Genomic DNA, 57,063 nt, shown 5'->3' on the forward strand with positions numbered 1-57,063 from the left:
ACCACGTCCGGTAATGACACGATTTCACGAGTCCATCCGTTGCTGCCGAGGCTTGCCGATACAGTCTGTCCGCGAGAGCCGCTCAAGCTAAAGGATTCCAGGTACTGCAGAATGTTCTGTGTGCGCATCAAAGCGGCTCGGTGGAAATCCGGCCGGTCCGGATTCTCGGTTACCACTACTATGCCCGCATCAGTCTCGAAATCGTCAAATGCTACCGCAATGCGACCCGCTTCGGCCCCGAGTATCATCAGGCCGAGCGATACACCTTGATTGTCCATGCTCGTGTCGTCGCCAAGGCCAAGAATCAACGTGTCTCGCCAGCCACCGGTGGAGCTTGAACTGGAGGTTGAACCATAGTTCACCGGGCTCGAATATGTGACTGCCCAGTCAGGAACGCCGACGGCCGCCAGGAACCGCGCTGCCGCGACAACATGAGGACGTGTCATGCAGGTGATGTCGACTGTAACCGTCCCGGCCCCGACGCAGAATTGAGTCAGTACATCAATCATATCGCGCATGGAGTGCGGGGTTACGTGAATTTTGCGTATCACGATGTCTCTGGAGGTATGCGCCAGGATCTCCTCTTCTACGACCCGGCGAAGCTCCTGAGCTTCTGCACCGGGTGTCGCCTCGCTCTCGTAGTCAATCAAGAGCAAAGTGCCTGAGGATCGACCATCCAGCCATTCCAGAGCTGAACCAATCGCTCGCACCTCGAAGCTGAGGGCTGAGATGTGGAGATCTGGAGCGATCACGAGAGGTCACCTCTTCCACGTGCGCGCCACTGCCGATGCTTCTTTAGAACTGGCAAGATTCGAGCGTCGATTGCACTCGGTTCCAACGACCGGAATATTACATCCTTGTCGATGCGCTTCAGAGCGTCCGCCGCAAAGGCTTCGAAGTCGTCCTGTGTCTGCGAAAGTACAACGCCTATACGTCGCAGTGTTTGCTGGCTCCCGCCAGGCGACTGGGACTTGAAAGACTTGAAACTAGGCCTTCCGGCGACAGCCCCGAGCGCAAAATGTGCCAGGTAGTCGGATCGACTCCCATCGATGCATGCGAAAATTAGCTGGCTGCTCGCGATCTGCGAAAGTGCGACACCGCTGGAAACCTCCTCGGGGTCGACGCGTTTCAGCGCTACACCAAACTCGCCCAGTCGAGCCTCTAGGAACTGAGCGGTATGCACGGCCCACTCGTGCCCCTCGCGCATTAGAAGAGTGGCGCTGCCAGGGCCAACCGACCGCCTGTGGAGAACTGGGAGGTTCTTGCTGCGAATAAAGCCGCCGATAGTTCGTGAGATCGAATCAGTTCCGTCATCGAGGTAGGCTGCCGATTGGCGGATGGTTAGCCATGGCGGCAGGGTCGCCCTGTCCGCATGCCGGGCGGTGACGTAAAGTGCCGGTTTGTTTCCCGCGAAGCCGATCTCAAACATGACTTCTCGACTCGTGTCTGTTACGTCGGCGACGACGAGTTTCGACTTCTTGATCTTCGTTCGGATGTCGTGGGCCCAGTCGAAGCCCAGGCTGATCTTTCCGCCGTGCAGTGTCTCAATTTCCCAGTCGATCAGGAGCAACCGTTCCAGGTCGTCCTTGAATTGAGAACTCTCAGGCACGAACCTGTGCGCCACGAAGACGCGGGGGGTCGCGGAGGCAGACCGTGGACCGCCCCCGAAAAGCTTTTTTGGGTCAAGGTGAACGGTTACTCGATCCATTTCTTGTTGCTCCCGTCCCACGCTAGGAGTGGACTGATCTCGACGCAGTTGGGAACTTCGTAAGGGTGCCAGGATGTTGCCGGAAGAATGTAGAACGCTTCGGCGCGCAACCCTGCCTGAATCATCCTCTCGTTGCGCGTACGACCGCCCATCAGTGAAAGTTGTTCGGGAAAATCGCCGAGTTGAATGTCAATGGCAATCTGAGGACCGTTGGTTGTCGCCGGCACCCGCTGTCTGACCTCGTGGACAATCCGCCTGATATCGACAAGATTGGTTAGAATTGTGCGCGCTCGGCTTTCGGCGGTGTCGCGCAGGATCTTCATGTGATCGCGTCGTCTTTCGATATCTCGACGCTCGGGAGTCTGGAGTGCGATGTGCGTGTAAGAGATCGCCCACTTTATCGAGTCGCGTGCCAGATTTCGGGTCCACGTGAGATCCGCCAGACCTGGAGCGTTGATGTCGTTGAGTTCGAAATAGTTTCGGGTTGCGTCCTGGACGAAGCTGCGCCATGTCTCGCCGTACGGATCAGTTCCGAGGTGGACGACGTCGTAGTGGTCGCCGGGCTGCATGGTCAGATTCGGCACGTCCGGCACGAGCTGTTGGATGGCTGGGCGTGCCGCGATCGCTGTGATGCCCGGAATCGATTGATCGAGAAGTTTCATCAGAACCTCGAGCGCCGGTGCCGAGATGTCTTCACCTCGATCAAGAAGAAAGATGGGTGGCGACCCGCTCAGGTCCCGCACTCCCTGCGCGAAATCCTGCATAAGATCAAGTTCGGGCGAATGCGTCCATTCTTCCAGAGGCATTCGATTCAGGTCACGCTTGATCTGGCCGGCGCGGCGGGCGTCGACCTTTCCGGAGATATCTGACGAGTGACCGGGTAGGAAGATGTTTACGATGTACGGGTCTACGGCATTATTGTTTCGTTCAGCCGCCTGTTTGAGAACAGTGGCTGCTAGCAGCGCAGCAGTCTTCCCGCGGATCGAGGTGGCGCGCGCCGGTGCTATTTGTTCCGATCGGCCACCGATCCCTAGGTCCCCGGCCACGGCGCTGAGGTCGGTCGGAAGCTTGAGCAGATGGGCGCTTGGGTGGTGGGCAAGTTGCTGATGCTTGAGGAAGAATGATTTCCCGGACCCTTTGGATCCAACCACGAGGCACTTTCGGCGAAGGACGTCTGGCGCGTCGGGGTGTCGGACGTAGGCCCTGATAACCGCCGGGTCGCTGTAATCGTCAGCGTCGGGTCCGATGGCCTCTGGCATCGTGAGTCCCCCTCCGGACACTGTCCTGCGGTCACGATAGCGGCTTTGGTGCGGTTTGCGGCAGTGTCACGGTCGACCAATGTGCCTCGAGTCGTGTTCGAGGTGCGCCTGCTCAGCTGCATCGATCGTTCGCTTGGTGCGTAGCTCGGCCTGAGCAGGGCCCCGGCAAAGTCATGCCTCTCGTCAGGCCCGATGGCGCCGGGGCCTACCGGAGCCCTGTCACGGTGACCCGGATCGACAGCAGCAGGTGCGTCGCCGTCACGAACAGCATGTTGCGCTTCGGTCCGCCGAAGGTCAGGTTCGAGCAGACCTCGGGCAGCAGCAGCTTGCCGAGCAGGGTGCCGTCCGGGTCGAAGCAGTGCAGGCCGTCGGCGGCCGCGCCCCAGAGGCGGCCGGCGTCGTCGACCCGCACGCCGTCGAAGCCACCGGCGTCGCAGACGGCGAACACGTCGCCGCCGGTCAGGGTGAGGTCCGGGCCGACGTCGAAGCGGCGCAGGTGCCTCCGCTCGGTGTCGGTGACATAGAGGCTCCGCTCGTCCGCGGAGAACGCCAGCCCGTTGGGGCGCGCGAAGTCGTCGGAGACCCGCGTGACCGAACCGTCCAGGTCGCGGCGGTAGACGTGACAGCCATCGATCTCCGGCGTGGCCCGATAGCCCTCGTAGTCGCTGTCGATGCCGTACGCCGGGTCGGTGAACCAGACGCTGCCGCCGCTGTGCTCGACCAGGTCGTTGGGGCTGTTGAACCGCTTGCCCTCCCAGCGGTCCGCGAGCACGGTCACGCTGCCGTCCGGCTCGGTGCGGGTCACCGAGCGGGAGCCGTGCTCGCACTGGAGCATCCGGCCCCCACGATCGATCGTGCGGCCGTTCGCGTACCCGCCCGGGCTGCGCCAGACGCCGACGGTGCCGGTCGCCTCGTCCCAGGACAGGACCTGGTCGTTCGGGATGTCGCTGAAGAGCACCGTGCGCCAGGCCGCCGAGTAGGCGGGACCTTCGAGCCAGCTCCCGCCGTCGTACAGCACCTCGGCGAACCGGTCCCCGCGGACGGGGGAGAACCGCTCGTCGTGGTGCTCCCACTGGGCACGGATCCTGGTCGCTGTCATGGGAACATCATCGCGCGTGAATCCGTGAACGGAGTGTGAGGGGTTCCACCTCCACACAACCTACGGTGGGTCGAGAAGCGTCAACATGACGTGAAGCAAAATGTCGGCACGGAAGCTGTGGCCGGGCATCCCCGGCTCGCTGGTATCGATGCCGCGCGCGGGCTCGCACTCGTCGGGATGATCGTCGTCAACGTCGGGCCGGTGGGCTCGCAGTCCCTGCTCCAGCGCCTCTACCTGCTGCCGTACGGGCGGGCCTCCGTGCTCTTCGTCGTCGTGGCCGGCATCGGCATGGGCTACCTGCTGAACCGGCGGCCGGAGCGGGAACGGTGGTCGACGGTCACCTGGCGTGCTGCGCTCCTCTTCGGGGGAGGGGTCGCGCTCCAGGAGCTGACGGACCAGGTCAACGTCATCCTCCCCACCTATGCGGTCCTCTTCCTGCTGGCGCCGCTGCTGTGGCGGCTGCCCACCCGCGCGCTGCTGGGCGTCGGCGTCGTGCTCGCGCTCGCCGGGCCTGCCGTCATCGTCGCGCACGAGACGATCTGGCCGAGCCTGCAGCCGGTCGACCCGGTCACCATCGGCACCCCGCCGTGGGAAGCGGCGTACTCGCTCCTGCTGACCGGCCGGTACCCGCTGCTGAGCTGGACGGTGCCGTTCGTCGCGGGTCTGTGCGTCGTGCGGCTCGACCTCACCGACACGACCGTGCTCCGACGGCTGGCCGCCGGTGGCGCCGCCGTCGCGGCGGTCGCGGTCGCGATCGCCCAGCTCGCGTACCTGCTCATCGGGCCGGACGCGGACCGTGGGCCCTGGCGCCTGCTGACCGGAGCGGCGCACGGCCAGATGCCGCTGTGGCTGGCCAGCAGCATCGGTGGAGCGGTAGCGGTCGTCGCGGCCTGCGTGCTGGCCCTGCGCCGGTTCGAGCGGTCCCGCGCGCTCGGCTGGCTCGTCGCGTGCGGCCGGCTCTCGCTGACCCTCTACGTCCTGCACTTCGTCGTGCTCGCGCTGATCAAGCCCCCACAGGGGTTCTCGCTCGGGCAGGGCGTCCTGATCAGCTCGGCGCTCGTCGTCACCGTGATCGTGGCGGCCGTCCTCTGGGCGCGCACGGGCCGACCTGCCCCGATCGAACAGCTCCTCCGGCGGTCGTGGCTCCTGCCGCCGGCGCCGCGGGTACACACCCCCAGGCATATCGCACCGACCCCGGAAAGGGCGAGACAACAGTGATCGACAACAAGAAGCGGCCGGGCATCGCGGCTGCGTTCGTGACAGCCGTGGTCATGGTGGGGCTCTGCGCCTGTACGACGGCGCCGTCCGCCCAGGAGGCCGACCGGTCCCCGACCGCGTCGGCCTCACCGTCACGACCCGCCCCGACGCCCACGCCTGCACCGGAGCCAGAGCTGGGCGCCCACGGCGTCAGCGCCGGACACCCGCTGGCCGCCGAGGCAGGCGCACGGATGCTCGAGCGGGGCGGCACCGCCGTGGACGCCGCGGTCGCCGCGGCCTTCGCGGACGCCGTCCTGCAGCCGGCCAGCTCGGGTATCGGGGGCGGAGGGGCCGCGATAGTCCTGGCCGACGGGGAGGCGGCGAACTACGAGTACCGCGAGGTGGTCAACCAGGCCGGCGAGATCCCGGCCAGCGGCGCGGGGATCCCCGGCTTCGTCGCGGGGATGGAGCGGCTGCACCGCGACCACGGGAGCCTGCCCTGGGCCGACCTGCTCGAACCCGCCATCGAGATAGCCCGGTCCGGTGAACCGGTCTCGCGGTACCTCGCGTCCCAGATCGCCGGCGCCCCGGGTCCGGAGGTCACCGCGTCGCTCCCGCACTTCCGGCGCGACGACGGTTCGCCCCTCCGGCAGGGCGACCTGCTGGTCCAGGAGGAGCTCGCCGGCACGATGCGCACCCTCGCCGAGGACGGTGCGGACTCCCTCTACACCGGCAGCCTCGCCCGGACGCTGGCCGAGACCCCCGGAATCGACAGGGGGTCCCTCACTGCCTACGAGGTCGACGTCTCCGAGCCCGCGGCCGGCCCGGTGGGCGAGTTCACGATGCTCTCCGGAGCGCCCGCGCTCCCCGGCGCCGCCATCATCCAGATGCTGCAGATCGCCCAGGCCGCGGGCATCGCCGACGTCGACCCCGACTCACCCGAGTACGTCGACATCCTGTCGCGTGCCTGGCAGATCGCCGACACGTCCGTGCAGGAGCATTTCGGGGACCCGCGCTTCGTGGACGTCCCCGTGGAACGGCTCACCGATCCCGAACGGAACGCCCAGCTCGCGGCGACCCTGCCGGACGCCGCAGAGACGAGCCTGAGCTCCGCCGCGCTCGCCGCCTACGAGGGCGCACCCAACACGACCCATATCTCAGTGGTCGACGCTGACGGCAGGGCGGTGTCGATGACCAACACCATCACCAACTACTGGGGCAGCGGGCAGTACGTCGCGGGGTTCTTCGTCAACAACCAGCTCGGGCGGTTCCGCGACGTCGGCGTCGACGGAGCGAACCGGCCGGAACCCGGGCGTCGCTCCGTGACCTGGAGCTCGCCGTCGATGCTGCTCGACGCGCGGCAACGGCCCGTGCTCGTGCTCGGGACACCCGGCGGCCAGCAGATACCCAGCACCATCGCCAACGTCGTCACCCGTTGGGCCCTGCACGGCCAGCCGCTGGAGACCGCCGTCCGTTCCGGCCGGTTCTACCTGACCGGTGGTGAGCTGCGCCTGGAGACCCCGCAGCTCGCCGACTCGATGCGGGGGATGGGCTACGACGTCGTCGTGACCGGCGAGGCGGCCCGGCCCAGCTACGGCTCGGTGCAGGCGCTCGTGGTCCGGTGGGGACAGGGCCGGGTGGGCGGTTTCGCCGACGAGCGCCGTTCGGCGGGCTATGTGGTGGGCCGGGGATAGGCCGGCTGGACCCCGGCCAGCACGGCCTGCGCCGTCGTGACCTCGATCAGCGGCGCGTAGAGCCGCATGACGTCCAGCGCGCGCTCGTGGTTCTCCGGCGTCGAGCCGGCGCAGGCATCGGCGACCACGAGCACGCGGCGGCCCGCGTCGGCGGCGGCGAGCGCCGTCGAGATCACGCAGCAGTCGGTCGCGACGCCGGTGAGCACGAGCGTGCCGGCGTCGTGCGTGGCGGCTGCCAGCTCCGGGCCCCACTTGCCGAACGTGGGGAGCGTGACGACGGGCGTCCCCCCGTTCACGACGTCGGCGAGGTCTGTGATCTCGTAGAGCGGGTCGTCCTCGGGCACGAGCGCGAACGGCCACTGCTCGAAGTAGGCGCGCCAGGCGCCGTCGGGCACCGTGGGGGCGATGTACCTGGTGAGGACCGTGCGACCCGCGAAGGTGGGGAGCAGACGGCGGGTGCCGGCGAGCGCGGTGGGGTAGTCGGGGGAGGCCCACGGGCTGGGCGGGCGGGCGAAGACGGCCTGCATGTCGATCACGACCAGTGCCGCGTCGGGCCCGGGTGGCGCGACGGCGGCCGCTCCGCCGTCGCTCACCGCGCCTCCTGGCGGTGGACGGTGCGCGCGGTGAGCAGGAGCGTGCCGAAGAAGCCCAGGGCCAGGGCGACGAGCACGCCCAGGTTGGCGAACGCCCAGGTGCCATCGATGCCGCCGAGCGGGCCGAGCAGGTAGCCCTGCCAGGCGAGCCACGGGGCGTAGGTGTTGGTCACGAGGCCCCAGCCGATGGCGGTGCCGCCCAGCACCAGCGCTACGGCGGACCAGTTCACGGACCCGTACCGGCCGGCGGCGTCGTACAAGTCGGCGTCGGTGTAGTCGCGGCGGCGCAGCAGGATGTCGGCGAGCAGCACACCGCACCACGCGGCGACGGGTACGCCCAGCGTGATGAGGAAGCCCTGGAAGGGGCCGATGAACGAGTCCGCGACGAACACGACGTAGATCGCGCCGATCACCATGAGCCCGCCGTCGATGGCGGCGGCGACCCAGCGCGGGGCGGGCAGGCCCAGGGAGAGCAGTGCGAGGCCTGAGGAGTAGATGTCGAGCGCCGCGCCGCCGATCAGCCCGGCCAGGGCGACCACGACGAACGGGATGAGGAACCACGTGGGCAGGAGCGTGGACAGGGCGCCGATCGGGTCGGCGCCGATCGCCTCGTTGAGAGCCGGATCGGAGCCCGCGAGCAGGAGGCCGAACACGAGCAGCACCACGGGGGCCAGCGAGGCGCCCAGCGTGGTCCAGCCGACGATCCGCGGGCCGGAGGCGGAGCGGGGCAGGTAGCGCGAGTAGTCGGCGGCCATGTTGACCCAGCCCAGGCCGAACCCGGTCATCATGAACACGAGACCGCCGATCACCTGCGGTGTGCCGCCGGCGGGGATCGCGGCGACGGTGGCCCAGTCGACGTGGTCGGCCACCAGGATGATGTAGACGACGGTGAGCACGGCGGTCAGCACGGTGATGATCACCTGCAGCCGCATCACGAGGTCGAACCCGAAGACGCCGGCGGCCACCACGATGCTCGCCACGACCACGAGGGCCACGATCTTGGTGACGGTTCCGCCGCCCCAGCCGAGCGCCCCGAGCACGGTCGAGGTCGCGAGCGTGGCCAGGGCCACGAGCACCGTCTCCCAGCCGACGGTGAGGATCCACGACAGCAGGGAGGGCAGCTTGTTGCCGCGCACCCCGAACGCCGCGCGGGACAGCACCATGGTGGGCGCGGAGCCGCGCTTGCCGGCCAGCGAGATGAACCCGCAGAAGAGGAACGACACCACGATGCCGATCGCGCCGATCACCGTCGCCTGCCAGAACGAGACACCGAAGCCGAGCAGGTAGGAGCCGTAACCGAGCCCGAGCACGGACACGTTGGCCCCGAACCAGGGCCAGAACAGGCTGCGGGGCGAGCCGCGCCGCTCGGACTCGTCGATGGTGTTTAGGGCGTTGGTCTCGACCGCCGTGGGGACGCTCATGGTGGTGATCCTGCCACTCGCCGGTGACACGCACGAGGGGCCCGCACCGATGTGGTGCGGGCCCCTCGGGTGGCTGGTCTCGGCCGCCGCGGACGTCAGCCGACGCGGATGAAGGTCGGGCTGTTCTGCCAGATCTCCGTGTAGCGCACGGTCTGGCCGGGCACCGGTGCCTCGACCTGCATGCCGTCGCCCGCGTAGATGGCGATGTGGCCGGGGCTCCAGATGAGGTCGCCCGGCTGGGCCTCGGCTGCCGAGACCTGGGTGCCGGCGTAGCGCTGCTCCGAGGAGGTGCGCGGCAGGTCGATGCCGATCTGCGCGAAGACGTACGACGTGAACCCGGAGCAGTCGAACCCGGCGGGCGTCGAGCCGGCCCAGACGTACGGCACACCGAGGTACTGCATGGCGATCGAGACGATCTGGGACCCTCCGGCGGAGGCCGGGACGGCCTTCGCGACGGGTGCGGCGGTCTCGACGACCTCCTGGACGACGGGCTCCGGCTCGGGCTCGGGCGCGGGGGTCACCTTGATGGTGCCCGTCTCCAGCGTGAACTTGCTGTCGGCCGCCACCTGCACGGCGGGTGCGGTGTTCACTGCCTCCACCACCGCTGCCCCGGCGACCGAGCCCTGCGACGTCTTGTTCAGGATGTCGAGCTCGGCGGTGGACGGGCTGTTGTCCGCCACCGGCGCGGCGTCCGCGGGAACGCTGAGCAGGGAGACTGCCAGGCCGGAGCCGGCGACGACGAGCGCGCCGCGGCGGGCGGCACCTGAGATGCCCCGCGCTGCGGCACGGGAGAGGGGAGTCAGCGGGGTGATCGGTCTGCGGGCAGCACGGTGGCGCCCAGGCGTGCGAGTAGTCAAGAGTTTCTCCTGACGCCTACGAGGTGAGCTGTCGGATTCGGATCGGAGAATGACCCGGCCGCGTACTACCTGTGCGGCTTCACCCCAAGGACACCGTCTCGGTGCCCGCTTACGTGGTTCCCCCGTCCCTGTCTTTGTTCTGTGCAGTCTCGGGGCGGTGACAGGGCTCGGCGCCCACCTCGAGTGCCCGCGGACTTCCCGCGAACCGGAGCGACGCTAACCCCGTTCCGCCGCGAAGTCACAATCGCATCACGGCTCACGGGGCAGTTCGTGTCCCACTTGACCCGAATTGTCCCTATGAGGTAGGTCACTCCACCGCGGGCGGAACGTTGTGATTCCGGGCGAACGGGCCGCTCGGGTCGGACCGCCCGCCTATCTGGTCGGATTGTCGCTTCGTCAGGCGGTCACAGCTCGCCCATGAGGTCGAAGTCGAACCCCTCGGCGCGCGCGAGGTAGAGGCGGTGCTGGGCGTGGTTGCCCTGGAACCGCATCGGGCCGCGCGGCCCCTCGTAGACCACGCCGTCGACCGAGCGGTCGGTAGCGGCGACCGCGGCACTGCCCGCGCGCTCGACGATGGTGCGCAGCGCGAAGATCCCCTCGTAGCAGGCCTCCGCCGCGGCGCCGACGGCGGGAGCGTGCACGCCGTGATGGGCGGTGTAGCGACCGATGAGATCGAGGGCCTCGCCCGTCGCCAGGCTGCGGAACCAGCCGCCCGTCGAGTACAGGTTGGCCGTGCCGCCCACGCCGCTGCCCATGAGCATGTTCTCCTCCATCAGCGTGCTGAGGCGGACGACTCGCTCGTGCAGGCCCTGCCGGGCGAACGCCCTGTTGAACCGGACGGCGTTCTGGCCGACCATCAGCATCAGCACGCCGTCGGCCCGCGAGGCCTCGATGTCGTTCACGACGCCGCCGAGCTCCGCGCGGCTCGCGCCCCGCTCGGCCAGGAACCGGGTGCCGGCGAACTCGACGCCGAGTGTCGTGACCTGCGTGGAGAGCACCTGGAACGTGCGCCTCGGCCAGGCGTAGTCGTCACCGACGACGTACCAGCTCCGGACGCCGAGCTCGGCCCGGAGCCGGGAGATCGCGGGGAAGAGCTGCGCCGACGGGACCTCGCCGGTGACGTACAGGCCCGGCCGGGTCTCGGCGCCCTCGTACGCGGCCGGGTAGACGTACGGCACACGGCGCTGCACCAGCGGCACGACGGCGTTCCGTACCGCCGAGGTGTGCCAGCCGGTGAGCGCGTGGATGCTGCCGACGGTCAGCACCCTGGCCACCTGACGCCGCAGGACCGGGAGCGGCTGACCCGCGTCGAGGAACTCGGCACGCACCGGGCGGCTCAGGATCCCGCCCGTCGCGTTCAGCTCTGCCACGGCCAGCTCCGTCACGGCCTGGCACGACGGGCCGTAGATCCCCCCGGGGCCCTGGAAATGCAGGAGCGCACCGATGACGAAGTCCGACATGACGCCCCGTCCCGGTGATGGGCCCTTTCTGGGCTCGGCCTGTGTTGGCGGGTAGTGTACGAGCACACAGGAAGGGCACGCGCTCATGCGGACTGCTGGTGAGACGGTCGAGACCACGTCCCACGCCGACGTGGCCGACGCGATGTCCGCGACCGTGCTGCGCGAGTCCGTGCTCGCCGCTCGCCGCGCCGCCCGGAACGCCGCCGAGGTGCTCGGCCCGGAGGGCTACACGCTCGACGAGTGGCTGGTGCTCGACGTCCTGGGGGCGGGCGACGGCCTGACGATGTCCCAGCTCCGCGAGGCGGTGCTCGCCGACAAGGCGACGCTCGGCCGCCGGGTCGACGACCTGCTGACCAAGGCCCTGGTCTACCGCGAGGTCGACGGGTTCGACCGCCGCGTGATCCGGGTCTACCTCTCGTCCCGCGGCCGGGACGTGCTGGCGCGCCTGACGGCGCGGCTCGCGCAGGGCTGAGGGCCCTCCGCCGGCACAGCTTGCCGGCTCGATGCGCCTACGCCGTCGGGCTGCCGTTCCGCCGCGGGGAGGTGAGGTAGGCACCCACGCCCCAGGCCACCAGCAGCACCACCGTGAGCACGACACCGTACGGCTCGAGGCTTACCGAGGCCCCCGGGATCCAGCCGAGCCACGGCGCGTGCTCGACGGCGACCTGGACGAGCGTCACGAGGCCGATCCCCAGCGCGGCCAGTGCGGAGACACCCGTGACGACGACGTCGTACCGCACCCGCGAACGCAAAGGGGTGCCGGTGCCCGCGTGGGTGTAGACGCGCCGGGCCACTGCGCCCTGGGCCGAGTCCAGCAGCGACATGCCCGCGGCGAACAGCACCGCGAGCGGCAGCGCCGAGTACCACGCGACCTGGCCCAGGGCCGCTGACGCCGTGATCGCCAGCAGGCCGATCTCGGTCGCCGTGTCGAAGCCGAGCCCGAACACCAGCCCGACGACGTACATCCGGGTCGGCTTGTCCGTCGACCACTCGAACCGGCGCAGCAGCCACGTGACCGGACCGCCGGCGTGGTGCGTGTGGCCTTCCGAGGCGTCGCTCCCCGGGGTGGCGCCGGCCCGTCCGCGCAGCGCGCGGCGCAGCATGGCGATGTTGACGGCGGCGATGGCCAGGAGGAACGTGCCCGAGACGAGCGGACCCCAGACGCCGGTGGCCCGGCGCAGCGGCGACGACTCGTCGCCGAGCATCGGCGCCAGGGCGTGCACGCCCACGGCCAGGAGGAGGGCGGCACCGAGGACCACCGTCGAGTGCCCCAGCGAGAACCAGAGCCCGACGCCGCGCGCGTCCCGGTCCGCGCGGACCAGCCTGCGGGTCGTGTTGTCGATGGTCGCGATGTGGTCGGCGTCGAACGCGTGGCGCAGCCCCAGCGCGTACGCCGCCAGCCCCATCGCCACGGTGATCGCTCCGGTGCCGCCGTCCGCGGCCAGAGTCGCGGCCAGGCCACCGATCCCGACCACGTGGAGCGCGACGATGACAGGGACCGTCACGCCGCGGCGTGTGCGGGATTCGGCGGGCGTGCTGGTGGTCATCTGTCCTCCGAGGGGTCAGGCTCCAGGGGGCTGAGGTGTGTGGCCGGGCCGAGCCAGCGAGTGAGGGTCCCGCCGCGCTCCAGGCGGAGCGTGACCGCGTCGCCGGGCGACTCCGGCCCGACATGACCATGCACTTGCTGCCAGGCGAACGCGTTTCCTGGCAGCAAGTGCATGGTCATTCCGGGCGATCCCGGGCCGGCGCCCCGGACGGCGGTCAGGGTGTCGATCACCAGGTGACCGCCCAGGACGCCAGGGACCGGGCGGTCCCCGGCCGCGGTCAGCTCCTCGACCAGGATCGGGCCGACGTCGTCGGCGATATCGGTGCGCAGCGTGATCCGGCCGCCGCGCTCGCCGGACCGCCCCAGCACCACGGTCTCCCGCAGGGTGAGGCGGGCGTCGGAGCCGAGCCGCGCCGTCGTGGTCCGGCGCACGTCCGCGCCGTCGGCCACGACGAACGGAAGCCCCGCCCAGGTCAGGCATGCCCCCTGCCCGAGGCGGACGTCCGCGTCCCAGCGGCACTCCCGGCCGTCGCAGTCGTACGCCACGGTCCCTCCGACGTCGGTCAGCGTGAGCGTGCACCCGGCGTCCACCCGGACGGCGATGACTACCGCGTCGCCGCCGAGCAGCATGGCGCCGCCCGCGACGAGCGCGACCTCCGCGCGCGTCCCGTCGCGGGAGACGATCCGGGCCGCCAACAGGCCGTCGGACGTGCGGACGCGTACGGGCGCGCCGAACCTCGACGGGCGCTCGACCGCGACCCGGGTCACCCGCGGGGCCGACGGCGCTCGCGGTACCGCAGCCGTCGACCCCCCGTCCGGCGTGCTCGACAAGGCGTCCGGCGCGTCCCGCAGCGCGTCCGGCAGGGACGGGTCTGTGCTCAGCATCGGCAGGTCAGTGCGTGTGGGCGTGGTCGTGCACCTGGTCCTCGTCGTCGTGGCTGTGCACGTAGCCGCCGTCCTCGTCGGCGTGGAAGTGCGGCGCCATGGGCCCGGGGTCCTGGGCGACGTGCGCACCCGCGCGGAAGCTGGCCAGCACGCCGAGCACCCAGGCGCGCAGCTCGGCGACCGAGGTCTCGTCGCTGCGGGAGAGCGCGACGACTGCGCGGTTCTCCCGTGCCGCCGACGCGTCCGCGACCATCTGCTCGACGTCCACGCCCACGTACGGGGCGAGGTCTGTCTTGTTGACGACGAGCAGGTCGGCCCGGCCGATCCCCGGGCCGCCCTTGCGGGCGACGTCGCCGCCGCCGGCGACGTCGAGCACGAAGATCTGGGCGTCGACGAGCGCGGGGGAGAAGGTGGCCGTGAGGTTGTCGCCGCCCGACTCGATGATCACGAGGTCCAGCGGGTCGAAGTCGCGCTCCAGGTCCTCGGTGGCCAGCAGGTTCGCGGTGACGTCGTCGCGGATCGCGGTGTGCGGGCAGGCGCCGGTCTCCACGGCGCGGATGCGTTCGGGCTCGAGCACGCCGGCGGAGCGCAGGAACCGGGCGTCCTCGTCGGTGTAGATGTCGTTGGTGATGACGCCGATGCGCAGCTCGGCGCCGAGCGCCCGGCACACGGTCGCGATCAACGACGACTTGCCGACGCCGACGGGCCCGGCGACCCCCAACCGGAGGGCGCGCTGAGCAGTGGAGGTGTCAGACGCGTGGGTCACCCGAGTGACCTGTGCGTCTGACACGTCGGGGGAGGTGGGTGCGGAATCAGGCACGGAACAACCTTTGGCTCAGGAGGGCGTGGGCCTGCGCCCAGCCCTCGGTCTGCGGGGAACCGGAGGCCGGGATGTCCTCCGGGGTGGTGCACGCCGCGACGCGCAGCACGTGCTGCTCCGCCGCGGCGCAGGCTTCGAGGACCCAGCGCGCGGGCGTGACCGGGTCGAGCGGTTCGAGCTTGAGCAGGGCCGACGCCGCCGTCTGGGCGTCGTCGTAGACGGTGAGGCGGACGGCGTCCTCGGCGGGCAGGCCGGTCGCCGCGGCGACCGCCCCCAGCACGACCGCGCGGGGGAGCGGGCCGTGGGCGGCGTCGTGCGCGACCAGCGCCCGCACGGCAGGCGCGTCCCCCCAGAGGGTCCGCGCGAGCCGGAGGTAGCCGCGGCCGAGCAGGCGGGCGGCGTCGCGCAGGGCGGGCGCGGGTGTCCGGGCCGCCCAGGCGCGGACGACGTCGGCGAGGCCGAAGCCGTCCGCCCCCGCGAGCAGCCGCGCCGTCACCACGGCGGTGCCCGCCTCGACCAGGCTCACGGTCGTCGCCCGCCCGACGATCCAGGCGGGCACGTCCCCGGTGGGCATACCGCCCAGCAGCGCGGGCTCGAGGCTCGCCGAGTGCGCGTGCCCGCCGCTGGGCAGGCGGGCGTCCGCGAGCAGCAGCGCCACCGAGAGGGCGTGGGGTGAGGTCACGGGGCGTTCAGAACATCGAGTAGAGCTGCGCGAGCGGCAGCCGGACGGCGGGCGCGGGCTCGACGAGGTCGCCGTCCACCCGGATCTCGAACGTGTCCGGCCGGATGTCGATGCGGGGCAGGACGTCGTTGTTGCGCATGTCCGCCTTCCCGACGTCGCGGGTGGGCGCGACGGCGGCCAGCTCGCGCCGCAGCCCGAGCCGGTCCGCCAGCCCGTCCTCGATCGCGGCCGGCGCGACGAACGCGAGCGACAGGTCGGCGGCGATCGCGTCGCCGAACGCCGGGCGCTGCAGCACGGGCTGCGGCGTCGGGATGGACGCGTTCGGGTCGCCGAGCGCCGCCCACGCGATCACCCCGCCCTTGAGCACGACGTCGGGCCGGACGCCGAAGAACCGCGGGTCCCACAGGACGAGGTCCGCGAGCTTGCCCGGCTCCACCGAGCCGACGTGGGCATCGATGCCGTGACCGATCGCGGGGTTGATCGTGTACTTGGCGACGTAGCGGCGGGCGCGCTCGTTGTCGGCGGGCTCCGAGCTGCCGAGCGGGCCGCGGCGGTGCTTCATGACGTGCGCGACCTGCCAGGTGCGCGTGATGACCTCGCCGATGCGGCCCATCGCCTGGGCGTCGGACGACGTGACCGACAGCGCCCCCATGTCGTGCAGCACGTCCTCCGCGGCGATCGTCGTGGCGCGGATGCGGGACTCCGCGAACGCCAGGTCCTCCGGGACCGCCGGGCTCAGGTGGTGGCAGACCATGAGCATGTCGAGGTGCTCGGCCACGGTGTTCACCGTGTGGGGGAGGGTCGGGTTCGTCGAGCCCGGGATGACGTGCGGCAGGCCCGCGATCGTCAGGATGTCGGGCGCGTGCCCGCCGCCCGCGCCCTCGACGTGGAAGGCGTGGATCGAGCGGCCGCCGATGGCGTCGACCGTCGACTGCACGAACCCCGCCTCGTTGAGCGAGTCCGAGTGCAGGGCGACCTGCAGCCCCCAGTCCTCGGCCGCGCGCAGGGCGGCGTCGAGCGCGGCCGGGGTGGCGCCCCAGTCCTCGTGGATCTTGTAGCCGCCCGCGCCGGCCAGGGCCTGCTCCGCCAGGGCGTCCGCGCTCACCGTGTTGCCCTTGCCCAACAGCAGCACGTTCACCGGCACCGGGTCGATGGCCCGCAGGATGTGCCGCAGGTGCCCCGCGCCCGTGACCGTCGTCGCCTTGGAGCCTTCGGACGGTCCGGTGCCGCCACCCGCGACCGTCGTGATCCCCGTCGCGAGCGCCTCGTGGAGCTGCGACGGCGACAGCAGGTGCACGTGCGCGTCGAACGCCCCGGCCGTGAGGATGCGGCCCTCCCCGGAGATGACGTCGGTCGAGGGCCCGATGACCAGGTCGGGGTGGACTCCGTCGGCGACGTCCGGGTTGCCGGACCGGCCCAGGGCGACGATGCGCCCGTCCCGCAGCCCGACGTCGGCCCGGACCACGCCCCACCAGTCCAGGACGATCGCGTTGGTGATCACCGTGTCCAGCGCGCCCTGGGCGCGGGTCCGCGTCGACTGCGCCATCGACTCGCGGATGGACTTGCCGCCGCCGAACACCGCCTCCTCTCCGCCGGCGGTGCGGTCCTCGGTGATCTCGATCCATAGGTCGGTGTCGCCGAGGCGCACCTGGTCGCCGACCGTCGGGCCGTACAGGGCGGCGTAGCGATCGCGGTCCACCCAGGCCATCAGCGGTCCTCCTGCACTTGGTCGGACGGCGGCCCGACGACCGGTCCCAGTGCGCCGCCGTCGGTCTTGCCCCGCTGGATGCCCGGGACCCGTCGCGCGCCGCGGATCGTCACGGCGTCGACCTGGCGGCTCGCGCCGGGCTCGAACCGCTGCGAGGTGCCGGAGGGCACGTCGAGCCGGAACCCGTGCGCGGCGTCGCGGTCGAACTCGAGGGCGGTGTTGGCATCGGGCAGGTGCAGGTGGGAGCCGATCTGGACGGGCCGGTCGCCGGTGTTCAGGACGACGAGGCGCAGGCGCTCGTGCGGAGCGCGGTCGGCGTTGATCTCGATGCGGCCGGGGGCTACGCGGATCGCACCTGGTCCGGTGGACGTGTGGGCTGACATGGTGGACCTCTCTGCTGGACCGGCTGCTGGACCGGCTGCTCGACCGGCTACTGGACCGGGTGGTGCAGGGTGACGAGCTTGCGACCGTCGGGGAACGTGGCCTCGACCTGGACGTCGACGAGCATCTCCGGGACGCCGTCCATGACCTGCTCGCGGACCAGGACCTCGCGGCCGGTGTCCATGAGCGTCGCGACGTCGGCGCCCTCGCGCGCCCGTTCGATCACCCAGCAGGACAGCAGCGCCACGGACTCCGGGTAGTTGAGCCGCACGCCACGCGCCAGACGGTCGCGCGCGACCATCCCGGCGGTGGCCAGCAGCAGCTTCTCGACGTCGGCGGGGCTCAGGTGCACGATCCCTCCAACCAACGGGCGGTCACAGGGTGAGCGCCGTTCTCGCTGCCTGGGCCGCGGCCGGGCCGCCGCCCTGGCCTCGGTGGGCGACCCGGCCGGAGGCGAGCACCGCGAACTCGGCGGCGTGCTCCACGGCGTAGCCGATGTGCTGCTCGACGAGCAGCACCGACAGGTCGCCGGCCGTGGTGAGCGCGGAGATCGCGTCGTAGATCTCGCTGACGACGTTGGGCTGGATGCCCTCGACCGGTTCGTCCAGCACGAGCAGCCGCGGTCCCGTGACCAGGGCCCGGGCGATCGCGAGCTGCTGCCGCTGCCCACCGGACAGCAGCCCGGCCTGGCGCCCCAGCAGCTCGCGGAGCGCGGGGAACAGGTCGAGCGCCTCGTCCGTCCGGCGCCGGGCGGCACGTCCGTGGGCGTCCGCGACCACCTGCAGGTTCTCGCGCGCGCTCAGCAGCCCGAAGGACTGCTGGCCCTGTGGCACGTAGGCGATGCCGCGCCGCACCCGCTGGTGCGGTGCGAGCGCGGTGACGTCCTCGCCCGCGAGCCGCACCGTCCCGGACCGCACGGGCAGCAGGCCGAGCACCGCCCGCAGCAGGGTCGTCTTGCCCGCGCCGTTGTGGCCCAGCACGGCGGTCAGCCCGCCGTCGGGCACGGTCAGGTCGACGTCGTGCACCACCGTCGTGCGACCGTAGCCCGTGGTCACGCCGTTCAGCTCCAGCATCACGGGACTTCTCCTTCTGTCGGGGCAGCCGGGGCTGTGTCCGAGGACGCGGGGGCGCCGAGGTAGACCTCGACGACCGCGGGGTCGTTCTGCACCTCGTGCACGGTGCCCTCGGCGAGCACCCGCCCCTGGTGCATCACGGTCACCGAGTCGGCGAAGGACCGGAGGAACTCCATGTCGTGCTCGACCACGACCACCACCCGCTGCGACCCGATGCGGCGCAGCAGCTGCCCGGTCTCCTCGCGCTCGGCCTGGGTCATGCCCGCCACAGGCTCGTCGAGCAGCAGCAGGTGGGCGTCCTGGACCAGCAGCATCCCGATCTCCAGCCACTGCTTCTGGCCGTGCGCGAGCACGCCCGCGGGCACGTCGCGCAGCGCCGTCAGGCCTACCGTCTCCAGCGCGTGCTCTACGGCCTCCGGCACGTTCGGCCGACGCCGCAGCAGGGTCAGCGCCCCACGCCGCGCGCCCGCCGCGATGTCGAGGTTCTGCAGCACGGTCAGCTCCTCGAACACGCTTGCCGTCTGGAACGTGCGCCCGACGCCGGCGCGGGCGATGCGGTGGGTGCTGCGCCCGAGCAGCTCGGTCCGGCCGAAGGCAGCCGAGCCGGTGGCCCGGACCAGGCCGGTGACCGCGTCGATGAGCGTCGTCTTGCCCGCGCCGTTCGGGCCGATGAGGAACCGCAGGTCGCCCTGCGTGACCGTGAGGTCGACGTCGCGCACGGCGACGAAGCCGTCGAACTCGACCCGCAGCCCGCGCACCTCCAGGTAGTCGTGCCGGAACCGGGCGGTGTCCGTGCCGAGCAGCGCCTCGGCCGCGGCCAGGTCACTCATGCGGGGATCCCTTCTGTACGACGACGGCGCAGCTTCCCGACGACCGACGCGAGACCGCCGGGCAGGAACGCGATGACCAGCACGAACAGGGCGCCCTGGAAGTAGATCCAGCCCGACGGGAACTGCTCGGAGATCGACGTCTGCGCCCAGCTCACCGCGATCGAGCCGAGCACCGGGCCGAGCAGGGTCGCGCGCCCGCCGATCGCCACGCCGATGAGGAAGCCGATGGACGGCACCACGCCGACGTCGGCCGGCGAGATGATGCCGACGATCGGCACGAACAACGCACCGCCGACCGCCGCCATGACCGCGGCGACCACATAGGCGACCACCTTCACCAGGGCCGGGTCGTAGCCGAGGAACCGGACGCGGTCCTCCTGGTCGCGGACGGCCACCAGCAGCTCCCCGAACCGGGAGACGGTGAGCTGCCGCACCACCGCGACCATCCCGAGCAGCACGCCCGCGGCGATCAGGTAGAGCATCTGCTTGTTGACCGGGTCGGCCAGGTCGTAGCCGAAGAACGCCCGGAACCCGTTGAGCCCGTTGGTCCCGCCGGTGGTCTGCTGCTGGCCGATGAGGAGGATGGCGAAGGCCGCCGCCAGCGCCTGGGACAGGATCGCGAAGTACGCGCCCCGCACCCGCCGGGTGAACACGGCCCAGCCGAGCAGCGCGGCCAGCGCGGCCGGGACGAGCACGACCAGCAGGATCGCCGAGACGGGGGAGCGCAACGGCTCCCACCAGCCCGGTACCTGCCCCGTGCCGTACAGCAGCATGAAGTCCGGGACGCCACCCGGTCCGGCGTCGGCCAGCTTGAGGTGCATGGCCATCAGGTAGGCCCCGAGGCCGAAGTAGACCCCCTGGCCCAGGGTGAGCAGCCCGCCGCGGCCCCACGCCAGGCCGATCCCGACCGCGACCATGGCGAGGCAGAGGAACTTGGCGAGCAGGTCGAGGCGGAACGGGCTCAGCACCACGGGCGCGAGCAGCAGGAGGGCCGCCGCGAGGCCGAACGCCGCGAGCGTGCGGGTGCGCCCGGGACGGACGAGTGCGGTCAGGACGGTCATGCGAGGCTCCTCGTCCGGACCGAGACCAGGCCCTGGGGTCGTAGCTGCAGGAAGGCCACGATGGCGACGAACACGAGCACCTTGGCGACGGAGGCCGTCGTCGAGTACTCGAAGAACGACTGCATCAGGCCCAGCGCCGTCGCCGCGATCACCGTGCCCTTGATCTGGCCGATGCCGCCGGCCACCACCACGAGGAACGCGTCGACGATGTAGCTGGTCCCGAGCGTCGGCCCGACCGAGCCGAGCAGCGTGAGCGCGACGCCCGCGATGCCGGCCAGCCCCGACCCGATGAAGAACGTGACCCGGTCGGTCGCCCGCGACGAGATGCCGGACGCCTCGGCCAGGTCCCGGTTCTGCACGACGGCGCGGATGCGCCGGCCGAGCGGGGTGGCCCGCAGCGCCACCGCGAGGGCGACGACGCACACCAGGGCGAGCGCCAGGATGAACAGGCGCGTCCGGGGCAGCGCGAGCCCGCCGACCTGGACCGCGCCCGACAGCCAGGCGGGCGCGGCGACGTCCACGTTGGGGGCGCCGAACACGTCGCGCGCGACCTGCTGGAGGACGAGCGCGACACCCCAGGTCACGAGCAGCGTGTCGAGCGGCCGCCGGTACATGCGGTGGATGAGCGTCGCCTCCAGGAGCAGGCCGAGCAGGCCGCCCACGAGGAACCCCAGGGGCAGCGCGACGAGCAGGCTGACGCCGGCGTCGCCGATCAGGCCCTGGACGACGAACGCGGTGTAGGCGCCGGCCATCATGAACTCGCCGTGGGCCATGTTGATGACGCCCATCTGGCCGAACGTCAGGGACAGCCCGAGGGCGGCGAGGAGGAGGACGGAGCCGAGGCTCAGTCCGGCGAAGAGCTGGGCGATGATGTCCATCGTGTTGTGCCTGGCCCGGTCAGGACAGGCCGTCGGCCCAGTCGTAGCCCTCGAGGTACGGGTCGGGCTCGATGGGTTCCTCGGAGCTCCACTCGGTGTGGATCAGGCCGTCCGCGCCGATCTTGCCGATCAGGGCGGTCTTGGCGATGTGGTGGTTGTCCCCGTTGACGACGACCTCGCCCTCGGGGGCGTCGAAGGTGACACCGTCCGCGGCAGCGGTCACGTCGTCCACGACGAACGACTCGGCCTTCTCGACCATCGCCTTCCAGAGGTAGAGGGAGGTGTACGCGGCCTCCATCGGGTCGGACGTGGGGCGGTCCTCGCCGTACTCGGCCTTGAAGGCCTCGACGAACGCGGTGTTCGCGGGGCTGTCCACGGTCTGGTAGTAGTTCCAGGCGGTGAGCTGGCCCTCGACGTTGTCGATGCCGATGCCGCCGACCTCCTCCTCGGCGATGGACACCGAGACGACGGGCATCTCGTCGGCGGACATGCCGACGTTGTTGTACTCCTTGAAGAACGCGACGTTGGAGTCGCCGTTGAGGGTGTTGAACACGGCGTCGGCGTCGGCGGACTTGACCTTGTTGACGATCGTCGAGAAGTCGGTGTGGCCGAGCGGCGCGTACTCCTCGCCGACGATCTCGATGTCGTGGGCCGCGGCGTAGGCGTTGATGATCTTGTTCGCCGTGCGCGGGAAGACGTAGTCCGAGCCGACCAGGAACAGGGACTTCGTGCCCTGCTCGACGAGGTAGTCCAGCGCGGGCACGATCTGCTGGTTGGTCGTGGCGCCGGTGTAGAAGATGTTCGGCGAGGACTCCAGGCCCTCGTACTGCACCGGGTAGAACAGCAGGGAGTCCTGGGCCTCGAACACGGGCAGCATCGCCTTGCGCGACGCCGAGGTCCAGCCCCCGAACACCGCCGCGACGCAGTCGCTGGTGATGAGCTTGCCGGCCTTCTCCGCGAAGATCGTGGGCTCGGACTGGCCGTCCTCCGAGACGATCTCGAGCTGCTTGCCGAGTACGCCGCCGTCGGCGTTGATCTCCTGGGCGGCGAGCTGGAGGGAGTCGTGGACGGTCTGCTCCGAGATCGCCATCGTGCCCGACAGCGAGTTGAGGAAGCCGATCTTGACGGCGTCGCCCGACGTGTCGACGCAGCTCTCGGCGGAGCTGGACGCGCCGGGGCTGTCGGCGTCGACCCGCGCACCACAGGCGCTCAGGGCGATGACGCACAGGGCGGCGAGCGAGACGGTGCTCAGACGCGTCGCGCGGTGGGGCGACGGGGACCGAAGACGCATGGGGGATGCTCCGTTTCATGGCCGACGGCCCCGGGTGGGCCGACCGTTTAGGTTCAAATGAACCTAAGTGGACGGAGATGTCGCTCCAGTTCTTCAGCGGTAACTTTCGTGTTTCCCTGTGGGCGCTTGTGTTTCGGCTGGGTACGGGGCCGTGACCTGCGCCGCCGGAGCCGTGGTGGCGCCGGCCGCGCAGGCTGGGACGGAGGCGGTCAGCAGCTGTTGGAGCCGTACGCGGCGGTGCGATTGGCGCCGATGCCCTCATGCCACCAGAAGTGCCGGCCCTGGGTGTTGCGGTAGACCCGGAAGTTCGAGCTTCTGCCGTCGTAGTCGGCCCGTGCGCTGCCGTCGACGTAGTCGATCACCCCGGTGAACTTGTTGTCCGCCTTGCCCCAGGTCGCCGGGCCTGCCTTCCCGTCGACCTGAAGGTCGCTGTACCGCTTCTGGAAGTTCTCCGTCGCCGTCTCCGTGTTGGGGCCGAAGTGCCCGTCGATGCCGGAAGCGCTGAGGAGGCCCTCCGCGTGCAGCACCTGCTGCCACAGGCAGGTCGCGGTGGAGGACGAGTAGGAGGTCCTCGAGACGGTGCCCTCGTCACCCCAGTCGTCGCCCATGCCGTTGGCGCCGCTGACGTAGCCGTCGTTCGTGTTGGCCGACGCGGACGCCGCGGTCGCCAGCATGCCCCCGGCAAGGACGAGACTGGTGAGGGCGGCGATGGTTCCGGTCGTGAGCTTGTCGATGCGCACGTAGTGCTCCCGTCGTCAGGTGGGGCCACGCGTGTGGCCGGGAGCCACTCAACTCCGGAAAGCGCTGGAGGAGAACGGTTTGCGCCTCAGTGCAAACGCGCGCCTGCCAGCACCGCCTCGGCGGTCGGACACGCGGCGGCCGGTGACACCGGCATCGTCCTTGCACACACCGCCCGGGGTTGAGCCTCGGGTAACCCGAACCTGCACGCTTGTCGTATGGACGATGAGAACGCCTTGTCGGTCGGACAGTTCGCAAAGCTGTCCGGGCTGACCGTGCACGCACTGCGGCACTACGACGAGGTCGGCCTGCTGCGACCTGCCGACGTCGACCCCTGGAACAGCTACCGCCGCTACGCCCGCAGCCAGCTGGCGTCCGCACGGCTGATCGCCGACCTGCGCTGGCTGGGGATCCCGATCCACCAGGTGCGCGAGATCATCCGCAGTCCCGAGTCAGCCCAGGCGCGGGAGCTGCTGGCGGTCCACACGGACCGTCTCCGACGCGAACGAGACCACCTCGACCGACAGATAGCCCAGTCAAGCCGATACACCAACGAAGGAGTGACCATGCCCGCCATCACGACCACCACGGCACCGGTGCAGATCAAGATCGCCGTCGCCGACAAGAACAAGGCACGACAGTTCTACGAGGAGGCGTTCGGCCTGGCCGAGAGCGTCATCCGCCACACCGACGCGGCCGACTTCACCGGGTACCAGTTCGGCACCTACGGTCAGCCGGGCTTCTTCCTCCTCGTCCTGACGGACCCGGAGTCGTTCGACCAGCCCGGACGCAGCACCTTCGGCCTCACCGTCGAGGACCTCGACGTCACGCACCGGCACGCGATCGAGGCCGGGGCCATCGAGGCCGTAGCGATCAACACCCCAGAGGGCATGCCCCGCAACAGCGCCGTCACCGACCCCGACGGCAACTGGATCTGGCTGTACCAAGGCTGAGGTGTGAGGTGGCCAGGGCGCCGCCTCCGCCAAAGGTCGTAGGTCAAGTGCGTGCTCGCGGGCGATGTGGCGGAGCAGGTATCTCGACAGGCTGGTGTCGTCCGGAGGAAAGGCTCCGGACCAGCACGAACACCCGCCGAGCGCGAGGAGCGCGACGATGTCCCCGTCCCATGACCTACCCACCGAGCGGCCCGGTCGCGTGCGCACCTTGGCGGCGCTCGCTGCCCTGGGGGCGCTCGCGATCACCGTCGCCGCCGGCGTCCCGGCGTCCGCAGCGACTGCCGTCGAGCCGACGCCGCCCCCGCCCGTCTCCGCCCCGGCGGGGGAGCACTCGCTCGAGCAGTCGGACGTCGACGCCTGGCTCGACGGCCTGCTGCCCTCCGCGCTGGAGACCGCGGGCATCGCCGGCGGCGTCGTCACGGTCGTCGACGACGGCAAGGTCGTCACCACCCGTGGCTACGGCTACGCCGACACGGGCACGACGGGCGGCGAGGCGGTACCGGTCGACCCGGAGAGCACGCTGTTCCGCCCCGGTTCGGTCTCCAAGCTGTTCACCGCCACCGCCGCCATGCAGCTCGTCGAGAGCGGCGACGTCGACCTGGACACCGACATCGCGGAGTACCTCGACTTCGACGTCCCGCGGTCGTTCGACGGGCCGATCACCATGCGCCACCTGCTCACGCACACCGCAGGCTTCGAGGAGCGGCTCGGCGGCCTCATCGGTTCGGGCGACGTGTCGCCGGTGCTCCGTGACGAGCTGGCCCAGGACCCGCCGGAGCAGGTCTACGAGCCCGGAACCGTCCCGGCCTACTCGAACTACGGGAACTCGCTGGCCGGGTACATCGTCGAGCACGTGAGCGGCGTGCCGTTCGAGGAGTACGTCCAGCAGAACATCCTCGCGCCGGCCGGCATGACGTCGTCGACCTTCGAGCAGCCGCTGCCCGAAGCGTTGCGCGACCGGATGTCCGAGGGCTACGCCACGTCGGCAGCCGCCCCCGGCCCGTTCGAGATCGTCGGGACACCGCCCGCCGGCGCCCTGACCGCCTCGGCACCCGACATGGCGCGCTTCATGCTGGCCCAGCTCGGCGAACCCGGCACCGGCTCGATCCTGGAGCCCGGGACGCTCGACCTGATGCACGCCCCGGCGCTCGACGAGAGTTCCCTGGGCAACCTCGCGGCCTCCCCGCGGATGACGCTCGGGTTCTTCGACGAGAGCCGCAACGGTCGCTGGATCGTCGGCCACGGCGGCGACACCAACTACTTCCACTCCCACCTGCAGCTCTACCCGGAGGAGCGCACGGGGATCTTCGTCTCCCTCAACAGCACGGGAGACAGCGGTCTCGCGACCCTCGAGCTGCGCGACGCGGTGCTGCACGGCTTCACCGACCGCTACTTCCCGGCCGAGTCCGCCCCGGCAGCCGGCACCGTCGACGACGCGACCGCCAAGGAGCACGCCGCGATCGCCGACGGCAGCTACGTCTCCTCGCGCGGCATGCAGAGCACGTTCCTGGCCTCGCTGGAGGCCTTCAGCACCACGCAGCTCACGGCACGGGCCGACGGCCGGCTGCTGATCACGCCGGGTCCCCTCAGCGACTCGCCCGCCCTGTACGAGGAGATCGAGCCGTGGGTCTGGCGTGAGGTCGACGGCCAGCGGGTCATCGCCATGCGCGTCGCCGACGACAAGGTCGAGGCGATAGGCATCGAGGGCGCCTTCACCCTGCTGCCCGCCCAGCCGGAACGTGCCCAGGCGGTGGCGCTTCCCGTGCTCGGCGTGTCCGCGCTGATCCTGCTCGTGGCGGCCGTCGGGTGGCCGGTCGGTGCGATCACCCGACGGGTCCGGCGCCGGTCGGTTCGCGGGTCCGCGCCCGGCTCTGCGTCCGGGTCCGAGCGGGCCGCGCGTCTCCACCCGGAGCGCACCGGCCGCGTCGTCAGGCTGCTCACCAGGATCGCGACGGTCTGCGCGGTGCTCGCGCTCGGCGGCTGGATCGCCACGGTGCTCACCGTGATGAGCCTGGAGGACGTCTCCGAGTTCTCCCTGCGCCAGCTGCAGGTGGTCCAGGGCATCGGCGTGCTGGGCATCGTCCCCGCCGCGCTCCAGGTGGTCGGCGCGATCCGGCACCGCCACGGCTGGCGCAGGATCCTCTCCGCCGTGCTCCTGCTGCTCGCCCTGGCCGGGATCGCCTGGTTCGCCGTCGAGTTCCGCCTGCTGGCGCCGTCTGTATCGTACTGATGATGCTCACGACGGACGGCCCAGCGGTGTACGACGGCGTTCCGGTCCCGCCGCGCGCCAGCAGGCTCGACAGCCTGCTGACGCGGCTCGGCGCGACCACCCGGCCGGCGCAGGACGCACTGCTGGCCGCAGCGGTCACCCTGGTGACCGCGGGCCTGCTGGTGGTGCTGTTCCAGTACGTGCTGGAGGCGGAGGACCTGACGGTCGGTCCGGCGCAGGGCGTCCTGCTCGCGGTCGCCACGTGTGCCCAGGCGCTGCCGCTGGTCCTGCGCCGGACCCGTCCGGTCCTCTGCCTGGGCCTCGTCGTGGCCGTCCAGGTGCTCGTCATCGCCGTGTCGCCCCCCGACCTGTCGGTCGGCGGCATACCGCAGGTCATCGCCGGATACACGATCGGCACGCTGCTGCCCGCCCGCCAGGCCCTGGTGGTCACGGGCGCGGCGGTGCCGGTCGGGGTGCTGGCGGCGGCGGTGGCAGCCCTCGCGTCGGGCAACGGCCCGCTGTTGCCGGCCGCGAACCATCTCGCGGCGGGGATCGGCACCTACGTCCTCAGCGCGCTCGTCGGCGGCGCCGTGGCGACCCGTCGCCGCTACGTCGACCTGCTCCGCCTCCGGGCCGAGGAGCTGATGCGGACGCAGCGCGCGACCACCCAGGCGGCGATCTTCGCCGAACGGTCCCGCATGGCCCGGGAGCTGCACGACGTCGCGGCGCACCACCTCTCCGGCCTCGTGGTCCAGGCCGCCGCCGTGGCACGGCAGATCGACAGCGACCCGGAGGCCGCCAAGGCGGGCACCGCCTGGATCCGCGGGCAGGGCAAGGAGACGCTGGACAGCCTCCGCCTGATCGTCGGCGTCCTCCGGGAGCGTCCGAGCATCGACGACGACGGGCACGACGCACCTCCGCCCGGGCTCGACGCGCTCGACGGGCTGGTGGGCACCGCACGCACGCTCGGCGACACCGTCGAGCTGGTCCGCGAGGGCCGGGCGCGTGCCCTCGCGCCCATCGCGGACGCGGCGTTCTACCGGGTGGCGCAGGAGTCGCTGTCGAACGCCCGCCAGCACGCACCCGGCGCGCCCGTGCGGATGGCCGTGCGGTTCGCGGAGCGGGAGGTCTCGCTCGAGGTCGTCAACACACCCGCCCCTGGGCGTGCCCCGACGGACTCGACACGACAGGACTCGACACGGCAGGTCTCGACACGGCAGGGCATGGGCCTCATCGGCATGGGGGAGCGCGCGCACCTCGTCGGGGCGACACTGACGACCGGTGCCACACCGTCCGGCGGGTGGCGCGTGCTGCTGACGCTGCCGCTGCACCACGAGCCCACGAACACCGGAGGACAGGAATGATCAGGGTCTTGCTCGTCGACGACCAGGCGGTGGTCCGGGCGGGGTTCCGGTTCCTCCTGGAGCAGGCCGACGACATCGAGGTGGTCGCCGAGGCCTCGAACGGGCCCGCCGCGGTCGAGCTCGCCCGCCGGCACGGCCCCGACGTCGTCTGTATGGACGTTCGTATGCCGGGCGGTGACGGCCTCGCGGCGACCCGCGAGATCGTGGCCGACGCCGCCTCCGGCGGGACGGCACCCGCCGTGCTGGTCGTGACCACGTTCGACCTCGACGAGTACGTCTTCGGCGCCCTGGAGGCGGGCGCCTCAGGGTTCATCCTCAAGGACTGCGAGCCGGAGGAACTGATCGACGCCGTCCACCGGCTGGCCGACGGGCACGGCCTGATCGACCAGACCGTGACTCACCGGGTGATCACCGAGTTCGCGCGGCGCAAGGTCCTGCCCGCACCAGCGTCGGACCTCACGGCGCAGCTCACGGCACGCGAGGCCGAGATCGTTCGACAGCTCGCCCGGGGGCTGTCGAACGCGGAGATCGCACAGGAACTGGTCGTGGAGACGAGCACCGTCAAGTCCCACCTCGGGCGCGCGATGGCGAAGATCGGAACCCGCGACCGGCTGCAGACGGTGGTCTGGGCCTACCAGAACGGCCTTGTCCCGGGCTGACTCCGTCGGCGGGCGGTCTATCCGGGTGAGCAGCCGACGGTCGCGCCGTCGCGTGCGAACGGGGCCGGGTCGAAGGCACCGAAGCGCTCGCGGTACTCCGCCGCCCGGCCGGGCCACAGGAGCGTGAGGCGCCCCGAGCGTTCGTCCACGTACCAGCTGCGGCAGCCGCCCCGGAGCCACACCGTCCCGGCGGCGCGCTCGTCGATCTCGCGTGTGTAGGCGGCCTCGGCCGCCGCCGACACCTCGAGCGGCCCGCCCACCTGGTCCTGGTGGTCGAGCGCGCCGAGCACGTAGTCGACCTGTGCCTCGATCACCTCGAGGGCGGAGTGGTGGCCGAGCCCCGCGTTGGGGCCGTCGAGCACGAAGAGGTTCGGGAAGCCGTGGACCACCGTGGAGGCGTGGCTCGTCATGCCGCCGGACCAGTGCTCGGCGAGCGTCTGTCCGCCGCGTCCGGTCACCAGCCGGGCGAACGGCGGCCGGGTCGTCTCGAACCCCGTGGCCAGCACGAGCACGTCGACCTCGTACCGCGCGCCCGACGCCGCGACCAGCGTCGATCCCTCGACCGCCACCGGCGGGCCCGGCTCCAGCGTGACGTGCGGCTGCTGCAGGGCGGGGTACCAGTCGTCGCTGAAGAGCGCGCGCTTGCAGCCCACCGCGTAGTCGGGCGTGAGGAGCGCGCGCAGCGCGGGATCCGGCACCTGTGCGCGCAGGTGGGCCTCCGCGCGCTCCCGCAGCTCGGCCTCCGCCGTCGTGCCGGCCATGCGCGCGTCGAACAGCCGGTCCGCCTCCTCCGCGAGCGCCGCCCGCTCCGGCCGGGCCTCGCCGGGCGCGTAGGCCCGGTCGCCGCGGGGGAGCACCCAGGGCGGGGTGCGTTGCAGCACGACGACGGACTCCGCCCGGCGGGCCAGCTCCGGCACCAGCTGGACGGAGCTCGCGCCGGTGCCGACGACCCCGACCCGGAGTCCGGCGGGCAGGTCTCGGTCCCAGCGGGCGGAGTGGAACACGCGGCCGGGGAACGTGCCGAGCCCCGGGAGGTCGGGCACGCGGGGCTCGCTGAGCCGGCCGACCGCCGTGACCAGGACCCGGGCGGTCAGGGGACCCCGTGACGTCGTCAGGTGCCATGCGGCCTCGTCGTCGTGCCAGCGGGCGTCCGTGAGCTCGGTGCCGAGGCGCAGGTGGGGGGCCAGTCCTTCGGACCGTGCGACGTCCCTGACGTACTCGTGGATCTCGGCGCCCGGCGCGAACACCCGTGACCAGGCGGGCTGGGGCAGGAACGAGTAGGAGTACAGCGCGCTCGGGATGTCGCACGCGACGCCCGGGTAGACGTTGTCGCGCCAGGTCCCGCCGACGTCGTCGGCCCGCTCCAGGATCGCGAAACCCGTGCGCCCGGCACGGCGCAGCCGGGCGCCGAGGCCCACGCCGGCGAGCCCCGCGCCCACTACCGCGACGTCCACCTCGGTGGCCGCTCCGGCTCCGGGTCTCGTGCCCGTCACCCCACCTGCTCGTACGTGGTCGTGCGCTGGCGTACGGGCCGGCCCAGCTCGGCGGCGAGCCGCGTCACGTCCGCCACGGTCAGCTCCCGGCCCTGTTCGGGGCCGGCGCCGGGGTCCAGCACGCCGTCGAGCAGCACGCCGCCGAGGTCGTCCGCGCCGCCCGCGAGCATGCGCTGCGCGCCACGCAGGCCGAGCTTGGTCCATGCGGCCTGCACGTGGTCGATCCGCCCGTCGAGCATCAGTCGCGCGACCGCGTGCAGGGCGCGGCTCTCGCGCAGGGTCGCCGCCCGGGCGCCGGCCACGGGCACCGGCGACTCCGAGGCCAGCCAGGGCATCGGGATCAGCTCGGTGAACCCGCCGGTCGTGTCCTGGACGCGGGCCAGTGCCCGCAGGTGGCGCACCTGGTCGCGTGCCGACTCGACGTGCCCGTACACGATCGTCGCCGTCGACCGCAGGCCCGCGGTGTGCGCGGCGGTGACGAGCTCGACCCAGCGTTCGGCCGGGATGTCGGTGCCGCCGGTGAGCAGGTCCCGGATCCGGTCGTCGAGGATGCGGGCGCCCGTGCCCGGCACGGTGTCGACGCCGGCTTCGCGGAGCGTCGTCAGCCAGTCGGGCAGGGAGAGCCCGGCGCGGGCGGCGCCGTCGGCGAGCTCGGCCGGGCGGAAGGCGTGCAGGTGCAGGCCGGGCCCGCCCCGCTTCACGGCGCGGGCCAGGTCGAGGTAGCCGTCCGCGCCCGCCGACGTCGGCGGCAGGCCCTGCGCGCACACCTCGGTGGCGCCGAGCGCCACGGCTTCCTTCGCGAGCTCTTCGACCTGCTCGGGGGCGAGGCCCAGCGACGCGTCGATGTTCCGGTTCACCGCATAGGTGACGGCGTCCCCGACGCGCGCCTGCCGCACCTGATCCGCGAGCGCGGCGAGCTCCTCAAGATCGGACCCACGCGCCCCCAACAGCTCGACCCACCCGGCGTCGTCCACCCGGTCGGGCTCGCCCGCAACGTCGCCGATCAGCCGCCCCAACCTCCCCGCTCCGTTGAGTGCGGGATATTCGCCCCCTTTTCGTCCCGAGAGGGGCGAAAAGCCAGCACTCAACGGGGTGGAGGACGGAAACTCGCCCAGGAGGGCGTCCTGGCGGGCCAGGCCGTAGTCGTCCGACAGGGCCAGGACGCGGGGGCGGAGGCGGTCGTCCAGCCAGTCGGCGCCGTCCCGGGCCTCGCGCAGGTAGTGCGGGTGCGCGGTGAGGCGTTCGCGCAGCGTGTACCCGCCCTCGCCGGTGAGCCGCGCCAGGTCCTCGATCTGGGGCCAGGGCCGCTCGGGGTTCACGTGGTCGGGGGTCAGCGGGCTCACGCCGCCCCAGTCGTCGATGCCGGCGCGCACCAGGAGCTGGAGCTCCGCGGCGTCGGTGAGGTTGGGCGGGGCCTGGACGCGCATGCCCGGGCCGAGGAGCACCCTGGTCACGGCGACGGCGGCCGCGTACTCCTGGGTCTCCAGGTCCTCCGCACCCATCATCGCGGTGGCCGACTTGGCGCGGAAGTTCTGCACGATCACCTCCTGCAGGTGACCGTGCCTGGCGTGCGCGTCGCGCAGCGCCAGGACCGAGTCCACGCGTTCGGCGTAGTTCTCGCCGATACCGAGCAGCACGCCCGTCGTGAACGGGATGCGGGACCGGCCGGCGTCGTCGATCACGCGCAGCCGCAGGGCCGGGTCCTTGTCGGGGGAGCCGAAGTGCGCCTCGCCCTTCTCGGTCCACAGCCGCTCCGACGTGGTCTCCAGCATCATGCCCATCGACGGGCCCACCGGCTTGAGCCGCTGCATCTCCGCCCACGACATGACACCGGGGTTGAGATGCGGGAGCAGTCCGGTCTCGTCCAGGATCAGCTGGGCCATGTGGCCCACGTACTCGAGCGTCGACGCGTACCCGTGGTCGTCCAGCCAGTGCCGGGCGACCGGCCAGCGGTTCTCGGGCCGGTCGCCGAGCGTCAGCAGGGCCTCCTTGCAGCCCAGCGCGGCGCCCTGCCGGGCGACCTCCAGGACGGCGTCGGCCTCCATGTAGGGCGAGATGCCCGCCTTGGCGAGCTTGCCTGGGGACTGGACGAAGATGCAGTAGTGGCAACGGTCCTGGCACAGGTGGGTCAGCGGGACGAACACCTTGCGCGAGTAAGTGATGACGCCGGGCCGGCCGGCCTCCCGCAGTCCGGTGTCGCGCATCGTGCTCGCGACCGCGAGCAGCCGGTCCAGGTCAGCGCCGCGGGCGTGCAGGAGCACCTCGGCGTCCGCGCGGTCGGGCGTGCTGCCACCGCCGTCCTCCAGCCGGTCGAGCGCCGCGTCCAGGACCGGTCGGTCCGGGGTCTGTGGCCGGCCAGCGGCGCGAGAAGGCATGCGCAGGGTCAGGGGAACAGTCATGGGCCCACCTCGGGTGCGGGAACCGGATCGGGATGGTCCGGAGGGGACGGGCCGACACTATGTCATCGGGCGATGTCGTCTCACCGTGATCCCGCAGTGGGCTCGCTCACGGTGTGAGTACGGTGTGGAAATCCCCGATATCACCCGACGAGGCATCTTGCTAGCGTCTTGGCGACCAGCAGGCCGGCAGCGCTGCCGCGACCTGCTCCGGATCAACAGACGAACTGAGGTGGTCCCATCATGGTCTCCCGCCGCGCCCCGATCGTCGTCGCAGTTGCCACTGCCGCGATGCTGGCGCTAGGAACGGCCCTTGTCCCTCTTCTGCCCGCCACAGCCGTCACCGCCGCCACGAGCGAGTGCTCCGCACCGACCTGGGCGGAGGGCACGAGCTACCGCGCAGGCCAGCAGGTCACCTACGAGGGCCGCTCCTACACCGCCACGCAGGCGCACACCGCACACCCGGGTGCGGGCTGGGACCCGGCGTCGACGCCGTCGCTCTGGACACTCAGCGGTACGTGCGACGGCGGGTCGGATCCCGAGCCGACGCCGACCGACCCGGCTCCGGAGGCCGGCACGCCGGTCGCGGCGAACGGCCAGCTCAGCGTGTGCGGCGTGGGCCTCTGCAACGAGCAGGGCAAGCGGATCCAGCTGCGCGGGATGAGCACGCACGGAACCCAGTGGTACTCGCAGTGCATCACGGACGGTTCGCTCGACACCCTCGCGTACGACTGGAACGCCGACGTGGTGCGGATCTCCACCTACGTGCAGGAGGGCGGCTACGAGACCGATCCCGCGCGCTACACCGCCCTGGTGAACCGCTACATCGACATGCTCACGGCGCGCGGCATGTACGCGATCGTCGACTGGCACATGCTCAGCCCGGGTGACCCCAACTTCAACCTGCAGCGGGCCAAGACCTTCTTCACGGCCATCGCCGAGCGGAACAACGGCAAGAACAACATCATCTACGAGGTCGCGAACGAGCCCAACGGGGTGTCCTGGCAGACGATCAAGAGCTACCACGAGCAGATCATCCCGGTGGTCCGCGCGAAGGACCCGGACGCCGTCATCCTGCTGGGCACGCGCGCCTGGTCGTCGCTGGGCGTCTCCGAGAGCTCGAACGAGTCCGAGGTGGTGAACAACCCGGTCAACGCCTCGAACGTGATGTACACGTTCCACTTCTACGCCGCGTCGCACGACGAGGTGTACCTGAACGCGCTCTCGCGGGCCGCGGACCGGATCCCCATGTTCATCACGGAGTTCGGCACCCAGGACTACGCCGGTGAGGGAGCCAACGACTTCGCCATGTCGCAGCGGTACCTCGACCTGGCGGCGTCGAAGAAGATCAGCTGGGTGAACTGGAACTTCTCCGACGACCACCGTTCGGGCGCGGTCCTCACCCAGGGATCCTGCAACAGCGGCTCCTTCGGGACCGGGAACCTGAAGGAGGCCGGACGCTGGATCCGGGACCGGGTCCGGACCGCCGACGACTTCTAGACCGGCTGGGTGCCGGGTGGGTGCCGGGTGGGGTGAACAAGGTTCAGCCCACCCGGCACCCACCGTGCACCACTACGCTCCATCCATGTCGCATACCGTGTACGTCATCGGCGCCGGACCGGCGGGCCTCGCCGCAGCGGCCGCCCTGCGGGGCAAGGGCGCGGACGTCACGGTCCTGGAGAAGTCGGAGCACGTGGGCAACGCGTGGCGGCACCACTACGACCGCCTGCACCTGCACACGACACGGGGGCTCTCGCAGCTGCCCGGTCTCCCGATCCCGCGTGCGTTCGGCCGCTGGGTGGCCCGGGACGACGTCGTCCGCTACCTCGAGGCGTATGCCGTCCACCACGACCTGCGGATCGAGCACGGCGTCGAGGTCACGCGCCTCGACCGCGCCGCCGGCGTATGGACGGTCACCACCACCGGTGAGGGCGACGCCGTAGGCCGGCGCACGGCGGACGCCGTTGTCGTCGCCACGGGGTACAACCACACGCCGCACCTCCCGGACTGGCCGGGCCAGGACACGTTCCCCGGGCAGGTCGTGCACGCGAGCCGGTACCGCGACCCGGTCCCGTACGCGGGCAAGGACGTGCTGGTCGTCGGGGTGGGCAACACGGGGGCCGAGATCGCGCAGGACCTCTCGGAGAACGGCGCGACGAGCGTCCACCTCGCGGTCCGCACACCGCCGCACATCGTGCCGCGCAACCAGGGGCCGTGGGCCGCGCAGTACACGGGCCTGCTGGTGCGCCACCTGCCGACGCCGCTCGTCGACGCCCTCGGCGTCCCCGTCCGCAAGGCCAGCTTCCCGGACCTCGCGCACCTCGGGCTGCCGATCCCGGAGGTCGGCCTGGCCACACGCGTGGCCCAGGGCGCCATCCCCGTCCAGGACATCGGCCTCGTCGCCGCCGTCCAGGCCGGCACGATCAAGGTGGTCAAGGCGATCGAACGGTTCGACGGCGGCGACGTCGTCCTGACCGACGGCGCCCGCCTCACCCCGACGTCGTCCTCGCCGCCACCGGCTACCGCCGCGCCCTGGAACCCGTCATGGGCCACCTCGGCGTGCTCGACGAGCGCGGAGGGCCGATCGCGACGAACGGCCGTCCGGCCGCGCGGGGCCTCTACTTCACGGGCTTCACCAACCCGATCTCCGGCATGCTCCACGAGATGGCCGCCGACGCCCACCGGATCGCGCGGAACGTCACCGCGGGCCGCTGAGCGCTGAGGCGGACCCACCCGTGGTGAGAGCGACCTAGGCCGTGCCGAGGTAGGCCCGCACCACGTCGTCGTCGGCCAGCAGCTCGGCCGCCGGTCCGGAGCGGACCACCTCACCTGTGCGCAGGACGTAGCCGTGGTCGGCGGCGCGCAGGGCCCGGCGGGCGTTCTGCTCGACGAGCACCACCGTGGTGCCGGCCGCGCGGATCTGCGCCACGACGTCGAACACCTCGTTCACCACGAGCGGCGCCAGCCCCATGGACGGCTCGTCCAGGAGCAGCAGGGCGGGTTCGGCCACGAGAGCCCTGGCGATCGCGAGCATCTGCTGCTCGCCGCCCGACAGCGCGCCGGCGGGCAGGTCACGTCGTTCGCCGAGCACCCCGAACCGCTGGTACATCTCGTCGATGGTGCGGGCCGCACCGCGACCGCGGTGCCAGCCACCCATCGCGAGATTCTCGGCGACGGTCAGGGACGCGAGGATCTGGCGGCCCTCGGGCACCTGGACGAGACCGCGCGCCACCAGCCGGTGCGCGGGCGTGCGGGTGATGTCCGTCCCGCGGAACCGGACGCGCCCGCCGTGCGGCCTGACGATGCCGGACACCGCGTCGATGATCGTGGACTTGCCCGCGCCGTTCGCGCCGACGAGCGTCACCAGAGAGCCCTCCGCCACGCTGAACGACACGTCGCGCACCGCCTCGACCCGGCCGTAGCGCACGGAGAGGTGCTCGACCTCGAGCGCCGGTTCGGTCATGTCAGGCCTCCGTCCCGAGATATGCCTCGACCACGCGGGGATCCGCTGCGACCTCCGCGGGCGTACCGGAGGCGATGACCTCGCCGAAGTCGAGCACCACCACCCGGTCGCAGACCTGGCGCACCAGGCCGACGTTGTGCTCGATGAGCAGCACGGCCAGGCCGTCGTCGGCCAGCGAGCGGATGAGATGCGCGAGCTCGCCCACCTCCACCTGGTTCATGCCTGCGGCGGGCTCGTCCAGGACGATCAGGCTCGGGTCGGCCGCGAGCGCCCGGGCGATCTCGAGCCGCCGCTGGTCACCGTAGGAGAGTGCGCCGGCGCGGGTGGCAGCCACGTCCAGCATGCCGACACGGTCGAGGCACCGTGCCGCATGGGTGAGCGCGGCCCGTTCGTCGCGCCGCGCCGACGAGAGCCAGAGCAGCCGCCGGACCACTGTCGGCCGGGTCACGAGGTGCCCGCCCACCAGCACGTTCTCCAGCGCCGAGAGGCGGCCGAAGAGCTTGGAGTGCTGGAAGGTGCGGCTCACGCCCGCCGCGGCGACGCGGTGCACGGGGGCGCGTCCTGCGGTCACGCCGAGCACTGTCGCCTCGCCCGACGACGGCATCACGAGCCCGCTGATCATGTTCACGAGCGTCGTCTTGCCCGCGCCGTTGGGCCCGATCAGCCCGAGCAGCTCGCCGCTGCGGATCTCCAGGTCGACGTCGCGCACGGCGTGCACGCCGCCGTAGTCCTTGCTGAGCCCGGTCAGCCGGGCCACCACGTCGCCGCGCGGGGCGTGCTCACGGGTGCGCAGCTCGGCGCTGTCGCCCCGCCCGCCGGCGCTCTCGCCGTCGAGCCTCGGCATCCGGATCCGCCGGGGGATCCGCCCGGCGAGCCCGCCGGGCAGGAACAGGATCACGACGAGCAGCAGCAGCCCCGCGACGAACGGCCGGATCCAGCCGGCCTCGACGCCCAGAGCGCGCTGCAGCTCGGGGACCATCGTGAGGAAGGCGCTGCCCACCACCGGTCCGACGAAGACCGTCGTGCCGCCCACCATGGCGGTCACCAGGCCGTCGATGGCGGCGGTGAACCCGAAGTCGGCGGGGCTGACGAGGCGCACGGTGTACGCCCACAGCACCCCGTAGAGCCCGGCGACGGCGCCGGCGGTGGCGAACGCCGCGAGTCGGTGCCTGCCGACGTCGATGCCCATGGCGCCGGCGGCGAGCTCGTCCTCGCGGATCGCTTCCAGCGCCCGGCCGTACCGGGTGGGACCGGAGCGCCAGAACCAGTAGGCGACGACGGCCAGCGCGATCCAGGCGATCGCGGGCGTGACGATCTTGGGTACGGACATGCCCTGCGCGCCGCCCGTCCACTCGGCGTTCAGCACGAAGATCCGCACGGCCTCGGCGAACCCGAGGGTGGCGATGGCGAGGAAGACACCCCGCAGGTGCATGGTCGGCAGCCCCAGGACGACGGCGGCCACCGTGCCCGCCGTCGTGCCGATGACCAGGGCCGCCAGCAGGGCGGGAAGGTCACCGACGACGTCGGGGTCCGGGGCGAGCAGCACCGACGTGTAGGCCGCCACGGAGGCGAAGCCGGCCTGGCCGAGGCTCAGCTGGCCCGCGTTCAGGACCGCGTAGAACGAGAACGCGAAGATCGCGCCCAGTGCGATGAACGTGACCGTCGACTCGGTGAGCATCAGACCTGCCGCGCCCGGCGTCCGCCGAACAGGCCCTGCGGTCGCACCAGCAGGATGCCGAAGAGCAGGGCGAAGGCGATCAGGTCCCGCCATGCCGAGCCCAGGTACTGCACCGCGAACACCTCCGCTACCCCGAGCAGGATCCCGCCGACGAGCGCGCCGGGCAGCGAGCCCATGCCGCCCACCACGATGACCGCCAGCCCCTTGAGCTCGATCGCCGACCCCATGCCGAGCTGGGCCGAGCTCACGTTCATCGCGAACAGCGCGCCCGCGACCGCCCCCAGCGCCGCCGAGATCGCGAACGTCGTGGCGGTGACCCGGTCGACGTCGACGCCCAGCACGCGCGCCGCCGTCGGGTTCTCCGCGACGGCCCGCATCCCGCGCCCCAGGCGGCTGCGGGCGACGAGCCAGGTCAGCCCCACCACGAGCGTCACGCAGACGGCGACGATCACCACCTGCAGCAGCGTGACCTGGGCGCCCAGCACGTCGAACCGGGTGGCCGGGAACGTATCGGCGGGGAACCGGCGGGTCTCGGCGCCGTACCGCCACTGGAGCAGCGCGATCAGCATGCCCCCGACGGCGATCGAGGAGATCAGGCCGGCGAAGTGCGCGTCGGCCCGGCCCTTGAGCGGCCGGAACGCCACCCGTTCCACGATAAGCCCCAGCAGCGCGCCCACCACGGCCACCGCGGGCAGGGCCGCCCAGAAGGGCAGCCCACCCACGGTGACCAGCTCGATACCGATGAACGCCGACGCCGCGAACACCGCCGGGTGCGCAAGGTTCAGCCGGTCGAGGATGCCGAACACGAGCGCGAACCCGACGGCGAAGAGCGCGTAGATCGAGCCGATGAAGAGCCCGTTGAGGAGCTGTTGCATGGTGGTCGCGCGATCAGTCGAGAACTGTGAACTTGCCGCCGTCGACCACCTGCACCACAGCCTCGTGCTCGGCGTCGCGTTCGTCGTTGATGGTCAGCTCGCCCAGCACGGTCGGGACGCCCTGGATGTTCGCGAGCCCCTCCTTGATCGCGTCGCGCTCGCCGGAGCACGACGCACGCACCGCTGCGTCGACCAGCATCAGTCCCGTGTACGACTGGGCGGCGAACTGGTCCGGCTGCGCCCCGTGCATCTCCTCGAAGTCGGCGAGGAACGCGGTGTTCTCGGGGTTGTCAGACGCCGAGTTCCAGGCTGCCCCGACGACCACGCCCTCCGCGGCGTCCCCGGCGTCGGCCATCAGCCGCGGGTTGTTGAACCCGTTGCCGCCGATGATCGGTACGTCCAGCCCGAGCTCGCGGGCCTGCGTGACCAGCGGGATCGCCGCCTCGATGAGACCGGAGACGGCCAGCGCGTCCGGGTCGGCGGCCTTGGCCTCGGTGAGCAGGGCCCGGAAGTCGGTGTCCGCCACGGAGAACGTCAGCGTGTCGGCGACCTCGATGCCCTCCGCCTCCAGGGCGTCGCCGAACACCTCGCCCCCGGCCTCGGACAGGGCGTCGTCGTTGGCGTACATGACCACCACCTTCTCCAGGCCGTACTCGGCCCTCGCGGCGGCCACGGTCTGCGGGATCACCTGCGACTCCGGGAGCGAGTCGCGGAAGATGTAGTCGCCCTGCGCCGTGATGCCGTCGACGGTGTTGGAGATCGCGAGGACCGGGACGCCCTCCTCCTGCGCGATCGGCTGCGCCTGGAACGCCCCCGTGGACAGGGTCGGGCCGATGATCACGCTCGCGCCGTCGTCCGCCGTCAGCTGCTCGAACACGGCGATACCCTGCCGCGGGTCCGTCTGGTCGTCCTCGACGGTCAGCTCGTACTCGACACCGCCCGCGGCGTTCAGCTGCTCGGCGGCGAGCTCCAGGCCTTGTCGCTGCGACTCGCCGTAGCTGGCAGCCGCACCCGTGAGGCTGAGCGCCGCGCCCACCGGCACTGGCGACCCGATGGTGCAGTCGGCACCGGTCCCCTCGCCGTCGAGACCGCCGTCGGTCGTCCCGCCCCCCTCCGACGTGCAGGCAGTGAGCGAGACGGTCAGGGCGGTGGCGGCGAACAGGGCGAGAGCACGGTGCTGCATGCGGGTCTCCAAGGTGTCGCGAGAGCGTCGTTGCTTCGGAAGAAAGAGCCGTGCGAGCCGGTAGCGGGGGAAATTCTGGCACGGATACGCCCACGATCACACTGAAATCGGACCAGGGACACGACATTTCGATTCAGCGCAAATGCTTGACAGCCCGACGTCGGACCGGCAGCGTCCGGCGCATGAACCGCCGAACGACCCTCGCAGCAGGAGCCACCGCAACCCTCGTGGCCCTCACGCTCACCGCCTGTGCACCGTCGACGGGCAGCCCGGAACCCGGCGGGGCCGCGGGGGAGGGGTGCGACGGCGACGCGGTAGCGCTCGACGTGTGGTCCTGGCGCACCGAGGACGTCAAGACGTACGACAAGATCTTCGACGTCTTCGAAGAGGCCAACCCGTGCATCACGGTGAACTTCCAGGCCCACCTCAACACCGAGTACGACCAGATCCTGCGCACCGGCCTGACCGGCTCCGACGGACCCGACATCGCCCAGGTGCGCTCCTACGGCCTGCTCCAGCCGCTCGTCGAGGGCGGCAACCTCGAGCCGCTCGAGGACCTCGTCCCGGCGCTCGGCGAGTTCGACGACGCGATCCTCGACGGCGCTCGCGGTCGCGAGGACGGCGCGGTCTACGGCGTGCCCCTGGCCTCCCAGACGATCCAGGTCTACTACAACACCGCGATCTTCGAGGAGAACGGCCTGGAGGAGCCCGAGACCTGGGACGACTTCGTCGCGATCAACGACGAGCTGCTCGGGACGGATGTGACGCCGCTCGCGGTCGGCGCGCGCGACGGGTGGTTCGTGCCCACCGTGCACGACGCCCTGACGTCCGCCCGGTACGGCGGCGCGGACTTCCAGCAGGCGCTGCGCGACGGCGACACCGACTTCACCGACCCCGCGTACGTCGACTCGATCCAGACGCTCAAGGACCTGCAGAAGTACATGCCCGAGGACGTGACCGGCGTGGCGTACACCGACGCGCAGGTGCTGTTCACCTCGGAGCAGGCTGCGATGTTCGCCGGCGGCTCGTACGAGCTGGCGTTCTTCCAGGAGGCCAACCCGGACCTCGACCTCGGCGTGTTCCAGGTGCCCCCGCCGCCCGGCGCGGCGCTGGACCACCCGGTCAGCCCCGGGTACGCGGACGGAAACTGGGGCCTGTCGGCCGCCACCGAGCACCCGGAGGAGGCCGAGACGCTGCTGAACTGGCTGGCCACGCCGGAGTTCGGGCAGCTGGTCGCCGACGAGCTCAAGCAGTTCTCGCCGATCCCCGGCGTCGAGTTCTCCGACCCGCTCCAGCAGGAGATGTGGGACCTGTACCAGGAGAACCCCGCGCCGTACCTGCTGCTCGTGGACTACCGGTACGGCGACCTCGTCGGCACCGACCTGATGGGGGAGGCGGGCCAGAAGCTGTTCCTCGGCGACGCCGACGCCGAGCAGGCCGCGGGGATCATCCAGGACGGCCTCTCGGCCTGGTGGACGCCGGGCGAGTGAGCGGCCGTCGCACAGCGGCGCTCCCCACGTCCGTCGCACTGCTCTTCCTGCTGCCGGCGGCGGCGCTGTTCGCCGTCTTCGTGCTCTATCCGATGGCGACGGCCCTGACCTACTCGCTGTTCTCCTGGCGCGGCACCGCGCAGGGGTCGTTCGTGGGGCTGGACAACTTCGTCACGCTGCTGACCAGCGAGCCGTACCGCAGCCAGCTCCCGCGCGCCTTCGCGCACAACGGGCTCCTGTTCGCCGGCGCGATGGTCGTGCAGAACTCCGTGGGGCTGCTGCTGGCGTACGTGCTGCACAAGCGGGAGCGGATGCGCCGCCTGTTCCAGGTGCTGTACACGATGCCGTACCTGGTCTCGCCGCTCGTGGTCGGCTACCTCTGGTCGCTGCTGCTCTCGCCGCTGTTCGGCCCGGTCAACGCCGCCCTGCGCGCCGTCGGCCTGGAGTCGGTGGCGCAGCCCTGGCTGGGCGACCCCGACACCGCCCTGTGGGTGGTGGTGCTGGTGACGGCGTGGCAGTGGGTAGGGTTCCCGCTCCTGGTCTACGGCGCCGCGCTCGGGTCTCTCGACCCCACGATGGAGGAGGCCGCGATGCTCGACGGCGCGTCCTCCCGTCAGCGGTTCTGGTACGTCACGCTGCCCATGCTGGTGCCGGTGATCGGCACGGTGAGCGTGCTGACGTTCATCTTCTCCATGGAGGCGTTCCCGATCCCGTACGCCCTCGGGGGGTCCAACGGCAGCCCGGCGGGGGCCACCGACGTCATGTCGCTCCTCTTCTACCGCACCGCGTTCGGCTCGGGCGCCTCCAACGCGATAGGCGTCTCGTCGGCCGTGGCGATCCTGCTGTTCGTCGTGATCGTCGGGGTGTCGGTGCTGTTCACGCGGTGGTTCCGGCGCGTCGAGCGGGGCCTGACGTGAAGCGCGCGGCGGTACAGGTGGTCCTCTGGGGCTACGCGGCGGTCGCGCTGGTGCCGCTGCTGATCATGGTGTGGAACTCGTTCCGCACCGATCAGGAGCTCGTCGCCGAGCCGCTCGGCCTGCCGGTCAGCCCTTCGCTGGACGCGTACCGCCAGGCCTGGGTGGAGGCGTCGTTCTCGACGTACTTCCTCAACTCGGTGCTCGTCACCACGGCCTCGGTGGCCCTGTCCACGGTCGTCTCGCTGCTGGCCGCCTATGCCCTGGCCCGGTCGCGCTCACGCCTCATGGGCGTCATCGAGCAGGTGTTCGTGTCGGGCCTGATGATGCCCGTGTTCCTCATGATCGTGCCGATCTTCTACCTGCTGGACACGATCGGGCTCGCCTCGACCCGGACCGGGCTGATCCTGGTCTACGCGGCGGTGTCGATCCCGTTCTCGGTGTTCGTGCTCGCCACGTTCCTGCGTCAGCTCCCGGACGATCTGGAGGATGCCGCCCGGATCGACGGCGCCGGCCCGCTGCGCACGTTCTGGTCGGTGCTGCTGCCGCTCGTGCGTCCGGCGGTCGCGACGGTCGTGGTCTTCCGCTTCGTGCCCATCTGGAACGACTTCTTCTACCCGCTCATCCTCGTGCGCGACCGCTCGCAGTACACGCTGCCCGTCGGGCTGACCACGTTCTTCGGGGAGTACCAGACGTCGTGGTCAACCCTGTTCGCGGGCCTCGTCATCGCCACGCTGCCGCTCGTGGTCCTGTTCCTGGTGGCCACACGGCAGATCGTGGCGGGTCTGACGGCGGGGATGGGCCGCTGACGGCCGGCGGACGCCGGACGGTGTGCGGCACGCCACCGGTTTGCATTCGGCGCCCGTGGTCGTGGGGCGTACCATTGACGGGTTGCCCGTGCGTCTCTCGCACGTCGTCGTCAGCGCGGCTGACAGCGAGCAGCGGCAACTGAGCTGAGCATCCCCGCGCCACCCCGGGAAGCAGTAAGCCGGCGTGCGCGCACCCCCGACATTCTGGAGACCATCGAAGTGAAGAGCGCCGTCGAGACCCTGGAGCCCACCAAGGTCAAGCTGACCGTCGAGGTGGACTACGACGAGCTCAAGCCGAGCATCGATCACGCCTACGAGCACATCGCGGAGCAGGTGAACGTCCCCGGCTTCCGCAAGGGCAAGGTGCCCCCGCGCATCATCGAGCAGCGGGTCGGCTGGGGCGCGGTGATCGAGCACGCCGTGAACGACGGGCTCTCGGGCTTCTACCGTGACGCGCTCGGCGAGACCGAGCTGCGTCCGCTCGCCCAGCCCGAGATCGACGTGACCGACGTGCCGGCCAAGGCCGGCGAGGGCCAGCTGAAGTTCACGGCAGAGGTCGAGGTGCGCCCGGAGATCGAGCTGCCCGAGCTGTCCGGCGTCGAGCTGACCGTCGACTCCACAGTGGTCACCGACGAGGACGTCGCGGAGCGTATGGACGCCCTGCGGGAGCGCTTCGGCACCCTGGTCGGCGTCGACCGCCCGGCCGTCGAGGGCGACTACATCGTCATCGACCTGAAGGCCGTCATCGGTGACGAGGAGGTCGACTCCGTGTCGGGCGTCTCGTACCAGATCGGCTCCGGCAACATGCTCGAGGGCCTGGACGAGGCCCTGACCGGCCTCTCCGCCGGCGAGACCACGACCTTCAAGGCACCGCTGGCCGGCGGCGACCACGAGGGCAAGGACGCGGACGTCACCGTCACCGCGACCTCGGTCAAGCAGCGCGACCTCCCCGAGGTGGACGACGACTTCGCCCAGCTCGCCTCGGAGTTCGACACGATCGAGGAGCTCAAGGACGACCTGAAGACCCAGGTCGCCGGCATCAAGACCTCCAACCAGGCGGTCAGCGCCCGGGACGCCCTCATGGAGAAGCTGCTGGAGACCGTCGAGGTCCCCGTGCCCACCGGTGTGGTCCAGGCAGAGGTGCACCGTCACCTCGAGTCCGAGAGCCGCCTGGAGGACGACGAGCACCGCGCCGAGGTCACCGCCGACGCGACCAAGGCGATCAAGAACCAGATCCTGCTCGACACCCTCGCCGAGAAGCTCAAGGTGCAGGTGAGCCAGGGCGAGCTCGTCGAGTACCTGGTGAGCGCCTCGCAGCAGTACGGCATGGAGCCGAGCGAGTTCATCCAGTCCCTCGAGCAGGGCGGTCAGATCCCCGCCATGGTCGGCGAGGTCGCGCGCTCGAAGGCCCTCGCGGTCGCCCTGCGCCAGATCGAGGTCAAGGACTCCGACGGCAACGTCGTCGACCTGAGCGAGTTCATCGGCTCGGAAGAGGTCGACGAGGCCCAGGCCGCGCTCGACGCGGCCGTGGCACAGGCTCAGGGTGCCGCTGACGACGAGGCGCCCGAGGCGCCCGCCGAGGGCGCCGCGCCCGAGTCGTCGGAGCCCGCGAAGGCCTGACGTACGACCCGGCCCGGGAGGGCCGGCGCATGACGCCCGACGGCGGTCCGCACCCTCGGCGTGAGGGTGCGGACCGCCGTCCGCGTTCCCCCCGACTTCGCCGTGGGCAGCACCGATGCGCTGTAGGCGAAACGGGCTCCGAATCAGGAGTTCCGGCGGGCGGGGGCACGTTAGGGTCGAGCGAGACGTCGATGGGACGTGGTCCAGAGACGTGGTCCAACAGACGAGAGTCAGAACCGAGGAGATGGACGTGAACGATCTGCTGCGGATGGATGCCGGGCCGGTAGCACGGGCGGAGGGTGCTGGATTCGGGCTCAACGACTCCATCTACAACCGGCTGCTCAAGGAGCGCATCATCTGGCTGGGGTCGGAGGTGCGCGACGAGAACGCGAACGCGATCAGCGCGCAGATGATGCTTCTCGCGGCCGAGGACCCCGACAAGGACATCTGGCTGTACATCAACTCGCCGGGCGGCTCGATCACAGCCGGCATGGCGATCTACGACACGATGCAGTTCATCAAGCCGGACGTGGCGACCGTCGCGATGGGGATGGCCGCCTCCATGGGGCAGTTCCTGCTGTCCTCCGGCACGAAGGGCAAGCGCTACATCACGCCGCACGCCCGCGTGCTCATGCACCAGCCGTCGGGTGGCATCGGCGGTACTGCGACCGACGTCCGGATCGGCGCGCAGCTCATCATGCACATGAAGAAGGTGCTCGCCGAGCTGACGTCCGAGCAGACCGGGCAGCCGATCGAGAAGATCATCAAGGACAACGACCGCGACAACTGGTTCACGGCCGCCGAGGCGCTGGAGTACGGCTTCGTCGACCACGTCGTCGAGAGCGCTGCGCTTGCCGGCGGCGGCGGCATGGCCAGCTGACCGCCCGGAAACTCATCAAGACCTGATCGACGAGGAGATCCATCGTGAGTCCTGAAGCCCAGTTCATCGCAGCCGCAGAGCGCCTTGCCGGTACACGCGCCCACCCGGTCGCGGGGCTGCCTTTCGCCGCTGCTGGCGCCATGCCGTCCGCCCGCTACGTGCTCCCGCAGTTCGAGGAGCGCACCGCGTACGGCTTCAAGCGCCAGGACCCGTACACCAAGCTGTTCGAGGACCGCATCATCTTCCTGGGTGTCCAGGTCGACGACGCGTCCGCCGACGACGTCATGGCCCAGCTGCTGGTCCTGGAGACCCAGGACCCGGACCGTGACATCTCGATCTACATCAACTCGCCGGGTGGCTCGTTCACGGCCATGACGGCGCTGTACGACACCATGCAGTTCATCAAGCCGCAGATCCAGACGACCTGCCTGGGGCAGGCGGCGTCCGCCGCCGCGGTCCTGCTGGCCGCCGGTCAGCCGGGCAAGCGCCTCGCCCTCCCGAACTCGCGCGTGCTGATCCACCAGCCCGCGATGGAGGGTGGCGGCTACGCGCAGGCCTCGGACATCGAGATCCACGCGAACGAGCTCATCCGCATGCGCGAGTGGCTCGAGCTGACGATCGCGACGCACAGCGGCAAGTCGCAGGAAGAGGTGCGCAACGACATCGAGCGCGACAAGATCCTCACCGCCGCCCAGGCCAAGGAGTACGGTCTGGTCGACGAGGTGCTCCAGTCGCGCAAGCCTGTCACGGTCGTGACGAACTGACCGTTCCGGTCGGTCCGGTCGAGACCGCTTCCGACGCCGGGGCGTGCCACCAATAGCGGTGGACGACGAGCCCCGGCGTCGGGCATGGTGGGACACGCTGCGCGGATCATGACAAAATTGTCATGATGTGGTGAATATCGGTCATGCGACCCGCCGGGTCGCCGGGCTGACAACGAGCCACCGGTGGTGTGGAATGGATCTAAGACCGCTCGACGTTGCGGATCTGCTGGGTCAACCGGCCTGTGCGGGACTCCGTGAGGGTGCACAAGGCGAGGAGACAGGTAGTGGTGCGAATCGGTGACGGCGCGGAACTGCTGAAGTGCAACTTCTGCGGCAAGTCGCAGAAGCAGGTGAAGAAGCTGATCGCCGGGCCGGGCGTGTACATCTGCGACGAGTGCATCGAGCTGTGCAACGAGATCATCGAGGAAGAACTCGGTGAGGCGGCCGAGCTCGGGCTGACAGAGCTGCCCAAGCCGCGCGAGATCTTCGACTTCCTCGAGCAGTACATCATCGGCCAGGACCCCGCGAAGCGCGCCCTGGCCGTTGCTGTCTACAACCATTACAAGCGCATCCAGGCGGGCGAGGCCGGCCGCTCGATCAACCCGGACGAGCAGGACCCGGTGGAGATCGCGAAGTCCAACATCCTGCTCATCGGCCCGACGGGCACGGGCAAGACCTATCTGGCGCAGACGCTCGCCAAGATGCTCAACGTGCCCTTCGCCATCGCCGACGCGACCGCTCTCACCGAGGCCGGCTACGTGGGCGAGGACGTCGAGAACATCCTGCTCAAGCTCATCCAGGCCGCGGACTACGACGTCAAGAAGGCCGAGACGGGCATCATCTACATCGACGAGGTCGACAAGGTGGCCCGCAAGGCCGAGAACCCGTCGATCACGCGCGACGTGTCCGGTGAGGGCGTGCAGCAGGCGCTCCTGAAGATCATCGAGGGCACCACCGCATCGGTGCCGCCGCAGGGCGGGCGCAAGCACCCGCACCAGGAGTTCATCCAGATCGACACGACGAACGTGCTGTTCATCGTGGCCGGGGCCTTCGCAGGGCTGGACGACATCGTGGCCGCCCGGTCCCGCAAGCGCGGCATCGGGTTCAGCGCTCCGATGGAGTCGATAGTGCCCGACGCGGACCTGTTCGCCGAGGTGCGGCCCGAGGACCTGCAGAAGTACGGGCTGATCCCCGAGTTCATCGGTCGGCTGCCCGTCATCGCCTCCGTCTCGCCGCTCGACCGCGACGCGCTGGTACGGATCCTCACGGAGCCCAAGAACGCGCTCGTGAAGCAGTACCAGCGCATGTTCCAGATCGACGGCGTGGAGCTCGAGTTCGACGAGCCGGCAGTGGGCGCCATCGCCGAGCAGGCGCTGCTGCGGGGCACCGGGGCGCGCGGCCTGCGCGCCATCATGGAAGAGGTGCTCCAGCAGGTCATGTTCGACGTGCCGAGCCGTGACGACGTCGAGCGTGTGCTCATCACGCGCGACGTGGTGCTCGACAACGTGAATCCGACCGTGGTGCCGCGCAAGAGCCCGGTCCGTGGCCGTCAGCCGCGCGAGAAGAGCGCTTAAGTTTCGTACGTCGAAGTAGAGCGCCTGTCCGGTCCTCCTGTGGTAACCACGGAGGGACTGGACAGGCGCTCTACTTCGGCATACCGGGCGAGGGTCAGTGGGCGGGGGTCGCCACCGGGGCGCCGTACAGCGCGTCGACAGCGCCCGCGAAGTCGGCGAGCACCTTCGAGCGCTTCACCTTGATGGACGGCGTGAGATAGCCGTTCGCCTCCGTGAAGTCGAGGTCGAGCACCATGTACTTGCGGATCGACTCGGCCTTGGAGACCGCCTCGTTCGTGCGCTCGACCGCCTTGTCGAGCTCGGCCAGCACCTTCGGGTGCACGCGAGCCTCCGAGACGGAGAGCCTGCGCAGCCCGTTCGCCGCGCACCAGCCGGGCAGCATCTCGGCGTCGAGCGTCACGAGGGCGCCGATGAACGGACGCTGGTCGCCGACGGCGACCACCTGGCTCACGAGCGGGTGGGCGCGCATGCGGTCCTCGAGCACTGCCGGTGCGACGTTCTTGCCGCCGGCCGTCACGATGATCTCCTTCTTGCGGCCGGTGATGTGCAGGTGGCCGTGCTCGTCGAGGCGGCCGAGGTCACCGGTGCGGAACCAGCCGCCGACGAACGCCTCGGCGGTCAGCTGCGGCTCGTTGCGGTACCCGCGGAAGATGTGCGGCCCGTGCAGCAGCACCTCGCCGTCCTCGGCGATGCTGATCTCCGTGCCGAAGAACGCGGGGCCGACCGACCCGATCACTGTCTTCCCGGGCAGGTTGACCGATGTCGGCGCGGTGGTCTCGGTGAGGCCGTAGCCCTCGAGGATGGTGACGCACGCGCCGCGGAAGAAGTGGCCGAGCCGTTCGCCGAGCGGCGCGCCGCCGGAGACCGCCCACCTCAGCTGTCCACCCATGGTCGCCTTGAGCTTGCTGTAGACCAGCTTGTCGGCGATCGCGTGCTTCCGCTGGAGCGTGCGGTCTGGACCACCGGGTGTGTCCAGGGCGCGCGAGTAGTCCTCCGCGACCCGGACGGACCAGGCGAAGATCTTGGCCTTGAGGCCCGACGCCGCCTTCTGCTCCGCGCTGTTGTAGACCTTCTCGAAGACGCGCGGCACGGCGAGCAGGTAGGTCGGGCGGAAGGAGCCCAGGTCGGCCACGAGGCTCTTGATGTCCGGGGCGTGGCCGAGTACAGCATTGCCCGCGACCGTCGCGACCTCCACGAAGCGCGCGAACACGTGCGCGAGCGGCAGGAACAGGAGCGTGCGGGCGTTCTCGGCCTGCAGCAGCTCCGGGATGCCGATGGCGGCGTTCATCGCGAGGTGCGCGAAGTTGCCGTGCGTGAGCTCCACGCCCTTGGGCCGCCCGGTGGAACCGGACGTGTAGATGATGGTCGCCAGGTCGTCCCGCCGGACGGCGTCGCGCCGGTCGGCGACGATGCCCGCGGAGAGGTTGATGCCGGCCTTGCGCAGGTCGAGGATCGCCTCGTCGTCGATGAGGAGGACGTCCTCGAGCGTCGGCAGGCTGGAGCGCACGCTGCGGACGATCTCGGCGTGCGCACCGGACTCGACGACGACGAGCCGCACGTCGGCGTCGGACAGGATCCACTGGACCTGCTCGGCGGACGAGGTCTCGTAGACCGGCACGGCCACGGCGCCCGCGGCCCAGATGGCGAAGTCGAGGAGGGTCCACTCGTAGCGGGTGCGCGACATGATCGCGACCCGGTCGCCGGCGGAGACGCCACGGGCCACGAGGCCGCGGGCGACGGCGAGGACCTCGTCCTCGAACTGGCGGGCAGGCACGGCGACCCAGGGGCCGCCAGGGGTCTCGCGTCGCTCGATGAGCGCCTTGTCTCCGGAGCGGGCCACGCGGTCCGCGAGGATGGTGTTGATGCTGGTGCCCTCTGGCACCTCCACCAAGGCCGGCGACGTGGCGAGTGTCATCTGCTGCTCTCCGTTGAAGTCTTGAAGAGGTGAAGCCAGAGTTCTGGGCCTTCACCAAGTTGCGTGCCTGCTCGCAGACTGTAGCCGATCCGCGTCTCGCGTCGGAACAGCCTTCGGCGGTACCGCCCTCTGCCGGTTAGCCTCTTCCTGTGTCTGACAACGAACCGACCAGCGCTCCGGTGCCGTCCGAGATCATCCGGCTCCGCGGGAGCATCGACAACATCGACGCGGCGCTCGTGCACCTGCTCGCCGAGCGGTTCAAGATGACGCGGAGGGTCGGCGAGCTGAAGGCGGTGGGCGGCCTGCCGCCTGCTGACCCGTCGCGGGACCAACAGCAGATCGCCCGGCTCACGGCGATCGCGGAGGAGTCGGGTCTCGACCCCGAGTTCGCGGTGCAGTTCCGCCAGTTCATCGTGAGCGAGGTCATCCGCCACCATGAGCTCATCGCCGCGCGGCACAAGGGCGACAACCTGCCTGAGGTCGACACATACGCTTGAAGGGGTTAGCCCTTTGAGGCGCCTTTGCTGCTTGCTGGCCTGAGGTCAACATCCGGTGGTGAAGATTTGGTGCCCCGGTCACAGGCAATTCCGGCCTGGGGGTGGCGTCTCCTCGTGATCCGTCGTTTCCTGGGAGGGAACGCCGGGGCGACGCGTGCGGTACGGCACTTCTTCGACCTCGGCGGGAGACGCGGAGGTTTGTATGAAGATCGACTGGCTCAAGCCCCTCCTCGGCCACCAGGGCCCCTTTGCGACCCTGCACCTGGACGCGACGCCGTCCGAGCAGGCCGCCGAACGTGACGTCGAAGGCCGGTGGAACTCGGCGCGCAAGAACCTGGCACAGCAGGGGACCCCGGACGCCGTGCTGGATGCCATGGCAGAGGTGGTGCTGCGACCCACGAGGGTCCCGGGACCCCACGGCCGGGTCGTCATCGCCGACGACACCGGCGTGCTGGTGGACCGCGTGGTGAACAACCCACCGGCCGGCACGACGTGCTCCTGGGCCCCCGTACCGGCGCTGCTCCAGGCCGCGCTGGCCGCCGACGAGTCGGTGGAGCTGCTCAAGGTGATCGTCGACCGGCAGGGGGCGGACTTCGTCCGCGTGGGGCCGGCCGGCAAGGTCCACAGCACGTTCCAGGCCCCGCACGACGAGATCGAGAAGACCGGGTCCGCGCGAGGGGTCAAGCGATCGCGTATCGAGTCGCGGGCGGAGGACTCGTGGGAGCGCAACGCGGAGGCTGTCGCGGCCGAGACCGAGCGACATGTCGCCGACACCAAGCCGGAGCTGGTGCTCTTCACGGGGGACAAGCGGGTCGTGTCCCTGGTGCGCGCGGCCCTGACCTCGCCGACGGCGGAGAGCGTGGTCGAGGTGCCGGGCGGCGGTCGCGGCAGCGGGGTGCACGAGGGCGCCTTTGCCGAACAGGTGTCGGAGGCGCTCGACTCCTACCGCGAACGACGCCGGGAGCGCGTCCTGGCGGAGCTGCGGCAGGAGCTCGGCCGCGAGTCGAACGCGGTGATGTCGGTGGACGACGTCGTCTCCGTGCTCGCCCGCGGGCAGGTCAAGGAGCTCGTCCTCGCGGAGGAGTACGGCACGGGCAACGCGCCGATGAACGGTCGCAAGCTCTGGATCGGCCCGGACCCGATGCACATCGCGGCCTCCCGGTCCGAGCTCGTGGCGATCGGCGTGACGGAGCGGCTGGAGGAGCTGCCGGTCTCGGTGGCGCTCGTCCGCGCCGCCGTCGGGCAGGACGCCGGCCTGACGTTCGCCCCGGAGGGCTCCGTCGAGCTCATGGACGGAGTCGCCGCGACGCTGCGCTGGCGTGACGAGGGCACGCCAACGGAGGCGCTAGCGAGCATGTCGGGGGATGATCGAAGGTTGCACTGACGTCCCGCGTTAACTCGGTGTGAAATCACCCGCCCGTTCTGGGGGACTAATGCCCCCAGAACGGGCATGAATTCGTATAGATTTTCCGTTTTACCGTCTATGGGAAAATGTTGCGTCGAAACGTGTCCGTTTTGCCCATACACACGGAAACGCATTATCGGTACGGTCACGGGCCATGGGGATGATTCATTGTGAGTACGCGCGGCTAGCCGCCGAGGACTTCGACAAGGCACGCACCGATCCGACCTGGGCGCTCGAGCACATCGACGAGCTCGCCGGGGAATGGGTGCAGATGGACCTTCCGGCACAGGAAGCGAGGTACTTCAGCATCGGGACCGTCTGGGGTCCGCTGCACAACGTGCTGCGGGTGCACGGCGGGATGCCCGTCGATCCGGTGCAGGGTGGGGCCGCGCTCGGCTCCGCCGCCGGGATCACGCCGGTGCGCTACCTGGGCCCCGACGACGTGGAGAAGGCCGCCGCGTTCCTGGTCGGCACGTCGTTCGACGCCCTGGCGCCGCTCGCCGACGCCGCTCAGGTGTGCGACGAGGACGTCTGCCCGGACCCGGGCGAGCACGCTGCCGAGACGGACGCCGAGCGTCTGGCGGAGGCCTACGGCGAGCTGACCGCGTTCTACGGTGCCGCGGCCGAGGCCGGCGACGCAGTGGTCCTGATGCTCAACTGACCCGCCGAGAGAGAACTTTGGCGAGGACATCTCAACAGGCTCGACCATCGCTGGTCGAGCCTGTCGAGACCTCCTCGCCAGAGTTCTCTCTCGCTCTGGTTCTACCTCGGCGAGACGGGCTGGTCAGCCCTTGTTGCGCGGCGGGGCCTCGCCCAGCTCGCTGGAGGTCACCACCATGCCGCCCTGGACCGCCTGGTCGCCCTGCCCCTCGGCAGCGGACACCAGGTCGAGCGGACCCGTGACGCGGCCCGCGGCCTTGATGTCCAGGGCCGCGGTCTCGACGGCCGTCAGCGATGCGGCGGGCACGGCCAGCGACGCGGCGACGATCGGGGTGCGCATCGAGGCCTTGGCCTCGGACTTCACCTTGCGCAGCGCCGCCAGGGCGTGTCCGGCCGCGGCGAGGTCGGCCGGGTCGGCGTCGCCGGAGGCCGCGCGCAGCGGCTCCGCGACGGGCCACTCCGCGCGGTGCACCGAGCCCTCGCGCCACCAGGACCAGACCTCTTCGGTGGCGAACGGGAGATAGGGCGCCAGGAGCCGCAGCATGGTGTCGAGCGCGATCGCCAGCGTGGTGCGGGCCGACGTCGTCTCGGCGGAGAGGTTCGCCGCGTCGTCACCGGCGCCATAAGCGCGGTCCTTGACGAGCTCGAGGTAGTCGTCGCAGAACGCCCAGAAGAACGTCTCGGTGAGCTCGAGCGCGCGTGTGTGGTCGTAGGACTCCAGCGCCGTGGTGGCCTGCTCGACCACGCCCGCCAGCCCCGCGAGCATCGACCGGTCGAGGGCGACGGTCACCGCTGCCGGGTCGAGCGCGATCTCGCTGCCCGCGCCGCCGCCGAACGACAGCGCGAACTTCGAGGCGTTGAGGACCTTGATCGCCAGACGGCGACCGATCTTCATCTGCCCCACCTCGAACGCCGCGTCGGTGCCCAGGCGGGCGGACGCCGCCCAGTACCGCACCGCGTCAGAGCCGTGCTCGACGAGCAGGTCCATCGGCGTGACGACGTTGCCCTTGGACTTCGACATCTTCTTGCGGTCCGGGTCGAGGATCCAGCCGCTGATCGTCGCGTTCTTCCAGGGCAGCACCTTGTTCTCCAGGTGCGAGCGAACCACCGTGGAGAAGAGCCAGGTACGGATGATGTCCTGGCCCTGGGGGCGCAGGTCCATCGGGTACACCCGGTCGAACAGGTCCTGGTCCCGCTCCCAGCCGCCGACGATCTGCGGGGTCAGGGACGACGTCGCCCAGGTGTCCATGACGTCGGCGTCGCCGACGAAGCCACCGGCCTGACCACGCTGGTCCTCCGTGTAGCCGGCAGGCGCCTGGGACGTCGGGTCGATCGGCAGGGACTCCTCGGCCGGGACGATCGGGTGGTCGTAGTCGACCTCGCCGTTCGCGTCGATCGGGTACCAGAGCGGGATCGCGACGCCGAAGAAGCGCTGACGGCTGACCAGCCAGTCGCCGTTCAGGCCGTTGACCCAGTTCTCGTACCGGACGCGCATGAAGTCCGGGTGGAAGTCGAGCTCCTTGCCGCGGCCCAGCAGCTCCTCGCGCAGCGACTTGTCCCTGCCGCCGTTGCGGATGTACCACTGGCGCGAGGTCACGATCTCGAGGGGCTTGTCGCCCTTCTCGAAGAAGTTGGCCTTGCGCTGGGTGGCCACCGGCTCGGTCGGCATGTCGCCCGACGCGACGAGCGCGTCGACGATCGCCTTGCGGGCGCTGAACGTCGTCTTGCCCGCGACCTCGGCCGCGAACAGGTCGGCGCCAGGGCCGCCCGGGAGCCACTCCGGGACCTCGCGCGTGATGCGGCCGTCGCGGTTGATGATCGAGCGCGTGGGCAGCTGCAGCTCGCGCCACCACTGCACGTCGGTGAGGTCACCGAAGGTGCAGCACATCGCGATGCCGGCGCCCTTGTCCGGCTCGGCCAGGTGGTGCGCGAGCACGGGGACCTCGACGCCGAACAGCGGCGACTTCACGGTGGTGCCGAACAGGTGCTGGTACCGCTCGTCGTCAGGGTGCGCGATGAGCGCGACGACGGCGGGGATCAGCTCCGGCCGGGTCGTCTCGATGTAGACGGGGCCCTCGGTGGTCGAGCCTGTCGAGACCGGGTGGAAGGCGATCTTGTGGAAGTGGCCGGGGTAGTCCCGGGCCTCCAGCTCGGCCTGGGCGACGGCGGTCTGGAACGTGACGTCCCACAGGCCCGGCGCCTCGGCCTGGTAGGCCTCGCCACGCTGCAGGTTGCGCACGAACGCGCGCTGCGCCGTGGCGCGGGAGACGTCGCCGATGGTCTGGTACGTCTGGGCCCAGTCCACCGAGATGCCCAGGCGGCGCCACAGCTCCTCGAACTGCTTCTCGTCCTCGGCCGTCAGGCGCTCGCACAGCTCCACGAAGTTGCGGCGGCTGATCGGGACCTGGTCGGCGGCCTTGACGCTCTTCCCGGTGCCCTCGAACGGGGGCGTGAAGTCCGGGTCGTAGGGCAGCGACAGGTCGACGCGCACGCCGTAGTAGTTCTGGACGCGGCGCTCCGTGGGCAGGCCGTTGTCGTCCCAGCCCATGGGGTAGAAGACCTCGAGGCCGCGCATGCGCTTGTAGCGCGCCACGATGTCGGTGTGCGTGTAGCTGAACACGTGCCCCACGTGCAGGGAGCCCGAGGCGGTCGGCGGCGGGGTGTCGATCGAGTAGATCTCGTCGCGGGTCCTGGTGCGGTCGAACGCGAAGGTCTGCTCGGCGGTCCAGCGCTCGTCGAACTTGGTCTCGAGACCGTCCGTGCTGACCTTGTCCGGTACCTCCTTGACCACCGCGCGGACGACGTCGGCGCCGGCTACCGAGGCAGCCGAGGAGTCGAGGGCGGGTGTGGTCGCGGCCGGGTCCGTCGGCCCGGAGGAGGCAGGAGTGCTCATGCGCACCAGTGTCCCAGATTCGAGCAAGCCGAAGTACACGTTTCCACGGTCACGTCCACGGTCACGGAGTGATCGGTAGTTCCGCCCCGTACGACTCAGCCGGCATCGGCGGCTGCCCGCTCCAGGGCCGCGTCGGTGCAGGTGTCGGTGGCGACCGGGCCGTCGATGGAGAGCTCGACGACGGCGTCCTGCTGCTCGGGCGACGACTGGCCGCCGCCACTGAGCTCGACCGACCAGCCGTTGGTGGCCACGGACTCGACCCAGATGTCGCCGCCGTGCTCGGAGTGCTGCTGCTCGGACATCGGCTCCATACCGTGCTCCTCGAGCACCGGGTCGGCCTGCGCGGCGAGCGAGGCGAGCAGCGCCTGGGCATCGTCGATGGTGCCGGTCCCGTTGGTGCTCGTGACGAAGAGGTAGCAGAGGCCGTCCTCCTGCTCGGTGACCGACGGGTAGGTGGCCAGGGACTCGGCCCACGTCAGGTCGCCTGCGTCCGGCGTCTCCTGGAGGGCGGTCAGGACGTCGTCGTACAGGTCGGTGTAGGTGGTGAGGGCCTCGTCGATGGGCGGCGCCTGCGCGGTGGGGCCCTCCGGCGTGCAGGCGGTGAGGGCTGCCGCCGCGAGCGCGGCGGCCAGGGCGGCGGGGACGGTCCGGGATGCGCGCACGAGGTGCTCCTTGACGAGTCGTGGGCTTGCTCGCCCGTGATCGGTCTCGGACGCTACCAGCGCCCGCGGCGGCTGTCTCGACCCTGGCAGGGGGAGCGCTCCCCATGGTCGGCCGGCCAGGGTCAGCCGGCCAGGTGGGACCAGCGCGGTTCCAGGTCGCGCCAGTGCCCGACGGCGGCGACGCGCCCGGCGTCGAGAACCACCACCCGGTCGGCGGTCGCGAGGGTCGCCGCGCGCGACGTCGTGCCGAGCACCGTCGTGCCGGCGGACCGCAGCCGGGACCAGACCTCCGCCTCGGTGACGGCGTCGAGCGCGGAGGAGACGTCGTCCACGAGGAGCAGGTCGGAGCCGGTGGCCAGCGCCCGGGCCAGGCCGAGCCGCTGCACCTGGCCGCCCGAGAGCCGCAGCCCGCGGTGCCCCACCAGCGTGGCCGTGCCGCCCGCCTCGGCGACGTCACGACCGAGCCCGGCAGCGTCCACCGGACCGGTGACGGGGCGCTCGTGGTCGAGCCGCACGTTGTCCGCGAGGGTTCCCGACACGACGTGCGGCACCTGCGCGACGTGCGCGACACGAGGTGGGCGCAGGAACGTCTCCGGATCGGTGACCTCCTCGCCGTTCCAGCTCAGCCGCCCGCCGACGTCGACGAGACCCGACAGCGCCCCGAGCAGCGACGACTTGCCGGAGCCGACCCGCCCCACGACCAGCACGAGCTCGCCGCGCCGGACCGTGAGGTCCACGCCCGCGACCCCTGTCGTGCCGTCGTCGTGCGTCGCGCTGACGCCGTCCAGCCGCAGCTCCCGGAGCGTGCCCGGCGCCGCAGAGGCTGTCCCTGCCGCACCCGATGCCGCCGAGTCCGATGCTGTCGCGTCCGGTACCGCGGGATCCGCGGTACCGGCGAACAGGTCGAGGTCCCTGGGCACGTCGGCGAGCCGCTCCGTGCCGGCGTACCGGGAGGTGACCTCCACCCAGCGGCGGGCGGACGCGGCGCTGGTGACGAGCTGACCCAGTCCGTACCCGATCCAGCTGAAGGTACCTATCGAGGTGCTGACCAGGAGGGCGGTGGCGAGCGACCAGGTGCCGCCGAGGTGCAGCGACCACGCCAGGACCATCGCGATCCGGCTCAGCACCGAGGGCGCGAGCCCGACGAGGAAGCTGGTGCGCTCCTCGCGCAGCGAGGCCTGCACGCGGCGACCGTCCACCTGGGCGACCTGGGCGAGGACGCCGCCGGTAGCCGCAGCGAGCTTGACCGTACGCACCGCGTCGAGGGCCGACCCGAGCAGGCGGCCCAGCTCGGCGGCGGCGTCACCCGCGCGCCGTGCGGCGGTCGCGACCGACCGGCTGCCCAGTACCTGCGCCGTGAACATCACGGTCGCCATGGCCAGCCCGATCGCACCGGCGAGGAGGCTGTCGCTCAGTACCACGAGCAGCGCCAGCGTGAACGGCGCGGTGACGACCTCGCGCCAGGCCTGGGTATGTCCGGTGAGCCGGTACTCCTCCTGGGCCCGCGCGGCGATCTCGCCAGGGGC

The 57,063-nt window shown here is 70.8% G+C and carries 50 protein-coding genes and 1 riboswitch (2 of these 51 cut by a window edge); of the genes, 19 read left to right on the forward strand and 31 right to left on the reverse strand.

The annotated features are described in order from the left end of the window. From ACQEVI_RS20040 to ACQEVI_RS20055, 4 genes are all read right to left on the reverse strand, one after another. Positions 1 to 752, reverse strand: partial view of a hypothetical protein gene (locus ACQEVI_RS20040; protein WP_432902019.1) — the 5' portion only. The gene continues 265 nt to the left of window position 1, outside the view; the window shows 752 of its 1,017 coding nt (coding positions 1-752); its start codon is at positions 750 to 752; the stop codon falls past the left edge of the window. Continuing rightward, positions 749 to 1,609: a hypothetical protein gene (locus ACQEVI_RS20045; protein ID WP_432902021.1), complete on the reverse strand. Its 861-nt coding sequence runs from the start codon at positions 1,607 to 1,609 to the stop codon at positions 749 to 751. Before ACQEVI_RS20045 ends, ACQEVI_RS20040 begins: the two co-directional genes overlap by 4 nt. Positions 1,610 to 1,695: 86 nt before the next feature. Continuing rightward, positions 1,696 to 2,967 (reverse strand): hypothetical protein, encoded by a 1,272-nt coding sequence (locus ACQEVI_RS20050; protein ID WP_432902023.1) that lies wholly within the window; start codon positions 2,965 to 2,967, stop codon positions 1,696 to 1,698. Between the two features lie 205 nt (positions 2,968 to 3,172). Beyond that, a complete protein-coding gene (locus ACQEVI_RS20055; protein ID WP_432902025.1) occupies positions 3,173 to 4,066 on the reverse strand; it encodes an SMP-30/gluconolactonase/LRE family protein in 894 nt (297 codons plus the stop codon). A 90-nt stretch (positions 4,067 to 4,156) separates the two neighbouring features. Between ACQEVI_RS20055 and ACQEVI_RS20060 the strand changes: the two genes are divergently transcribed. Both ACQEVI_RS20060 and ACQEVI_RS20065 read left to right on the forward strand, forming a co-directional pair. Beyond that, positions 4,157 to 5,284: an acyltransferase family protein gene (locus ACQEVI_RS20060; protein ID WP_432902027.1), complete on the forward strand. Its 1,128-nt coding sequence runs from the start codon at positions 4,157 to 4,159 to the stop codon at positions 5,282 to 5,284. After that, positions 5,281 to 6,957, forward strand: a complete 1,677-nt coding sequence (locus tag ACQEVI_RS20065) for a gamma-glutamyltransferase (protein ID WP_432902029.1) — start codon at positions 5,281 to 5,283, stop codon at positions 6,955 to 6,957. Before ACQEVI_RS20060 ends, ACQEVI_RS20065 begins: the two co-directional genes overlap by 4 nt. Here the strand turns inward: ACQEVI_RS20065 and ACQEVI_RS20070 are convergent. The 4 genes from ACQEVI_RS20070 to ACQEVI_RS20085 form a co-directional block, all read right to left on the reverse strand. Then, entirely contained in the window at positions 6,936 to 7,550 is a 615-nt protein-coding gene (locus ACQEVI_RS20070) for a cysteine hydrolase family protein (protein ID WP_432902031.1), read from the reverse strand. The two genes, ACQEVI_RS20065 and ACQEVI_RS20070, sit on opposite strands and share 22 nt — an antisense overlap. After that, a complete protein-coding gene (locus ACQEVI_RS20075) occupies positions 7,547 to 8,971 on the reverse strand; it encodes a purine-cytosine permease family protein (RefSeq protein ID WP_432902033.1) in 1,425 nt (474 codons plus the stop codon). Before ACQEVI_RS20075 ends, ACQEVI_RS20070 begins: the two co-directional genes overlap by 4 nt. Positions 8,972 to 9,066: 95 nt before the next feature. Beyond that, positions 9,067 to 9,828: a C40 family peptidase gene (locus ACQEVI_RS20080; protein WP_432902035.1), complete on the reverse strand. Its 762-nt coding sequence runs from the start codon at positions 9,826 to 9,828 to the stop codon at positions 9,067 to 9,069. Beyond that, a riboswitch (cyclic di-AMP (ydaO/yuaA leader) is annotated at positions 9,828 to 9,993 on the reverse strand. (Overlaps the previous gene by 1 nt.) A gap of 239 nt (positions 9,994 to 10,232) precedes the next feature. Continuing rightward, complete coding sequence (locus ACQEVI_RS20085) at positions 10,233 to 11,288, reverse strand: substrate-binding domain-containing protein (protein WP_432902037.1); 1,056 nt, start codon at positions 11,286 to 11,288, stop codon at positions 10,233 to 10,235. 85 nt (positions 11,289 to 11,373) lie between these two features. On the opposite strand from ACQEVI_RS20085, the gene ACQEVI_RS20090 reads away from it, so the two are divergent. Further along, the gene (locus ACQEVI_RS20090; RefSeq protein WP_432902039.1) at positions 11,374 to 11,760 is read left to right on the forward strand and encodes a MarR family transcriptional regulator; all 387 of its coding nucleotides are present in this window, start codon (positions 11,374 to 11,376) and stop codon (positions 11,758 to 11,760) included. Between the two features lie 37 nt (positions 11,761 to 11,797). On the opposite strand, the gene ACQEVI_RS20095 is transcribed toward ACQEVI_RS20090, so the two are convergent. The 13 genes from ACQEVI_RS20095 to ACQEVI_RS20155 all read right to left on the reverse strand — a co-directional run bounded on the left by ACQEVI_RS20095 (position 11,798) and on the right by ACQEVI_RS20155 (position 23,183). Beyond that, on the reverse strand, positions 11,798 to 12,835 hold the full coding sequence (locus ACQEVI_RS20095) for a HoxN/HupN/NixA family nickel/cobalt transporter (RefSeq protein WP_432902041.1): 1,038 nt from the start codon (positions 12,833 to 12,835) through the stop codon (positions 11,798 to 11,800). Next, entirely contained in the window at positions 12,832 to 13,719 is an 888-nt protein-coding gene (locus ACQEVI_RS20100; protein ID WP_432902043.1) for an urease accessory protein UreD, read from the reverse strand. The genes ACQEVI_RS20095 and ACQEVI_RS20100 overlap by 4 nt, the downstream gene beginning before the upstream one ends. Before the next feature lie 7 nt (positions 13,720 to 13,726). Continuing rightward, the gene (gene ureG / locus ACQEVI_RS20105) at positions 13,727 to 14,485 is read right to left on the reverse strand and encodes an urease accessory protein UreG (protein ID WP_432902045.1); all 759 of its coding nucleotides are present in this window, start codon (positions 14,483 to 14,485) and stop codon (positions 13,727 to 13,729) included. 46 nt (positions 14,486 to 14,531) lie between these two features. Further along, complete coding sequence (locus tag ACQEVI_RS20110; protein ID WP_432902047.1) at positions 14,532 to 15,221, reverse strand: urease accessory protein UreF; 690 nt, start codon at positions 15,219 to 15,221, stop codon at positions 14,532 to 14,534. Positions 15,222 to 15,228: 7 nt separating this feature from the next. Continuing rightward, entirely contained in the window at positions 15,229 to 16,929 is a 1,701-nt protein-coding gene (locus tag ACQEVI_RS20115) for an urease subunit alpha (protein ID WP_432902049.1), read from the reverse strand. Then, positions 16,929 to 17,312, reverse strand: coding sequence for an urease subunit beta (gene ureB / locus ACQEVI_RS20120; RefSeq protein WP_432902051.1), 384 nt, complete (start codon positions 17,310 to 17,312; stop codon positions 16,929 to 16,931). Before ureB ends, ACQEVI_RS20115 begins: the two co-directional genes overlap by 1 nt. A gap of 47 nt (positions 17,313 to 17,359) precedes the next feature. Continuing rightward, on the reverse strand, positions 17,360 to 17,662 hold the full coding sequence (locus tag ACQEVI_RS20125; protein ID WP_432902053.1) for an urease subunit gamma: 303 nt from the start codon (positions 17,660 to 17,662) through the stop codon (positions 17,360 to 17,362). 22 nt (positions 17,663 to 17,684) lie between these two features. Further along, entirely contained in the window at positions 17,685 to 18,383 is a 699-nt protein-coding gene (locus ACQEVI_RS20130) for an ATP-binding cassette domain-containing protein (protein ID WP_432906025.1), read from the reverse strand. Further along, positions 18,383 to 19,213 carry an urea ABC transporter ATP-binding protein UrtD gene (gene urtD / locus ACQEVI_RS20135; protein ID WP_432902054.1) on the reverse strand — a complete coding sequence of 277 codons (831 nt, stop codon included), beginning with the start codon at positions 19,211 to 19,213 and terminating at the stop codon, positions 18,383 to 18,385. Before urtD ends, ACQEVI_RS20130 begins: the two co-directional genes overlap by 1 nt. Then, complete coding sequence (gene urtC / locus ACQEVI_RS20140) at positions 19,210 to 20,274, reverse strand: urea ABC transporter permease subunit UrtC (RefSeq protein ID WP_432902056.1); 1,065 nt, start codon at positions 20,272 to 20,274, stop codon at positions 19,210 to 19,212. The genes urtD and urtC overlap by 4 nt, the downstream gene beginning before the upstream one ends. Continuing rightward, entirely contained in the window at positions 20,271 to 21,152 is an 882-nt protein-coding gene (gene urtB / locus ACQEVI_RS20145) for an urea ABC transporter permease subunit UrtB (RefSeq protein ID WP_432902058.1), read from the reverse strand. Before urtB ends, urtC begins: the two co-directional genes overlap by 4 nt. Positions 21,153 to 21,171: 19 nt before the next feature. Beyond that, positions 21,172 to 22,443: an urea ABC transporter substrate-binding protein gene (urtA, locus tag ACQEVI_RS20150; protein WP_432902060.1), complete on the reverse strand. Its 1,272-nt coding sequence runs from the start codon at positions 22,441 to 22,443 to the stop codon at positions 21,172 to 21,174. A gap of 209 nt (positions 22,444 to 22,652) precedes the next feature. Further along, entirely contained in the window at positions 22,653 to 23,183 is a 531-nt protein-coding gene (locus tag ACQEVI_RS20155; protein WP_432902062.1) for a peptidoglycan-binding domain-containing protein, read from the reverse strand. Between the two features lie 216 nt (positions 23,184 to 23,399). Here ACQEVI_RS20155 and ACQEVI_RS20160 point away from each other — a divergent pair, with 216 nt between their 5' ends. From ACQEVI_RS20160 to ACQEVI_RS20175, 4 genes are all read left to right on the forward strand, one after another. Further along, positions 23,400 to 24,134, forward strand: coding sequence for a MerR family transcriptional regulator (locus ACQEVI_RS20160; RefSeq protein ID WP_432902064.1), 735 nt, complete (start codon positions 23,400 to 23,402; stop codon positions 24,132 to 24,134). Between the two features lie 157 nt (positions 24,135 to 24,291). Next, positions 24,292 to 26,364, forward strand: a complete 2,073-nt coding sequence (locus ACQEVI_RS20165) for a serine hydrolase domain-containing protein (protein WP_432902066.1) — start codon at positions 24,292 to 24,294, stop codon at positions 26,362 to 26,364. Positions 26,365 to 26,366: 2 nt separating this feature from the next. Further along, a complete protein-coding gene (locus ACQEVI_RS20170) occupies positions 26,367 to 27,707 on the forward strand; it encodes a sensor histidine kinase (RefSeq protein WP_432902068.1) in 1,341 nt (446 codons plus the stop codon). Continuing rightward, the gene (locus ACQEVI_RS20175; RefSeq protein WP_432902070.1) at positions 27,704 to 28,366 is read left to right on the forward strand and encodes a response regulator; all 663 of its coding nucleotides are present in this window, start codon (positions 27,704 to 27,706) and stop codon (positions 28,364 to 28,366) included. Before ACQEVI_RS20170 ends, ACQEVI_RS20175 begins: the two co-directional genes overlap by 4 nt. Positions 28,367 to 28,383: 17 nt before the next feature. On the opposite strand, the gene ACQEVI_RS20180 is transcribed toward ACQEVI_RS20175, so the two are convergent. Both ACQEVI_RS20180 and cofG read right to left on the reverse strand, forming a co-directional pair. Beyond that, positions 28,384 to 29,859, reverse strand: coding sequence for a flavin-containing monooxygenase (locus tag ACQEVI_RS20180; RefSeq protein ID WP_432902072.1), 1,476 nt, complete (start codon positions 29,857 to 29,859; stop codon positions 28,384 to 28,386). Continuing rightward, complete coding sequence (cofG, locus tag ACQEVI_RS20185) at positions 29,856 to 32,258, reverse strand: 7,8-didemethyl-8-hydroxy-5-deazariboflavin synthase CofG (protein ID WP_432902073.1); 2,403 nt, start codon at positions 32,256 to 32,258, stop codon at positions 29,856 to 29,858. The genes ACQEVI_RS20180 and cofG overlap by 4 nt, the downstream gene beginning before the upstream one ends. A gap of 240 nt (positions 32,259 to 32,498) precedes the next feature. Between cofG and ACQEVI_RS20190 the strand changes: the two genes are divergently transcribed. Together ACQEVI_RS20190 and ACQEVI_RS20195 are read left to right on the forward strand one after the other, a co-directional pair. Beyond that, positions 32,499 to 33,755 (forward strand): cellulase family glycosylhydrolase, encoded by a 1,257-nt coding sequence (locus ACQEVI_RS20190; RefSeq protein ID WP_432902075.1) that lies wholly within the window; start codon positions 32,499 to 32,501, stop codon positions 33,753 to 33,755. A gap of 85 nt (positions 33,756 to 33,840) precedes the next feature. Continuing rightward, on the forward strand, positions 33,841 to 34,977 hold the full coding sequence (locus ACQEVI_RS20195; RefSeq protein WP_432902077.1) for a flavin-containing monooxygenase: 1,137 nt from the start codon (positions 33,841 to 33,843) through the stop codon (positions 34,975 to 34,977). Between the two features lie 27 nt (positions 34,978 to 35,004). On the opposite strand, the gene ACQEVI_RS20200 is transcribed toward ACQEVI_RS20195, so the two are convergent. The 4 genes from ACQEVI_RS20200 to ACQEVI_RS20215 are packed head-to-tail and all read right to left on the reverse strand — an operon-like array spanning position 35,005 to position 39,454. Next, positions 35,005 to 35,718, reverse strand: coding sequence for an ABC transporter ATP-binding protein (locus ACQEVI_RS20200; RefSeq protein WP_432902079.1), 714 nt, complete (start codon positions 35,716 to 35,718; stop codon positions 35,005 to 35,007). Position 35,719: 1 nt separating this feature from the next. Next, the gene (locus tag ACQEVI_RS20205; RefSeq protein ID WP_432902081.1) at positions 35,720 to 37,396 is read right to left on the reverse strand and encodes a branched-chain amino acid ABC transporter ATP-binding protein/permease; all 1,677 of its coding nucleotides are present in this window, start codon (positions 37,394 to 37,396) and stop codon (positions 35,720 to 35,722) included. Further along, a complete protein-coding gene (locus ACQEVI_RS20210; protein ID WP_432902083.1) occupies positions 37,396 to 38,271 on the reverse strand; it encodes a branched-chain amino acid ABC transporter permease in 876 nt (291 codons plus the stop codon). Before ACQEVI_RS20210 ends, ACQEVI_RS20205 begins: the two co-directional genes overlap by 1 nt. A 13-nt stretch (positions 38,272 to 38,284) precedes the next feature. Continuing rightward, positions 38,285 to 39,454, reverse strand: a complete 1,170-nt coding sequence (locus ACQEVI_RS20215; RefSeq protein ID WP_432902085.1) for an ABC transporter substrate-binding protein — start codon at positions 39,452 to 39,454, stop codon at positions 38,285 to 38,287. 182 nt (positions 39,455 to 39,636) lie between these two features. Between ACQEVI_RS20215 and ACQEVI_RS20220 the strand changes: the two genes are divergently transcribed. The 7 genes from ACQEVI_RS20220 (at position 39,637) to clpX (ending at position 47,505) form a co-directional block, all read left to right on the forward strand. After that, positions 39,637 to 40,944 (forward strand): ABC transporter substrate-binding protein, encoded by a 1,308-nt coding sequence (locus ACQEVI_RS20220; protein ID WP_432902087.1) that lies wholly within the window; start codon positions 39,637 to 39,639, stop codon positions 40,942 to 40,944. Then, positions 40,941 to 41,861 carry a carbohydrate ABC transporter permease gene (locus tag ACQEVI_RS20225; protein ID WP_432902088.1) on the forward strand — a complete coding sequence of 307 codons (921 nt, stop codon included), beginning with the start codon at positions 40,941 to 40,943 and terminating at the stop codon, positions 41,859 to 41,861. The genes ACQEVI_RS20220 and ACQEVI_RS20225 overlap by 4 nt, the downstream gene beginning before the upstream one ends. Next, positions 41,858 to 42,667 (forward strand): carbohydrate ABC transporter permease, encoded by an 810-nt coding sequence (locus tag ACQEVI_RS20230; protein WP_432902089.1) that lies wholly within the window; start codon positions 41,858 to 41,860, stop codon positions 42,665 to 42,667. The genes ACQEVI_RS20225 and ACQEVI_RS20230 overlap by 4 nt, the downstream gene beginning before the upstream one ends. A 219-nt stretch (positions 42,668 to 42,886) precedes the next feature. Then, positions 42,887 to 44,287, forward strand: coding sequence for a trigger factor (tig, locus tag ACQEVI_RS20235; protein WP_432902091.1), 1,401 nt, complete (start codon positions 42,887 to 42,889; stop codon positions 44,285 to 44,287). A 244-nt stretch (positions 44,288 to 44,531) separates the two neighbouring features. Further along, positions 44,532 to 45,167 (forward strand): ATP-dependent Clp protease proteolytic subunit, encoded by a 636-nt coding sequence (locus ACQEVI_RS20240; RefSeq protein WP_357450314.1) that lies wholly within the window; start codon positions 44,532 to 44,534, stop codon positions 45,165 to 45,167. Positions 45,168 to 45,211: 44 nt separating this feature from the next. Further along, on the forward strand, positions 45,212 to 45,931 hold the full coding sequence (locus ACQEVI_RS20245; protein WP_432902093.1) for an ATP-dependent Clp protease proteolytic subunit: 720 nt from the start codon (positions 45,212 to 45,214) through the stop codon (positions 45,929 to 45,931). A gap of 284 nt (positions 45,932 to 46,215) precedes the next feature. After that, the gene (clpX, locus tag ACQEVI_RS20250) at positions 46,216 to 47,505 is read left to right on the forward strand and encodes an ATP-dependent Clp protease ATP-binding subunit ClpX (RefSeq protein ID WP_432902095.1); all 1,290 of its coding nucleotides are present in this window, start codon (positions 46,216 to 46,218) and stop codon (positions 47,503 to 47,505) included. A gap of 94 nt (positions 47,506 to 47,599) precedes the next feature. Here the strand turns inward: clpX and ACQEVI_RS20255 are convergent, their stop codons facing one another. After that, positions 47,600 to 49,420, reverse strand: a complete 1,821-nt coding sequence (locus ACQEVI_RS20255; RefSeq protein ID WP_432902097.1) for an AMP-dependent synthetase/ligase — start codon at positions 49,418 to 49,420, stop codon at positions 47,600 to 47,602. Between the two features lie 149 nt (positions 49,421 to 49,569). On the opposite strand from ACQEVI_RS20255, the gene ACQEVI_RS20260 reads away from it, so the two are divergent. From ACQEVI_RS20260 to ACQEVI_RS20270, 3 genes are all read left to right on the forward strand, one after another. Next, a complete protein-coding gene (locus tag ACQEVI_RS20260) occupies positions 49,570 to 49,917 on the forward strand; it encodes a chorismate mutase (RefSeq protein ID WP_357450302.1) in 348 nt (115 codons plus the stop codon). Between the two features lie 202 nt (positions 49,918 to 50,119). Continuing rightward, positions 50,120 to 51,301: a Vms1/Ankzf1 family peptidyl-tRNA hydrolase gene (locus ACQEVI_RS20265; protein ID WP_432902099.1), complete on the forward strand. Its 1,182-nt coding sequence runs from the start codon at positions 50,120 to 50,122 to the stop codon at positions 51,299 to 51,301. Positions 51,302 to 51,476: 175 nt separating this feature from the next. After that, positions 51,477 to 51,983: a DUF1877 family protein gene (locus tag ACQEVI_RS20270; RefSeq protein WP_432902101.1), complete on the forward strand. Its 507-nt coding sequence runs from the start codon at positions 51,477 to 51,479 to the stop codon at positions 51,981 to 51,983. Positions 51,984 to 52,106: 123 nt separating this feature from the next. On the opposite strand, the gene valS is transcribed toward ACQEVI_RS20270, so the two are convergent. The 3 genes from valS to ACQEVI_RS20285 all read right to left on the reverse strand — a co-directional run. Beyond that, positions 52,107 to 54,875: a valine--tRNA ligase gene (gene valS / locus ACQEVI_RS20275; RefSeq protein WP_432902103.1), complete on the reverse strand. Its 2,769-nt coding sequence runs from the start codon at positions 54,873 to 54,875 to the stop codon at positions 52,107 to 52,109. A gap of 95 nt (positions 54,876 to 54,970) precedes the next feature. Beyond that, positions 54,971 to 55,537: a hypothetical protein gene (locus ACQEVI_RS20280; RefSeq protein WP_432902105.1), complete on the reverse strand. Its 567-nt coding sequence runs from the start codon at positions 55,535 to 55,537 to the stop codon at positions 54,971 to 54,973. 122 nt (positions 55,538 to 55,659) lie between these two features. Then, positions 55,660 to 57,063, reverse strand: the 3' portion of a protein-coding gene (locus tag ACQEVI_RS20285) for an ATP-binding cassette domain-containing protein (RefSeq protein ID WP_432902107.1). 2,199 nt of this gene lie beyond the right edge of the window; 1,404 of the gene's 3,603 nt are visible here — the last part of the coding sequence; the start codon falls outside the window, past its right edge; the stop codon is at positions 55,660 to 55,662.

Source organism: Promicromonospora sp. CA-289599, assembly GCF_050936155.1.
GTDB lineage: Bacteria > Actinomycetota > Actinomycetes > Actinomycetales > Cellulomonadaceae > Promicromonospora.

Excerpts from the sequence above, each read along its gene's own strand:
- ACQEVI_RS20050 (WP_432902023.1), bottom strand. The coding sequence starts at position 2,967 with ATGCCAGAGGCCATCGGACCCGACGCTGACGATTACAGCGACCCGGCG.
- ACQEVI_RS20055 (WP_432902025.1), bottom strand. The coding sequence starts at position 4,066 with ATGACAGCGACCAGGATCCGTGCCCAGTGGGAGCACCACGACGAGCGG.
- ACQEVI_RS20075 (WP_432902033.1), bottom strand. The coding sequence starts at position 8,971 with ATGAGCGTCCCCACGGCGGTCGAGACCAACGCCCTAAACACCATCGAC.
- ACQEVI_RS20085 (WP_432902037.1), bottom strand. The coding sequence starts at position 11,288 with ATGTCGGACTTCGTCATCGGTGCGCTCCTGCATTTCCAGGGCCCCGGG.
- ACQEVI_RS20090 (WP_432902039.1), top strand. The coding sequence starts at position 11,374 with ATGCGGACTGCTGGTGAGACGGTCGAGACCACGTCCCACGCCGACGTG.
- ACQEVI_RS20095 (WP_432902041.1), bottom strand. The coding sequence starts at position 12,835 with ATGACCACCAGCACGCCCGCCGAATCCCGCACACGCCGCGGCGTGACG.
- ACQEVI_RS20100 (WP_432902043.1), bottom strand. The coding sequence starts at position 13,719 with ATGCTGAGCACAGACCCGTCCCTGCCGGACGCGCTGCGGGACGCGCCG.
- ACQEVI_RS20115 (WP_432902049.1), bottom strand. The coding sequence starts at position 16,929 with ATGGCCTGGGTGGACCGCGATCGCTACGCCGCCCTGTACGGCCCGACG.
- ureB (WP_432902051.1), bottom strand. The coding sequence starts at position 17,312 with ATGTCAGCCCACACGTCCACCGGACCAGGTGCGATCCGCGTAGCCCCC.
- ACQEVI_RS20130 (WP_432906025.1), bottom strand. The coding sequence starts at position 18,383 with ATGCTGGAGCTGAACGGCGTGACCACGGGCTACGGTCGCACGACGGTG.
- urtD (WP_432902054.1), bottom strand. The coding sequence starts at position 19,213 with ATGAGTGACCTGGCCGCGGCCGAGGCGCTGCTCGGCACGGACACCGCC.
- urtC (WP_432902056.1), bottom strand. The coding sequence starts at position 20,274 with ATGACCGTCCTGACCGCACTCGTCCGTCCCGGGCGCACCCGCACGCTC.
- urtB (WP_432902058.1), bottom strand. The coding sequence starts at position 21,152 with ATGGACATCATCGCCCAGCTCTTCGCCGGACTGAGCCTCGGCTCCGTC.
- urtA (WP_432902060.1), bottom strand. The coding sequence starts at position 22,443 with ATGCGTCTTCGGTCCCCGTCGCCCCACCGCGCGACGCGTCTGAGCACC.
- ACQEVI_RS20160 (WP_432902064.1), top strand. The coding sequence starts at position 23,400 with ATGGACGATGAGAACGCCTTGTCGGTCGGACAGTTCGCAAAGCTGTCC.
- ACQEVI_RS20165 (WP_432902066.1), top strand. The coding sequence starts at position 24,292 with ATGTCCCCGTCCCATGACCTACCCACCGAGCGGCCCGGTCGCGTGCGC.
- ACQEVI_RS20170 (WP_432902068.1), top strand. The coding sequence starts at position 26,367 with ATGCTCACGACGGACGGCCCAGCGGTGTACGACGGCGTTCCGGTCCCG.
- ACQEVI_RS20175 (WP_432902070.1), top strand. The coding sequence starts at position 27,704 with ATGATCAGGGTCTTGCTCGTCGACGACCAGGCGGTGGTCCGGGCGGGG.
- cofG (WP_432902073.1), bottom strand. The coding sequence starts at position 32,258 with ATGACTGTTCCCCTGACCCTGCGCATGCCTTCTCGCGCCGCTGGCCGG.
- ACQEVI_RS20190 (WP_432902075.1), top strand. The coding sequence starts at position 32,499 with ATGGTCTCCCGCCGCGCCCCGATCGTCGTCGCAGTTGCCACTGCCGCG.
- ACQEVI_RS20195 (WP_432902077.1), top strand. The coding sequence starts at position 33,841 with ATGTCGCATACCGTGTACGTCATCGGCGCCGGACCGGCGGGCCTCGCC.
- ACQEVI_RS20200 (WP_432902079.1), bottom strand. The coding sequence starts at position 35,718 with ATGACCGAACCGGCGCTCGAGGTCGAGCACCTCTCCGTGCGCTACGGC.
- ACQEVI_RS20205 (WP_432902081.1), bottom strand. The coding sequence starts at position 37,396 with ATGCTCACCGAGTCGACGGTCACGTTCATCGCACTGGGCGCGATCTTC.
- ACQEVI_RS20210 (WP_432902083.1), bottom strand. The coding sequence starts at position 38,271 with ATGCAACAGCTCCTCAACGGGCTCTTCATCGGCTCGATCTACGCGCTC.
- ACQEVI_RS20215 (WP_432902085.1), bottom strand. The coding sequence starts at position 39,454 with ATGCAGCACCGTGCTCTCGCCCTGTTCGCCGCCACCGCCCTGACCGTC.
- ACQEVI_RS20220 (WP_432902087.1), top strand. The coding sequence starts at position 39,637 with ATGAACCGCCGAACGACCCTCGCAGCAGGAGCCACCGCAACCCTCGTG.
- ACQEVI_RS20240 (WP_357450314.1), top strand. The coding sequence starts at position 44,532 with ATGGACGTGAACGATCTGCTGCGGATGGATGCCGGGCCGGTAGCACGG.
- ACQEVI_RS20255 (WP_432902097.1), bottom strand. The coding sequence starts at position 49,420 with ATGACACTCGCCACGTCGCCGGCCTTGGTGGAGGTGCCAGAGGGCACC.
- ACQEVI_RS20265 (WP_432902099.1), top strand. The coding sequence starts at position 50,120 with ATGAAGATCGACTGGCTCAAGCCCCTCCTCGGCCACCAGGGCCCCTTT.
- ACQEVI_RS20270 (WP_432902101.1), top strand. The coding sequence starts at position 51,477 with ATGGGGATGATTCATTGTGAGTACGCGCGGCTAGCCGCCGAGGACTTC.
- valS (WP_432902103.1), bottom strand. The coding sequence starts at position 54,875 with ATGAGCACTCCTGCCTCCTCCGGGCCGACGGACCCGGCCGCGACCACA.